This window comes from Bacteroides sp. D55t1_190419_B8 (assembly GCF_015558905.1).
GTDB classification, from domain to species: Bacteria; Bacteroidota; Bacteroidia; order Bacteroidales; family Bacteroidaceae; genus Bacteroides; species Bacteroides vicugnae.
The window spans coordinates 115,344-173,014 of sequence record NZ_JADMOU010000009.1; the positions used below are offsets into that span (position 1 = coordinate 115,344).

Annotated in this window: 39 protein-coding genes and 1 pseudogene (2 of these 40 cut by a window edge); 27 read left to right on the forward strand and 13 right to left on the reverse strand. The window is 41.5% G+C overall.

Annotation, left to right across the window (positions count from 1 at the left end):
• From I2I13_RS10525 to I2I13_RS10535, 3 genes are all read right to left on the reverse strand, one after another.
• On the reverse strand, positions 1–37 hold the start of the coding sequence (locus I2I13_RS10525; RefSeq protein ID WP_195649450.1) for a DUF4955 domain-containing protein. 2,480 nt of this gene lie to the left of the window's left edge; 37 of the gene's 2,517 nt are visible here — the first part of the coding sequence; its start codon is at positions 35–37; its stop codon lies off the left edge, out of view.
• 286 nt (positions 38–323) lie between these two features.
• Entirely contained in the window at positions 324–1,451 is a 1,128-nt protein-coding gene (locus I2I13_RS10530; RefSeq protein WP_148364863.1) for a glycoside hydrolase family protein, read from the reverse strand.
• Between the two features lie 106 nt (positions 1,452–1,557).
• Positions 1,558–5,592: a two-component regulator propeller domain-containing protein gene (locus I2I13_RS10535; RefSeq protein WP_195649451.1), complete on the reverse strand. Its 4,035-nt coding sequence runs from the start codon at positions 5,590–5,592 to the stop codon at positions 1,558–1,560.
• Between the two features lie 213 nt (positions 5,593–5,805).
• Between I2I13_RS10535 and I2I13_RS10540 the strand changes: the two genes are divergently transcribed.
• Genes I2I13_RS10540 through I2I13_RS10570 form a run of 7 tightly spaced genes read left to right on the forward strand, consistent with a single transcriptional unit; the run spans position 5,806 to position 17,768 of the window.
• A complete protein-coding gene (locus I2I13_RS10540) occupies positions 5,806–7,029 on the forward strand; it encodes a glycoside hydrolase family 88 protein (RefSeq protein WP_148364865.1) in 1,224 nt (407 codons plus the stop codon).
• Positions 7,030–7,083: 54 nt separating this feature from the next.
• Complete coding sequence (locus I2I13_RS10545) at positions 7,084–10,290, forward strand: TonB-dependent receptor (protein WP_229128615.1); 3,207 nt, start codon at positions 7,084–7,086, stop codon at positions 10,288–10,290.
• A 23-nt stretch (positions 10,291–10,313) separates the two neighbouring features.
• Positions 10,314–11,939 carry a RagB/SusD family nutrient uptake outer membrane protein gene (locus I2I13_RS10550; RefSeq protein WP_229126990.1) on the forward strand — a complete coding sequence of 542 codons (1,626 nt, stop codon included), beginning with the start codon at positions 10,314–10,316 and terminating at the stop codon, positions 11,937–11,939.
• Between the two features lie 25 nt (positions 11,940–11,964).
• A complete protein-coding gene (locus I2I13_RS10555) occupies positions 11,965–12,918 on the forward strand; it encodes a DUF5017 domain-containing protein (RefSeq protein ID WP_195649452.1) in 954 nt (317 codons plus the stop codon).
• 21 nt (positions 12,919–12,939) lie between these two features.
• Complete coding sequence (locus I2I13_RS10560) at positions 12,940–15,390, forward strand: polysaccharide lyase family 8 super-sandwich domain-containing protein (RefSeq protein WP_195649453.1); 2,451 nt, start codon at positions 12,940–12,942, stop codon at positions 15,388–15,390.
• A gap of 38 nt (positions 15,391–15,428) precedes the next feature.
• Entirely contained in the window at positions 15,429–16,940 is a 1,512-nt protein-coding gene (locus tag I2I13_RS10565) for a fimbrillin family protein (RefSeq protein ID WP_195649454.1), read from the forward strand.
• Between the two features lie 12 nt (positions 16,941–16,952).
• Positions 16,953–17,768, forward strand: a complete 816-nt coding sequence (locus tag I2I13_RS10570) for a fimbrillin family protein (RefSeq protein WP_195649455.1) — start codon at positions 16,953–16,955, stop codon at positions 17,766–17,768.
• A 99-nt stretch (positions 17,769–17,867) separates the two neighbouring features.
• Here I2I13_RS10570 and I2I13_RS10575 read toward each other — a convergent pair whose 3' ends face one another.
• Together I2I13_RS10575 and I2I13_RS10580 are read right to left on the reverse strand one after the other, a co-directional pair.
• Entirely contained in the window at positions 17,868–19,928 is a 2,061-nt protein-coding gene (locus tag I2I13_RS10575; RefSeq protein WP_195649456.1) for a M48 family metallopeptidase, read from the reverse strand.
• A 193-nt stretch (positions 19,929–20,121) separates the two neighbouring features.
• Positions 20,122–21,357, reverse strand: coding sequence for a fucose isomerase (locus I2I13_RS10580; RefSeq protein WP_195649457.1), 1,236 nt, complete (start codon positions 21,355–21,357; stop codon positions 20,122–20,124).
• Positions 21,358–21,537: 180 nt separating this feature from the next.
• Between I2I13_RS10580 and I2I13_RS10585 the strand changes: the two genes are divergently transcribed.
• The 4 genes from I2I13_RS10585 to rimI all read left to right on the forward strand — a co-directional run bounded on the left by I2I13_RS10585 (position 21,538) and on the right by rimI (position 26,074).
• Positions 21,538–22,737: a pyridoxal phosphate-dependent aminotransferase gene (locus I2I13_RS10585; RefSeq protein WP_148364872.1), complete on the forward strand. Its 1,200-nt coding sequence runs from the start codon at positions 21,538–21,540 to the stop codon at positions 22,735–22,737.
• A 40-nt stretch (positions 22,738–22,777) separates the two neighbouring features.
• Positions 22,778–24,022, forward strand: a complete 1,245-nt coding sequence (locus tag I2I13_RS10590) for an ABC transporter permease (RefSeq protein WP_167511764.1) — start codon at positions 22,778–22,780, stop codon at positions 24,020–24,022.
• 130 nt (positions 24,023–24,152) lie between these two features.
• Entirely contained in the window at positions 24,153–25,619 is a 1,467-nt protein-coding gene (locus tag I2I13_RS10595; RefSeq protein ID WP_195649458.1) for a RimK family protein, read from the forward strand.
• Positions 25,620–25,621: 2 nt separating this feature from the next.
• Positions 25,622–26,074: a ribosomal protein S18-alanine N-acetyltransferase gene (gene rimI, locus I2I13_RS10600; protein WP_167511765.1), complete on the forward strand. Its 453-nt coding sequence runs from the start codon at positions 25,622–25,624 to the stop codon at positions 26,072–26,074.
• A 27-nt stretch (positions 26,075–26,101) separates the two neighbouring features.
• On the opposite strand, the gene I2I13_RS10605 is transcribed toward rimI, so the two are convergent.
• From I2I13_RS10605 to I2I13_RS10615, 3 genes and pseudogenes are all read right to left on the reverse strand, one after another.
• Positions 26,102–27,274 (reverse strand): glycosyltransferase, encoded by a 1,173-nt coding sequence (locus I2I13_RS10605; RefSeq protein WP_195649459.1) that lies wholly within the window; start codon positions 27,272–27,274, stop codon positions 26,102–26,104.
• 56 nt (positions 27,275–27,330) lie between these two features.
• Positions 27,331–28,356 carry an AI-2E family transporter gene (locus I2I13_RS10610; protein ID WP_004300618.1) on the reverse strand — a complete coding sequence of 342 codons (1,026 nt, stop codon included), beginning with the start codon at positions 28,354–28,356 and terminating at the stop codon, positions 27,331–27,333.
• A 57-nt stretch (positions 28,357–28,413) separates the two neighbouring features.
• Positions 28,414–28,575, reverse strand: a pseudogene (locus tag I2I13_RS10615) (ATP-binding protein); the annotation flags it as partial.
• 849 nt (positions 28,576–29,424) lie between these two features.
• Between I2I13_RS10615 and I2I13_RS24645 the strand changes: the two are divergent.
• The 4 genes from I2I13_RS24645 to I2I13_RS10630 are packed head-to-tail and all read left to right on the forward strand — an operon-like array spanning position 29,425 to position 33,352.
• Entirely contained in the window at positions 29,425–29,556 is a 132-nt protein-coding gene (locus I2I13_RS24645; RefSeq protein WP_255299422.1) for a hypothetical protein, read from the forward strand.
• Positions 29,556–30,587 (forward strand): pesticidal protein Cry7Aa, encoded by a 1,032-nt coding sequence (locus I2I13_RS10620; protein ID WP_148364874.1) that lies wholly within the window; start codon positions 29,556–29,558, stop codon positions 30,585–30,587. The genes I2I13_RS24645 and I2I13_RS10620 overlap by 1 nt, the downstream gene beginning before the upstream one ends.
• Positions 30,584–32,776 (forward strand): glycosyltransferase, encoded by a 2,193-nt coding sequence (locus I2I13_RS10625; RefSeq protein WP_195649460.1) that lies wholly within the window; start codon positions 30,584–30,586, stop codon positions 32,774–32,776. Before I2I13_RS10620 ends, I2I13_RS10625 begins: the two co-directional genes overlap by 4 nt.
• A gap of 33 nt (positions 32,777–32,809) precedes the next feature.
• A complete protein-coding gene (locus tag I2I13_RS10630; protein WP_148364876.1) occupies positions 32,810–33,352 on the forward strand; it encodes a DUF2500 family protein in 543 nt (180 codons plus the stop codon).
• 406 nt (positions 33,353–33,758) lie between these two features.
• Here the strand turns inward: I2I13_RS10630 and ddlA are convergent, their stop codons facing one another.
• The gene (ddlA, locus tag I2I13_RS10635) at positions 33,759–34,847 is read right to left on the reverse strand and encodes a D-alanine--D-alanine ligase (protein WP_195649461.1); all 1,089 of its coding nucleotides are present in this window, start codon (positions 34,845–34,847) and stop codon (positions 33,759–33,761) included.
• Positions 34,848–35,106: 259 nt separating this feature from the next.
• Here ddlA and I2I13_RS10640 point away from each other — a divergent pair, with 259 nt between their 5' ends.
• The 10 genes from I2I13_RS10640 to I2I13_RS10685 all read left to right on the forward strand — a co-directional run bounded on the left by I2I13_RS10640 (position 35,107) and on the right by I2I13_RS10685 (position 49,619).
• A complete protein-coding gene (locus I2I13_RS10640) occupies positions 35,107–37,584 on the forward strand; it encodes a carboxypeptidase-like regulatory domain-containing protein (protein ID WP_195649462.1) in 2,478 nt (825 codons plus the stop codon).
• 39 nt (positions 37,585–37,623) lie between these two features.
• Positions 37,624–38,700, forward strand: coding sequence for a sensor histidine kinase (locus I2I13_RS10645; protein ID WP_099147290.1), 1,077 nt, complete (start codon positions 37,624–37,626; stop codon positions 38,698–38,700).
• Complete coding sequence (locus I2I13_RS10650) at positions 38,697–39,806, forward strand: sensor histidine kinase (protein ID WP_370540820.1); 1,110 nt, start codon at positions 38,697–38,699, stop codon at positions 39,804–39,806. Before I2I13_RS10645 ends, I2I13_RS10650 begins: the two co-directional genes overlap by 4 nt.
• Positions 39,803–40,519: a LytTR family DNA-binding domain-containing protein gene (locus I2I13_RS10655; protein WP_195649463.1), complete on the forward strand. Its 717-nt coding sequence runs from the start codon at positions 39,803–39,805 to the stop codon at positions 40,517–40,519. The genes I2I13_RS10650 and I2I13_RS10655 overlap by 4 nt, the downstream gene beginning before the upstream one ends.
• Positions 40,520–40,583: 64 nt before the next feature.
• Positions 40,584–41,132, forward strand: a complete 549-nt coding sequence (locus I2I13_RS10660) for an RNA polymerase sigma-70 factor (protein WP_148364879.1) — start codon at positions 40,584–40,586, stop codon at positions 41,130–41,132.
• An 85-nt stretch (positions 41,133–41,217) separates the two neighbouring features.
• Positions 41,218–42,387, forward strand: coding sequence for a FecR family protein (locus I2I13_RS10665; RefSeq protein ID WP_195649464.1), 1,170 nt, complete (start codon positions 41,218–41,220; stop codon positions 42,385–42,387).
• A gap of 10 nt (positions 42,388–42,397) precedes the next feature.
• Positions 42,398–45,775: a TonB-dependent receptor gene (locus I2I13_RS10670; RefSeq protein ID WP_195649465.1), complete on the forward strand. Its 3,378-nt coding sequence runs from the start codon at positions 42,398–42,400 to the stop codon at positions 45,773–45,775.
• A 26-nt stretch (positions 45,776–45,801) separates the two neighbouring features.
• Complete coding sequence (locus I2I13_RS10675) at positions 45,802–47,259, forward strand: RagB/SusD family nutrient uptake outer membrane protein (RefSeq protein ID WP_195649466.1); 1,458 nt, start codon at positions 45,802–45,804, stop codon at positions 47,257–47,259.
• A 24-nt stretch (positions 47,260–47,283) separates the two neighbouring features.
• Positions 47,284–48,450 carry a metallophosphoesterase gene (locus I2I13_RS10680; protein ID WP_195649467.1) on the forward strand — a complete coding sequence of 389 codons (1,167 nt, stop codon included), beginning with the start codon at positions 47,284–47,286 and terminating at the stop codon, positions 48,448–48,450.
• Between the two features lie 20 nt (positions 48,451–48,470).
• On the forward strand, positions 48,471–49,619 hold the full coding sequence (locus I2I13_RS10685) for a metallophosphoesterase (protein WP_195649468.1): 1,149 nt from the start codon (positions 48,471–48,473) through the stop codon (positions 49,617–49,619).
• An 82-nt stretch (positions 49,620–49,701) separates the two neighbouring features.
• Here the strand turns inward: I2I13_RS10685 and trxA are convergent, their stop codons facing one another.
• From trxA to I2I13_RS10705, 4 genes are all read right to left on the reverse strand, one after another.
• Positions 49,702–50,199: a thioredoxin gene (trxA, locus tag I2I13_RS10690; RefSeq protein WP_004304142.1), complete on the reverse strand. Its 498-nt coding sequence runs from the start codon at positions 50,197–50,199 to the stop codon at positions 49,702–49,704.
• Positions 50,200–50,587: 388 nt separating this feature from the next.
• Positions 50,588–52,087 (reverse strand): L-lactate permease, encoded by a 1,500-nt coding sequence (locus tag I2I13_RS10695; protein ID WP_074637674.1) that lies wholly within the window; start codon positions 52,085–52,087, stop codon positions 50,588–50,590.
• A 92-nt stretch (positions 52,088–52,179) separates the two neighbouring features.
• Positions 52,180–53,631, reverse strand: coding sequence for a DUF3868 domain-containing protein (locus tag I2I13_RS10700; protein ID WP_148364886.1), 1,452 nt, complete (start codon positions 53,629–53,631; stop codon positions 52,180–52,182).
• 24 nt (positions 53,632–53,655) lie between these two features.
• Positions 53,656–54,243, reverse strand: a complete 588-nt coding sequence (locus I2I13_RS10705; RefSeq protein WP_195649469.1) for a DUF3575 domain-containing protein — start codon at positions 54,241–54,243, stop codon at positions 53,656–53,658.
• 248 nt (positions 54,244–54,491) lie between these two features.
• On the opposite strand from I2I13_RS10705, the gene I2I13_RS10710 reads away from it, so the two are divergent.
• Together I2I13_RS10710 and accC are read left to right on the forward strand one after the other, a co-directional pair.
• A complete protein-coding gene (locus tag I2I13_RS10710; RefSeq protein WP_195649470.1) occupies positions 54,492–56,036 on the forward strand; it encodes an acyl-CoA carboxylase subunit beta in 1,545 nt (514 codons plus the stop codon).
• 155 nt (positions 56,037–56,191) lie between these two features.
• Positions 56,192–57,671 carry the 5' portion of an acetyl-CoA carboxylase biotin carboxylase subunit gene (accC, locus tag I2I13_RS10715; protein WP_148364887.1) on the forward strand. It continues 32 nt past the right edge of the window, so only the first 1,480 of its 1,512 coding nucleotides appear in the window; the start codon lies at positions 56,192–56,194; the stop codon falls past the right edge of the window.

Consider the following 57,671-nt stretch of genomic DNA (forward strand, 5'->3'; position numbering starts at 1 on the left):
CTCCCCAAAGGTACTTAATGCTTTTGTTGTTTTTCATACGTTTTTATTTTTGTGGGTAATTTTGCTGGGGGCAAATGTATTTGATCTGGGTAAAAAACAGGTGCGTGCAGCGTACTTAAGAACATACGTTAGAGTACAAAATAAGATCAATGTACGTTGACCGCATAAAAACGGAACATTGGGAACTCGTTATGAACGGAATGGAAACCGGATAAAAAAAGCGACATAGAGTTTTTATCTACATCGCAAATTTACTGCATGGCTTCAAGTGCTAAGTTACATCTCTTTTCAGATCTGTTGACTGTATCGAAAGGGGGGAGTCTTTATTTTATCGGGATAACCATGTTCCATGATTGGGTTGCATTGTCAAATCCGCCGGCACCATTCATTGTTGCAAAGAAAGCATGAGTCGCTTTCCCATTTTCGAATAACAGGAACGGGCGTTCCAGTTGTCCTTGCATTTCCACTTTTCCATCTTCCCATTCTACAGTACGTGAGTAGGCTTTGGGATCTTTGTCTATCGTCCACTGAATACCATTTGGGGAGTGAGCCATTACACCTCCGCCTTTTTCTCCGGTAAATTTAGCAACATGGTCTTTAAAGATTGCATGGTATCCTCTGCTGTCTTTCCAAAGGAACGGGTCTTCCGCTTCTCCTTGTCCGTCCACTTGAAAGATGGGCTGGCCATTGTTGAGTACTGTGTAAGGTCCTTCGATGGACGGAGCATATGCCATGCCAAGCGCCATGTCCGAGAACTTATCGTCTCCGACATACGTTCTTCCTTTGAAGATCATCATTACCGAACCGTCTTCCTGTATGATAGGAGAAGGGTTGGATACAAGAAAACTATAGAAAGTATTGGGTTTTGTTTTTAATATAGGTTCGTCGAAACGTTTCCAAGGACCATATGGGCTGTCGGCAATAGCCAGTCCGATGCGTTTATTGGAGCGTCCGACAGTACACCATGGGCTGTCCAGTGTCAACTGGTCATAGGTAGGATTGGCGAAAGGATGTGTAGATCCCATATATATCAGGTAATATTTATTCTGGTATTCCAGAATACGCGGATTATGTGTCGAGCGTCCGTCCCAATACTGTGCTCCACGGGCGGGTAGTGCGATGTCACTGAATTTGTAAGGTCCTTCGGGGGTATCGGATATTGCGTGAACTATTTCTGAAGCTACCATCCAGCCGGGATGAAAAGGAAGAGATTTCGGAAAACGGGAAACAAACATATGGTATTTTCCGTCATTTCCTTTTATAACAGAACTTCCCCATACCCAATATCCTTCGGATTCAAACGCCGGTGTGCGTGGAGCCTGTCCCAGATGATGGAATAGCTCATTCTCCGATTGCCGTTTCAACTTTGTCAGGTTTTCTATTTTCTGCGCAAATACAGTGCTTCCCAATACAGTGAAGCATAATAAGACATATAAATGTTGCTTTCTCATGTTTTTTTACTTAAATTATAGACTATCTTTATTATTGCAAATAAAGTCTGTTTTAATGAGAATCAAGTGTGTCATCTGTACATGAATAGTGTTGTCTGCGTACAGGCTATCCGTTTTCGCTTTCCTGTTCTTCTTTATTATCCCCTTTCCGGTATGCTTGAGGTATCATGTGATATTTTTCCTTAAAACATTTGCTGAATTGTCTGGGAGAAGAGAATCCTAAACGGTCGGAGATTTCGGAGATGTTGAATTCAGGGTTTTCCTTGAGCATGATGGCCGCCCGCTTTAGCCGTACGGTCAGGATAAAATCGTATGGGGTCTGTCCTGTAATAGCTTTTAGCTTGGTAAACAATTTGGTACGCGCTATACCTGTCTCACGGGCTAGGATATCTACATTAAACTCAACATCATCTATATGTTTCTCAATGACTTGCATGGCCTGATCAACCAATTCCTTATCTAATGGGTTGGTTGCCAATATTTGTGGAACCGTTTGCGGGTGTTTGCTGAATTTTTCTTGCAGCATAAGGCGGTTATTCACGAGATTGTTGCATCGTGAAAGCAGGATATTAATGTTGAATGGTTTAGTAATATAATCATCTGCTCCCAAACGTAACCCTTCCAGATTGTGCTCGATGGCTGTACGTGCCGTGAGCAATACTACTGGAATGTGACATGTGTCTATGTTATTCTTTACTAGTTTACAAAGCTCCGTACCGGACATTTCAGGCATAACAATGTCACTAAGTATGATATTGGGCTGTCCTGCCTGCACCTTTTCCCAGCCTTCCTGTCCATTAGCCGCTGTATCGACCGTATAGAATACCTCGAATATTTTAACAAGCATTTCTCGCAGCGATTCATTGTCTTCTACAATCAGAATTTTAACCTCTCTGCTTTGTGCGATAGACTCTTTATTCATGACTTCCTGATCCGATAAAAGTTGTTGTACGGTTTCCGGAGAGTGAGGTCCTTCTTCAACTGCTTGTTGCGGTTCTTCCTGATGTTTGCTGATTTGTTCAGGACTGAAATGCTCGTTACCACTTTTGAGATGCACGCAGAAGGTAGTTCCTTCTCCTTGTTCGCTGTATACTTCGATACTGCCGTGATGCAATTCTATAATACCTTTGGTAAGAGCCAGACCAATACCTGTTCCGGCATGGATGGGAGAATCCATTTGTTCCGTTTGATAGAAGCGGTTGAATATCTTGTCAATATCCTGTGGAGAAATACCTGCTCCATTATCGGTAACTTCAATGATGACTTCCCGGTTGCCCTTCCGTACCGATACGGAAATCTCTCCTTCCTCTTTCGTATACTTAAAGGCATTGGACAGAAGATTATTCATGACCTTCTGCAACTGTTTAGCATCGTACCATACGTTTATTATATCGTTTGTTTTCTGGAATCTGAACGTTATTTTTCTTTGTACGGCATATTCCTGGAAGAGTAGATAATTCTCATAAATAAAATCGACAATGTTATGTTCGCTTACTTTGATAGTCATATATCCTTGCTCCTGTTTTCGGAAGTCAAGAAGCTCTGTTATCAGCTCACGCAGTTGCAGGCTGCTTTTATATACTCCGAGAATTTTAGTATAGATGGTCGGTGCAAACGAACGGACTTGCAGTAACATTTCCATTTGCCCGATAATTAGCGTGAGCGGTGTACGGAATTCATGCGAGATATTAGTGAAGAACCGCAGCTTGGCCTGATTGAGCTGTTCGATGTCTTCAGTACGTTTTTGTTCATACTTTAATGATTCCTGCAATTTGATCCGGTTATTGTAAGTGCGTATAAGGAAATAAAGAATTGCGCCAATAATCAGAATATATGATAAATAGGCCCAAACAGTCTTATAGAACGGCGGAAGAATAACGATCTTCAATTGATGTGCCGGTATATGCGCATGGTTGTTTTTAAGGCGTACGTATAGTGTGTATTCACCGGGATTCAGGTTTGTATATGTAATTGTATGTTGTCCGCGTGTACTGGTCCATGTATTTGAGAATCCATCCAGAAAATATTCCAGTTGGTCTTTATTGGCCGGAATATAATTGGATATGGCATATTCGATACTAAACATGGACTGGTTGGCTTTGAGTATGAGCTTTCGGGTGGAACCTAAATCTTCTTTCAGTATATGGCTTTGGTCTCCCGCATTAATTTCCTGTCCGTTTACTAAAAGACGGAATGGAGATATCGTGTAATCTCCGGGAGCATAATCAATGTCTTTTTCCTCAAAAGAGATCATTCCGTCAATGCCTCCTATGAAGATTTCTCCTTGGCGGGTTCTGTATAAAGAACGTTCGTTAGGGGCGGATAGGGGTACACCATTCTCTTGATTGTAATTCGTGAATTTTTGGGTAGGGTAGTCCAGAATTGAAAAACCTAAATCTGTGGTGAACAGTAATTTATCCGGAGACAACTCACATACGTCATACACACAGTTGCTTGCTAACTCATTATTTTCTTCATCAAAGTTAATGAAATCATCCGTTTCATACCGGTAGAGATCAATGCCATTATCATTACTGCATATCCATATACGGTGGCGGCTGTCTTCATAGATCCGGTTGATACTATTACTGCTGATACTATGTTCCAAAGCATGGTTATGCTTATAGTTTGTCATTTTATGACTATCTGGCTGGTAGGTAAATATCCCGTCACCTCCTCCGTATATCCATAGTGTCTTGCGGTGATCAATGAAGAGGCCTCCGGCATATGTTATCTTGTCTGGTTCTTCTTGAAACAGGCGTTCCACTTTTTCCGATTCGGGATGGAATAGGCAAACCCCTATATTGGTTGCAATGAGCAGCTGGTCTTTATAAGGAACAATATCCCTGATAATATTAGAAGGAAGTGAATTTTTGTCACCCTCTTTAGATTTGTATCGGGTGAACCGTTTGGTCTTTAAATCCATTTTGTTCAGTCCTCCCATGTGCGTACCTATCCATAACACTTCGCGATGAGCGTCATAATAGAGTGATTTTATATTATTGTGCGAAAGGCTGTTGGCATTATTGTCGTGTTTATACCATTCGAATTGATGGCTTGTCAAATTGTACTTGTTCAGCCCTCCGCCTTCAGTTCCTATCCATAAGTTATTCTGGCCGTCCTCTATGATACATCCTACGATAGGAGAACTCAATCCTTCATTTGCTACGTCCGATGTCCGATATTGATGGTAAATCTGACTTTCCGGATTGAAATAATTGACTCCGCCAAAATAGGTCCCTGCCCAGATACTACCCTGATGGTCACACAAAAGGCTCCAGATGGAGGAATGGCTAAGCCCTTTTTCGTGTTTCAAATAATAAGTGAATGTTTGAGTAGCCGGATGAAACATGTTTAATCCGTCGAAAGTGCCTATCCATATATTCCCCTGTTTATCTTCGATACAGCAACGGATAAAATTAGAACTGATAGTTGAGAGGTCATTTTCCTGATGACGGAAGTTTTTGATTGTAGTTCCGTTCATTGTGAAAAGTCCATGTTCCCAGCTTCCTATCCAGTATTGTCCGGATGAATCCTGAAAGATTGTAGAGATATTCCCTTTGGGAATGAGGTGTGACAGGTTGCCTTTTTCTAAACTGAACAGCCCTTGGGTTTCGGTACCAATGAGTACACGTTCTTCACTTATATGAAGGGAAGTAATTTGAGTCCGCTTTTCTGGTAATTCATAATATGTATTAAATTGTTTCCCATCGTATTTATAGACACAGTTGTTGTAAGCGATATATAATTGTTTATGGAAAAACATGGCCCGTATTTCTTTTTGTATCAGTGTGGTGAATTTATTAAGCCTGATATTGAAAGCAGATACCCCTTTGGGAGTCATGAAATAAATCTCCCCGTTGCCATTACCTGTTATCTGTCTGATGTTGTTGTAGATCAGACTGTTTGGATTGTTTTTCTGGGATTTGTATATTTTGAATTCATGCCCGTTATATAAATTAGCCCCGTTTCGTGTACCTATCCAAATGAATCCTCGTTCGTCCTGATACATTGTCATGACTGCATTATGAGAGAGTCCGTCACTATTTGTGAGATGTCTGAAAGAGATATCCTGTGCTTGTCCTTTGATAATATGGATAAGCAGGAAACAAATGAGACATAGATGTTTCTTGATAGTCATAGGTATTAGAATTCTAGAATTTGCTATGCAAATATACGTTCTTTTTGCAGATATGCAACTGTTGTATGAGTACATAAAATGTGTAATATAAGTACATTTGCAGTTTGCAGGGATGATGTACGTACAGAGTATGATTCTTGTATGCATAGCTAACGGCCTCTTTTTTATGAATACCTACATTTGCGATATCATTCATTTAAATCTTTACAGCATATGAACAGCATAGTCTTGACTTTGGCGGGAATTTCCATCTTTATGATGGCCGGATGTAACTTGAAAAAGGCTGCAACGGAAGATATGGTAACAGAAAATATATCAAACGCCGTTTCCCAATATTCTTTGATGACCAACCGGATAGAAGCAAGTGACTGCATAATGAATCCGAAGACTTTGGACGAAAAGCAACAAGTGGTTTATGCTTCTTATGATGATTGGACCAGTGGGTTCTTCCCTGGCAGTATGTGGTATTTGTATCAGCTTACAGGAGATGAAAAGTGGGAGAAACTGGCTGTGAAATATACGGAATCACTCGATTCCGTGCAGTATCTTACATGGCATCATGATGTGGGTTTTATGGTAGGATGCAGTTATCTTAATGGAATGCGTTTGGGACAGAAAGATTATAAGTCGGTTGTGTTGCAAACAGCGCGTTCGCTTTCTACACGTTTCCGGTCCGGAGCTGGAATTATACAGTCTTGGGATGCGGATAAGGGCTGGCAGGCACAACGAGGATGGAAATGTCCCGTTATTATAGACAATATGATGAATCTCGAACTTCTTTTCGAGGCGACCCGCTTGTCGGGTGATTCCACCTATTATAATATGGCAGTCAGTCATGCCGACCGGACACTTAAAGAACATTTCCGCTCTGATGGCAGCTGTTATCATGTAGTAGATTATGATCCGGAAACTGGTACTGTACGCAGTAGGCAGACAGCCCAGGGATATGCTGATGAGTCTGCCTGGGCAAGAGGGCAGGCATGGGCTATTTATGGTTATACGGTTTGTTACCGTTATACACATAAACCGGAGTATTGGGAGCAGGCTTGTAGAATATATGATTTCATATTTACGAATAAGCATTTGGCTTCCGACTTGATACCATATTGGGACTATGATGCATTGAATATTCCTAATGAGCCACGGGATGTCTCAGCGGCGGCTATCACTGCTGCAGCTCTTTATGAGCTGAGTATGTATTTGCCTAATCCGCGTTATAAAAAGACAGCCGACAAAATACTGGCCTCATTAAGCACTCCTGCCTACCGTGCTAAAGTAGGAGAAAACGGGAATTTTATTTTAATGCATTCGGTAGGCAGCATACCTCATAATGCGGAGGTAGATGTTCCATTGAATTATGCGGATTATTATTTTCTGGAAGCCTTGAGTCGTAAGCGGGAGATGGAAAAACAAGTAGTTTGCAAGAAAGTACTGTAATTTTCCGTTTGCTTTCTTGAGAAACCGGCATATTAAATCAATAGAATACTAAGAATGAAAAATAGATTAATAACCAATTTGAATTATATTATGGAGAATCGACAAATCACAAGACGCGTCTGTCTGTTGCTGATGACGCTTTGTTCTTTCACCGTTGTCTTTGCACAGATTGCAATCAGTGGAAGGGTGATGGATGAATCGAAAGAGCCCATTATAGGGGCGAATATTAAAGTGAAAGGAGGAACGACCGGTACCATCTCCGATATGGATGGACGGTTCAAACTTTCTGTTCCTAAATCATCTTCAGTATTAGTCATCTCGTTTATAGGCTATGCGACTAAAGAAGTGACGGTAGGAAATCAAAAGGTACTGAATGTGACATTGAAAGAAGATGGTGTTGCCTTGGATGAAGTTGTTGCTGTAGGGTACGCAACAGTGAAAAAAAGTGATTTAACCGGATCGGTGGCAAAGGTGGATATGAATGATTTAACGAAAGCGCAGGTACTTTCCATCGACCAGGCATTGGGTGGACGTGTTGCCGGTGTGCAAGTTGTTTCCTCTGACGGGCAACCCGGAGCCGAGGCTAATATTGTGATTCGTGGTAGTAATACAATTTCGGACTCCAGTGATGGCGCACCTTTATATGTGATTGACGGTTTTGCTACGGAAGATGGAAATCTGGCTTCACTGAATTCAAATGACATTGAATCGATTGATGTATTGAAGGATGCTTCTGCTACGGCTATTTATGGAGCACGTGGGGCAAACGGAGTCATTATTATTACAACGAAACGTGGTTCGGAAAGTGCTCCGAAAGTAACGTATGATGGATATGTGACTTACCAATTGAAACCGCAGGGCATGGAGCTGCTTCAGGGGAGAGACTATGTTGCCATGCAGGAGGAGGTATTGACTGTTTCTGAAATGAATAGAACATATTATAGTTATGATGAAGCGTTGGGACGTAACCGTATTTTGAGCGATTATGATAAAGTGCCTTCGTACAACTGGCAAGATCAGGTTTTCCGTAATGCGCCCATGACCAGTCATCATATCTCATTGACGGGCGGTACTAAAAATACGAAATATAGTTCCAGTTTGTCTTATTATAACCAGCAGGGGATTATCATTAACTCTTCTTATGAGAGCTTGAAAGCACGTCTGACACTAGACCAGCAGATTACCAGGAAAGTGAAATTCGGCGGTAGCTTGAATTTTGCTAATAATATTTCAAAAGGTACGGCGCCTTCACAGGGTTCTGACGCAGGTGGTACGCAGTATTTTCTATATCAGGTACTGGCTTATCGTCCGGTGTTTTATGCCGATTCGGAAGAATCGGAGGACGCTTTGTTAGCTGAAAATCCGAACTATCCGTATAATCCTTTGAAAACAATAGAAAATATGTATCAGAAAGTGCGCAGCCGTCAGTTGAATCTGAATGCCTATTTATCATGGGATATTCTAAAGGATCTGGCATTCAAAGCTACTTTTGCTTATACTTGGCGTCAGGACCGGAATGAGGCATTTAATAATGCGGATACCTATTGGGGAGATCCGCGTTATTCTGCCAAACATTCAAATGGTAATTTTAGTTTTAGGGAGTGGGATGGATGGTCTAATGAATATACGTTGACTTATAAAAAGAGAGTCAAGAGTCATAATATCACTGCCATGCTCGGAGCCTCGATGAATAGCAAAACAATCTCTACATTAGGTGCCAGTTCGACGATGGTGCCGTGGGATGGACTCGGCTTTTGGGGAATTTCGAATGGAACACCTGACAAGGTTACTTCGACTAATTTTGAAGACCGTATGATGTCTTATTTCGCCCGTTTCAACTATGACTGGAAATCCCGTTATCTGATGACGGCAACGATGCGTGCGGATGGAAGTTCCCGTTTTCCTTATCATAAGTGGGGATATTTCCCCTCGGCTTCTTTCGGATGGCGTGTTTCAGAAGAAGCGTTCATGCAGGGAAGTCGCAAGTGGCTGTCGAATTTAAAGTTCAGAGTGGGTTGGGGAACTACCGGTAATAACAATACGAAGAATTATTATCCTTCCCAGTTGCTTTATTTAGGCGATCAGAATTATGCTTTTAATAACTCTATAGATAATCCGGCAATTTATATTTCTCAAATGCCGAACAAAGACCTGAAGTGGGAAACCACTTATCAGACAAACATAGGATTGGACTTTGGATTATTTAATAACCGTATTAACGGTGTAGTAGATATTTACGATAAACAAACAAAGGACTTGTTGTTGTATGCGGAAGTCCCGTTGTCTATCGGCTTTGATAAAATACAGCAGAATATAGGTAGTGTGCGCAATCGTGGATTGGAAATATCAATCAATACGGTCAACTTAGTAGGTGGAAGGGGGCGTTTCAAGTGGACAACAAATTTTAATATCTCCTTCAATAGAAATGAGATTACCGGACTGTCGGGCGATCAGGATTATCAGGTTTCAGGGCTGGATTCTCCCAAGTTGTCTAATCTTTATATTGCCCGTATAGGGCATCCTCTTTCGGAGATGTTCGGATATGTATATGATGGTGTTTATCAATATGAGGATTTTAATGAAGTTTCTCCCAATGTATTTGTGCTGAAAGATGGAATACCCAACAATACAAAGGAACGTAATACCATTCAACCGGGGGATATGAAACTGAAAGATATTAATGGAGACGGAAAGGTGACGCCTGAAGATATGACAGTGATTGGTCACGGGCTGCCGGTTCATACGGGTGGTTTTACTAATAATTTCGAATACAAAGGCTTTGACTTGAGTGTATTCTTTCAATGGTCTTATGGTAATGATGTGATCAATTATAATCGTGCCAAACTGGAGAATATGAATGGTGTCCGCCATACCAATATGCTTGCTTCTGCAAAAGATCATTGGACACCTCGTATAGACAATGGTGACGGAACTTATGCAGCTGGAAATTATACGAATTATTTATGGAGGGTAGATGGCGGACTGTCCGACATCAATACAAGTCGTGTCGTAGAAGATGCATCCTTCCTGCGATTGAAAAATGTGCAGTTAGGTTATAATTTTCCTGTAAAGCTGATTCGCAAGTTTAAATTGAGTTCCTTGCGGTTGTATCTTAGCGGACAGAATTTGTGGACATGGACCAAATATACCGGATATGATCCGGAAGTGTCAACCAGGAATTCGGCAATGACTCGTGGATTTGACTATTCGGCTTATCCGAGAACGACTTCTTTTACATTCGGTGTGAAGTTAGGATTATAGTTTAACAGGTATAAAAACAGAATATGATGAAAAAAATAGTATATATTATAGGAGTAACCTTGGCATTTTCCTCTTGTAGTTTTTTGGATACGGAGGTATATGGTAATCTGGATGAAAAGAACCTGTATCATGATGAGAATAGTTGCATGGCAGGTTTGGCCGGGATTTATGACCGTTTGGGAGCAGAAGGTGTTTATGGACTGAATATCTGGGGAGAGTTGGACGCCGGAACAGATCTTACTGTATATCGCGCCGATTATAATAAAAGCAAGGCATTGCCTTCACTCAATAATTATAATAATACGGATCCCTATTTACAGCTTACCTGGCAACATTTGTATGAGGGTATTAATCGTGCGAATGATTATATTGCTTCTATTACCGGACGCACGGATTCGGATTGTGGCGGTGCACGAAAGAAAACAATGTTTCTGGCAGAAGCAAAAGCATTAAGGGCATTATTCTATATGAATCTGGTTGCTTATTGGGGAGAGGTTCCTTTGCGACTGGAAGTTGTTCGTGATTTGGCACAACAACAACTGAAGAAATCTTCCCAGCCGGAAATTTATAGGCAGATTATAAAGGACTTGGAAGAAGCGGAACCGGGTTGCCTTCCGGCTGATGAACTGAATGCACCGGGACGCATTGCGAAAACTACCGTGCAGGCATTGTTGGCACGTGCATATATGTGGCAGGCGGGATATCCAGTTGAGGCTGATACTTGGGAGGACGCACTTATCTGGGCGCGTAAAGTGAGAGACAGCGGTTTGCATACTCTATATAAGACGACCGAGGACGGGGTGAATGGTTATCGTGCTTTATTTATTAATATGTGTTCCAATAAGTATGACCTGACTTACCGTGAAAGTATGTTCGAGGTCGAATTTTATGGTAACGGTTTGGATAAGACCAATGAAAGCGGTAAAGTGGGACTTTATATGGGCATTAGCCAGCAAACGACTACTGATCCCGATGTACCGAGAGCATATGCCTGGTATCATGGCACCAAATTGTTTTTTAAGATGTTCGAAGATGCAGATGCCCGTAAATGGTGGAACTTTGCGGATTATAAATATGTGACGACGGATGGTAAAGTTAAAAAAGTGATGTTGTCAGACAGTGATAAAGCCAGTTATGTAGATGGTGATCCCGGAAAATGGAGAGCTGAATATGATCCGGTTCGTCCGTGGTCTTTGAATAGTTCCTCTATCAACTTTCCTGTAATGCGCTACTCGGATGTGTTATTGATGATTGCCGAGTGTGCTAATGAGGTGGCTGGTTCGCCGACAAAAGAAGCTGTGGATGCGATAAACGAAGTACGTAAAAGAGCGGGAATATCGGAGATCGGATTGACAGACTGTACTCAAAGTTCTTTCCGCGATTCCATCAAAGTAGAACGTACAAGGGAGCTATGCTTTGAAGTGCCTCGTCATATGGAGCTTCGCCGTTGGGGAAAACAATATTTCTTTGACCGTATCAATTTGTTGAAGGATCAGTCTATGGATAGTCAGAATAAAAAAATCGGATATGATCTGACCACTGTGAAAGCATTGCCTGCTATTAACCTGGCAGAAAAACATATCTATTATCCTATACCCCAGGCAGAACTGAATACTAATCCGACCTGTGGACAAAATGTGAATTGGTGATCTTAACTTTTAATGTAACGAAATTATGAAAAAGATATATTTTTATTCTTTCCTGATAATGACAGGCGTATGGCTTTCTTCTTGCGATGCTGACGAAGTGGATTGTGTTGATTTTGGCGTGACTTTATCCAATGATATACAGGAAATATTTGCAGGTGAGCCTGTTACCTTTGATTTTAGTGGAAATCCGGATTATATTGTTTTTTATTCCGGTGAGGATGGGAGTAAATATGCAAATAAAGACCGTTTGCGGGTGGAGATAGAATCGGCTGAATTGTCATATGAAATATTGCAGCAGTATACACGGGTACCTTATCGTAATAAAGAGACAATGTCTATTTTCATCTCAGAGAGTTTTAATGGAGATTATTCCACAATAAAAGAGGAGGACTGGCAATGTTTATCCGGAGCAAACGGACAGCTGCATCTGAAAGTTCCGCTTTGTGCAGATGCCAGTGGCAGGGAAACGGTTGCTGACGGAATGGATCTTACTGCTTATAAAGATAAGAAATTTTATCTGGCTTTCCATTATAATGCTGTTGCTGCGTCAGATGCGGATACATATCCTCGTGTGGATGTCACCTCTTTAGTTGTGTCGAAGAAACTGAAAGATGGTTCTACCTCAACAATGAATGATCCGAAATCGCAATTCGGTTTTAATTATGCTTTTGAAGCAATTACGAAAAAAACTAATTTTAGTGCTAGCAATACTACGTTGTTGTTTCAGCCTACAACAGACAATTTGAAGTCGGATGTCGATGTCTGGGCGATTAGTCAGGCTATAGATCTGACTGCGGTATCACCGGATATGGGAACTCCTATCAAGTCTTTAAATATGAAAACACAGTCTTATACCTATACGTATAACGAACCGGGTGAATATACTGCTACATTCGTAGGCTCTAATTCGAATGCTTGGAACTCAAAGAGCATGGTAAAGGAGATTAAGATATTAGTGAAAGAAAATCCCGTGAATTGATCAGTAAATAGAGGATTAGTTATGAAAAAGAATTGTATATATGCGATTGTCCTTCTTTGGATAGGAGCTCTGGCTGTTCAGGCTCAGAATGAGGAGCGTCGGTTATCGTTTGATAATTTGTATCGGTATTCCAAGGATGCGCAACAAGTGAAAGATGATAAAAAAGAAAAGGCAATCAAGACATTTCGGAATCAGTATGCTACAGTTCCTTATCGTGCATATGATTTAACAAAGATAAAAATATCAGTACCTGAAATTCTTGCATTCCTGAACGATGATGGTACATTTACAGATTGGACAGGCAGGGAAAAAAAGGTGATTGAAGGGAAAGATGCACAAGAGATGGGATTGTTTATTACAGATGCAATGAATCGTCTATGGAAACTTTCGGAAGAGTTCCGCAACGACCGGATGGGAGTTTCATTGGATAAAGATGTGTTTCGTAAACTTCAGAAGTCTATACTTTATTATGGTAATCTTGAGGTGAGCCGCAGTAATAAGGTGAACCGCTTTCATGCTTCCTGTTTTGCTATTCCTACAGCTGCGGTGAATATATACTATTGTTTCCTGAAACAGATGGATGCGGTGGAAAACGGGAAAACAAAAGATCAACAGTTGGTTGATATGTGTGAAATGCTGAAAGCACTGGCACTTCAGTCGTGGACACAGCCCCTGCGGAATGACGAGACGGATAAAAATGTAGTACAGATAGAACGTTTTCGTAACCATGTATGGTGGGTAGGCGGTAATGCGCTGGCATATCGTCCGTTATTGCCGGTAGCTATGATGTATAGATCTATCCCGATGGTCGATCTGCTGGTTCAGGTAGCCCAGGGAGGGATAAGTTATACTTCACAGAATACATATAATACCGCTTTCTGGACAGAAGGTTGTACGGCGGATGGCGCAGGTTGGGGACACGGGATGCAGTGTCTTGTCTGGGGATATCCTATTGATGGAGGAATTAATGCGTTAAATATTTTGGGTGCGTTAAAGAACTCCCCGTGGGATAAGAAGTTGACCGATGAGAATATAGAAACCTTGCTTAATTTTATCCGGGGAAGTAACTGGTATTACTACAAAGGAAATATAACTCCTTATATTGACCGATTTACGGCCCGTTACACTCCGGCTAAAGTTGATATTCGTACACTGGCCATTGTTGATAAGTTGCTTAAAGATTGGTCGGATTCTTTCACGCCAGTGCAGAAAAATGAACTTCGTTGTTTTCTGCATGATGCCCGCAAACGGTTAATCAGTATGAATGGCTATTCCGACGGGATGTATAATGGTACGCGTTGGTTTTTCAATAATGATGACCTGATAAAGAAGAATGATCGTTATCATATGATTGTCAATATGGCATCTGTTCGTTGTGACGGACTGGAAAGCGCAGTGGCGGCCGCTGATGAGTATAATTTTTACCCTGCGGATGGCATGACTTTATTTCAGAAAAGTGGAAATGAATATCGTAAAGCTATTGGAGCGTGGGATATAACTATGACTCCGGGAGTAACCGCCCGTGAGGGAGCGGAAAAATTAATTCCGGTTACTAACTGGAGAGGATATTGCAGTAAACATAATTATGCGGCTGCTTCGACAAATGGCGGAGAGAATGCTGTTGCCGGATATATCTTTGAGAAGATGGATGCCACGGATAAGATTGAATCTGAAAGAAAGAAAAATATTCCGCTTAAGAATGAGATACTTTATGGAGTGAAAGCATACAAGTCTTATTTTATGTTGAAGGACTATATGGTAGCCTTGGGTGCCGGAATAACGAATCTGACTCCTCAGATGCAGGGAACTATCCGGACTACCATTGACCAGCCTGAAAAGGAATCGGAAGTTGTTGTTTGGAGCAATGGTAAAATATTGCCGGTGGGTGCCGGCATGCAAAGTTTTCCTAAAGACGGTACATCTTTCTGGGTGGTGCAGAAAGGTAAGTTTGCATATAGCATATTGCCTCAGTATACCAAGAATGCATCTTTTATATGCGAGACTCTGAAAACGGACTGGGTAAAACGTAATTCAGCCAATAAAAGCATAAAAGATCTTCCATCGCAAGTTGACATACTTCGTTTATGGATTGACCATACACAAAATCCGGTGAATGATACTTATGGGTATGTTGTATATGCGGGTGATGGAATGCCGGAAGCGGAATTACCCTTTGAAGTATTGCGTAATGATACATTAGTGCAGGCTGTAAAGTCTAAAGACGGCAAAGTGATCGAAGCTGTCTTCTATCAATCGGGGGAGGTATTAGATAAGGGTGATGTAAGATTGGAAGTTTCAGCCCCTTGTACGGTACTGATTGAGGATATTAACGGGAAAATTACCATTTCCGTGACAGATGCTGCCATGAATGCAGGGCTGAAAGAGATTGTGCTTCAGTGGAACGGCAGACATATTCCGGTGGCAATGCCGCAGGGTGCATTCTGTGGTAAGCCTGCAAATATTACGTTATGAGAAGATTTATAATGATTAATAATAAAATAAGATACAATATGAAAAACAATCTGTTTTATTCGATTCTAGTGATATTGTCGGCTGGCATCTTTTCGGGGTGTAGCGATGATGAGAAAGTGGAAGCGATCATAACTCCCGCAGTCATACAGGGCACAGTGTATACATTTGATGTGGATGAGTCGGGTGTACAATGGGAAAATAATCAGATGATCGGTGTTTCTATGCTGAAAGCCAATTCAACGGAGATCATCATGCCCTATCATAATATAAAGCATAAAGCCACTGTTTATCCTGTTGGATATTTTTCTCCTGTTTCCACAGATGAAGTACTGTATTATCCTGAAGATGGAAGTAAAGTCGATATAGTGGCTTACTACCCGTATAAAGATAATCTAAAGGATGACTTATACCCTTTGAATATTGCGGATCAGACAGTAGCGGATAATTTCAGCTTTGTGTATGCCAATAATAGTAAAGGATTGAATAGGGATAATAAGAAAACAATGATGGAACTTCGTCCGGTAGTTGCAGAGTTGAATGTAGAGTTGGAAGCCGGAGATGGAGTAAAGGATGAGTATTTGGTAAATGCTACCATTAAGTTGACGGGGCTGCCTACCAAAGCAAATTTTAATCTGTTGACAGGAAGTATTCAGGATATAACAAATGTGCAGGACATCCTGCTTCCTGCGTATGAGGAAAGTGAGGGAAATGGAGCGTCCGGACGTATCTTACCGTCGACAGCCACTAATGGATATTACGTCGAAATTGTTCTTCCCGGAATGGGGGGACGAACAGAAAAGATCAGTTTGGCGAGCTGGTTATCGGAGATTAAGAGTGGAATTCGTTATAGTGGAGTGGTTAAAGTCAGCTTGGATAAGATTGAATTTATCAGTATGGATGAAGAGCCTATTAAGGACTGGGAAGAAGATGATAATGTGATTCAAGGAAATGGCTCTAGTTTTTTGGTGAGACCTATCTCCAGTCTGTTATTGGGTGATTTGAAAGCCTCTGCTGGGAATAATCCGTTTGCTGCTAATAGTGGCATTCCTATGGATAGTTGGTTCAAAACGGTAAATGCTACATCTGTATGGTGGAATTCGACGATACAATTAGATGAGCAATTGAATCATAATGTGTTATATCTGTCTCACACCGGAGGTACAGCCGGATGGTATCAGTCTTTTGTTGGGTATCGAATGAGTAAGGCAGAGCTAGGCGAATATATTCTGAAGTTCAGAGTAAAGGGAACCGGAAAAATTAATTGCTTTGTGAGAACGTCAACAAGCAAATGTCCATTATTGACTGCACTTGTAGGCGGTAAATATCCGACTTACAAGGAAGTAACTGCAACATCAGAGTACGTGGAATATTCCGTCACTTATAATTTTGCGAGAATGGGAGTAAGCGGAAGAGCTTCTTATGCGGATGCTGACGCCACGGATGCTTCTGTAGCCGATTATGATGATTTCTACATTGGTTTCTATCCAACGGCTACCAATTCGAATTTCTATTTGGATCATGTATCTTTGACAAAGGTAAAAGAGAATTAAACAGTGAATAATATGAAAAGATTTAATATACTATTGGTAATGTCTGCATTTATAGGGAGTTTTACTTCTTGTAGTCAGGATGCAGAGAATGAATTGGTTCCATCTGCTAAGGTAGTCAACTTCGATGTGAATATATCAAAGACGCGAACCGTTACAGAGGGAAAAGTCACTTCTTTCGTTGAGGATGACCAGATAGGAGTTTTTGGTGTAAAACGCGGAGCATCAGAGGTGTTGAACCAGAATGTGATGTATGCTTACACTGGCAACGGAAAGTGGCTCGCGGATAAATCAATCACTTATCCATTGGATAATTCGCCTATCAATTTTTATGCTTATTATCCTTATGGGGATCATCCGACCACAAATTTTGATTTTACAGTTTTGTCTGATCAGTCAAAGGATAATGGTTACGCACAGAGTGATTTGTTAGTAGCTAAGAATGAAAAGGCTCTTCCGGGAGAGGGATCTGTCAGTTTACAGTTTGGGCATATGATGGTGCGGATTGAAGTAAAACCGGCTTTGCCGGATGGTGTTACGTTGACTTCGGTTGCTCTGCTTAATGTGCTAACTGGTTCATCTGTAGATTTAATCAACCAGACTGCAACAACTAAAACCGACGCATCCGCTTCATTATCTACTATCACATTAATGAAAGCGGGAGATGTATATAGGGGAGTTCTTCCTAAACAGACTTTGGCTGGTAGAATCTTTGAATTTGTGGGAATAAATGAGGCCGGACAAAAGGTGATGTTTGATTATACATTGGAGAATGCTACTGCTCTGACTGCAAATAAGATAACTCTATTTGAAATTAACTTGCAATATTAGTTTTCGGAGTAGATAAAAGATAATACGGAATGAATCCTAAAAGCTGATTGTCCAGCTTTTAGGATTCATTTTTATCAGTATGTCAGCAGGATGATACATTTATTTTTGTTGAACGATATTATCAATGATATTCCCAAGCTTTATTTTCGCATCCTTATCTACTTTATCTAATAAATAAGAATAGATAACTTTAGATTGGATCATTGTGTTGACATATTCAATATTAATCTCGGAGAGCTCTGACTCATCATTGGGACTTTCAACGAATGATTTCAACTGATTGATAGTTTCCGGTACAGTAACTTTTGACAGTATTTTCCAATCACACATACTCATCGTTTGTTTTATATCTTTTTCGAGAGCATTAACTGTCTTTTTGAGTTGCTTGATATTTTCTTCATCGCGGTTTATAGGTCGATTAAATTCTGCAATGAGTGCATTGATTTGATCGGTTAAAGGAATGTCGTATTGGTCTTTAAATTCTTTCACAAAGAAAATAGCATTATACAATGAATTGACTTTTTCTTTTAATGAAACATCGTCCATTACGCGGTATAATATATACTTATAAATATCATGGTCTATTTGTTTTATTTTCTCGAATAAGGAAAGTATATATGTCCGGTGCTTATCCATGGGAAGTTTGTCAATGGAGCATTTTTCTCCGAGATAAGAAATACTCTCTATTTCCAATTCTTTGTTGTAGACACTGCATAGTGTATTCCAATCGTCTGTGGCTATTGAGTATTCTTTTATTATCTCACTATTGGATAGAGAAAATGGATTTTCTGTTTCTTCGATGGTAACCAGACTTCTGTCAAATGTAGCTATATCCCTTTGCAGAAAGGTCTGATATTCTTCGGGGATTGTGTTTTTGCGATAATACTCCTTATACCATTGCGTAAAGTCTTCGTTGGAGATAATTTTCATTTCATCTTCCGGGGTTTGTGTGTTTTCTGCAATTTGTGCTTCTATGATTTGGGATATTTCTTCTTTATACTTGTCAGGTAATAAAGTCCAGGAAGATGATAAGTCATTTTCGGATATTTCTCCGCTCTGTATCGGTAAATGTGATATTCTGCTGCTTAATGATGGGTGGGTATCCCATACATTTTCAACAACAATCCTCGATTCCGGATATTGTGATGGAATATCTTTGTTCATTAAGCTTTGAGAGCGGAGGGGTATTTGATTTTTATAAGTAATGAAATCTGTGATAATCTGGTGCGATTCAAAAATGTTGCTGACTTTCTTTTTCTCTTCGGAAAGGTCAGTCAGTCCGTTTCGGGTGATTTCAAAAGTAGTTCCCAAAACCTCGATTTTTCGTAATGCGGATGCAAAAACCTGGTTGCCTACATAGCTGCATGCGATGGCATCTGCGTCATATTCCATCTGCCGGGACAAACGGAAATAGGAACGGTTGACCACTTTGTACATATTCTGTAGAATCTTTCTCACCAGATTAGTGAACCGTCTGGTTAACATTCCGAAAACGGCAAGAAGCTGAACCGGTAGCATACACCATTTATCTACCCATTGATCCCACTTGTCTTCTTGAAAAGCAAGATTGTATAAAACAGTATTCGTAATATAAACGCTGGAACCTATTTTCATACTTTTCTGTGAGAAATGTCCGAATTCATGAGCCAGAATGCCTTTCAGTTCCGAAGTATTGGTGGAAGTGAATAATCCCAAGCCAATTTCCAGATTCTTTTTTACAGGGAAAAAGATACTCCAGAAACTTGTGTCATAAAAGACACATGCATTGACGTCCGGTGATAAATATACCTTTTTAGGCATCGGACATTGGGTTGCAGAAGCCACCTCACGAATAGCATTGAACAATGCAGGGCACTCTGCTTCGGTAACGGGTCTTCTATTTGCATTGATATTCTGGGTTTTGGAGAATATGAACTTAACCAGATAAATACCGAACATGACAGAAAAACCGATTCCGCCTATCATTGCTCCTATCAATATCAAAATCAGCCTGAAACTGGAGATGGCTGTAAAATGCAGAAATCCCCAGACGGCAAACCGGTATGCTATCCATAACAGGAACACTCCCAATGCAATGAGTCCGATGTATACTAAGATAAATAAAGCTATTCTGAAAAGAACACTAATAGAATGTTTGCGGATGACGTCTTCAGATTCCATAATATTAGATATGAGATTGTTTTGATATACAAAAGTATCATTTAGTTTTCATATCTTCTATTATAAATGGTGGTTTTATTTGGTAAATTTTATTTTGTATGGATATACCTGTATAAAAAGCACTTTCTTAATAAGCGGATGAATTGTTTTGCTTATTAGTAAAGTGCCTTCTTTGAGAAATTAATAGAGAGTGCTATTCTGTCCGCTTACAAGCATTCGCCTGGAAAAACTCATTCAACGTATCTTCATAATTTCCATGAACCATAATATGATGATTTCCCAACGGATTTTTCAGGAAATACTCTGTTGGAGTATTCATGCGGATGCGTATTTGTGTACGGCACATATTAATATAATTGGTATTTTCAGTTAATGTTCCTGTAGATAAGTAATATTCATCCAGACATTCACCGCCGCATTTTATGATCGCTACATCCCCCGTCGGAAGTAACCCTTGTATGGCAATTCCTTTTTCTGTTTCAAAATGATTTCGGATAATATATCTCTCCGTTTGTTTGAGACCTACGGTGCAGTGTGCCAATATCAGTTCATTAGTACGGGTATTGATCATGGAAGGATTTGCCATAAATCCGTCTTTACCCGTAAGTGCTTTAACTGCTAATAGCGTAAATACAGACTGGAGATCTCCTTCACAACCTGCTATTATCCCGTCATCATTCAATAAAGATAATGCCACGCATCCGGTAGTGTCGATTTGTTCAATCAGTTTAAAACAGCTTAATGTCAGTGCTTCCAGATTTTCTTCCTGACATACCTTTTTTATCGCCCGGTATAGTCGCATTGATTTGATTAAATCTTCGGGAGTCCCTTCGCGACAGGCAAGAGCTTGAGATGCTACAGCCGCGCATGACGCTCCTACCTGGTCATCTGTGATTTGTTGAAAATGATCATAAATCCGTTCCAATGGAATATCTACATATTCAATTCCCCAACGGCGCTTAGCCAGCAAGTAGTCCACGTTACTGGCCACTAACCAGGAAGAAGGACTTCCGATGACTCCGATACGTTTGCCGAATAAGGAACGTTGTGCCCGGAAATTATTATAAAGTGTATGGATACGCAGGATAATGGCTGGTAGTTCACCGTGTAGAATCTCACTTTTCATTCCGCGTCCCCGCAGCCAGGTAGAGATTTCCAATGCAGCTGCAAGGGAGTTCTGCATGCCGTCCGCCAGTAAAATGGCAGGGCGGGGAAGGTTTTCGAAATGCTGTATGACCAGTCTTTCCACCCCGCCGGTAGCGATGAAAATGATTCTGAAATCATCACTATTAAGCTTGTCCATATCTTGATAGTCGACCAGCTTTACAGTATAATATTTTTCAATCTCGCTTAAAATAGCTTCGTGCGAGCCTCTTAGCGAGGATTGTTTGTGAAGGATTGAGGCGAATGAGATAAGGTGTATGGTCATTATGATATTGTTTTAAGTTTTCTGTATGACAAATGTATAGCTTTCTTTTCAAATTACCATAACGATTTTAACCTTGCTAAGGTTTTTAAAGTTTTTATGTCTCTGTATTCAAATTATTGCGTACATTTGCAGCTCCAAGTTAAATAGTAAATAGTAAATTGTAAAATAGTCAATAAAATTATGCCAACCATATCCATTCGCGGAAACGAGATGCCTGCATCTCCTATCAGAAAGCTGGCTCCTTTGGCAGATGCTGCCAAGCAACGCGGAGTCCATGTGTTTCACCTGAACATCGGACAGCCTGATCTGCCCACTCCTCAGGCCGCGATTGACGCGATACGCAATATTGATCGTAAAGTACTGGAATATAGTCCCAGTGCCGGTTATCGTAGCTATCGCGAGAAATTAGTGGGATATTATGCAAAGTTTAATATCAATCTGACTGCAGACGATATAATCATTACATCGGGAGGTTCGGAAGCCGTACTTTTTTCCTTTCTTTCTTGTCTGAATCCGGGAGATGAAATTATCGTTCCGGAACCTGCATACGCTAACTATATGGCATTTGCCATCTCTGCCGGAGCAAAGATTCGCACTATTGCTACGACCATTGAAGAAGGCTTTTCCCTTCCGAAAGTAGAGAAGTTTGAAGAACTGATTAATGAACGTACCAAAGCAATCCTGATTTGTAATCCGAATAATCCGACCGGTTATTTGTATACTCGTCGTGAAATGAATCAGATTCGTGACTTGGTGAAGAAGTATGATTTGTTTCTTTTCTCCGATGAAGTATATCGTGAGTTTATATATACAGGATCTCCTTATATCTCTGCCTGCCATCTGGAAGGAATTGAGAATAATGTCGTACTGATTGACTCCGTATCCAAACGTTATTCAGAATGTGGTATCCGCATCGGTGCGTTGATTACCAAAAACAAAGAAATACGTGATGCTGTCATGAAGTTCTGCCAGGCACGCCTAAGTCCTCCATTGATTGGACAGATTGCCGCAGAGGCTTCTTTAGACGCTCCGGAAGAATATTATCGTGAGACGTATGATGAATACGTTGAGCGTCGTAAATGCCTGATTGACGGTTTAAACCGTATTCCCGGTGTTTATTCACCCATTCCGATGGGAGCTTTCTATACAGTGGCCAAACTTCCGGTAGATGACTCCGATAAGTTCTGTGCGTGGTGTCTTTCTGATTTTGAGTATGAAGGTCAGACTGTATTCATGGCTCCGGCTTCCGGTTTTTATACCACCCCGGGTTCCGGAATCAATCAGGTTCGTATTGCTTACGTATTGAAGAAAGAAGATTTAACCCGTGCACTTTTTGTCTTGCAGAAGGCTTTGGAAGTGTATCCGGGAAGAACGGAATAAATTTAAGTATTAAGTATCAGGTATTAAGTATTTATACAAATTGTCTCTATCACTTTTCATAGCCCGGCGTATCTATCGTGAAAGCGATGGCGGAAAGCAGGTGTCACGTCCTGCGGTCCTCATTGCTATGGCGGGTATTGCTATTGGTTTGGCTGTAATGATTATTGCAGTGGCGGTAGTCATCGGGTTTAAAAGTGAAGTGAGAAATAAAGTTATAGGGTTCGGATCGCATATCCAGATTACCAATCTGGATGCGGTCAGTTCTTACGAAACTCATCCGATTGTGGTAGGAGACAGTATGATGACTGCTCTTGCTGATTATCCGGAAATAAGTCATGTACAGCGTTTTTCTACTAAACCGGGAATGATTAAGACGGATGATGCTTTTCAGGGAATGGTATTGAAAGGCGTAGGTCCGGAATTTGACCCTCATTTTATAAAGGAATATTTGGTGGAAGGAGAGATACCTGTTTTCAGTGATTCTGTTTCTTCCAATCAGGTGCTTATTTCCAAGGCGTTGGCCACTAAGATGAAGTTGAAACTGGGAGACAAGATATACACCTATTATATACAGGACGATATCCGTGCCCGGCGTCTGACAATTGCCGGAATTTATCAAACGAACTTTTCCGAATACGACAATCTCTTTTTATTGACGGATCTTAATCTGGTGAATCGGTTGAACGGCTGGCAACCGGAGCAGGTGACCGGTGTAGAGTTACAGGTGAAAGATTACGATAAACTGGAGGACATAACGTATGAAATCGCAACTGATATAGATAACCGGATGGATAAACTGGGCGGTGTGTATTATGTGCGTAATATCGAACAGTTGAATCCGCAGATATTTGCTTGGCTCGACTTATTGGATTTGAATGTATGGGTCATCCTGTTTCTGATGATAGGGGTGGCCGGTTTTACTATGATTTCCGGCCTGTTGATAATCATCATCGAACGTACCAATATGATTGGTATTTTAAAAGCATTGGGAGCCAACAATTTCACGATTCGTAGAACCTTTCTTTGGTTTGCAGTCTTTTTGATTGGTAAAGGCATGCTTTGGGGCAATGCCATTGGTTTGGCTTTCTGTATTCTTCAGTCACAGTTCGGACTGTTTAAACTTGATCCGGAGACTTACTATGTGGATACTGTTCCGGTTTCCTTTAATGTATTACTTTTCGTTTTGATTAATCTCGGCACTTTGTTTGCATCTGTATTGATGCTGATTGGTCCTTCATTTCTGATCACTAAGATCAATCCGGCAAGCTCCATGAGATACGAATAATCCTCTTTTTTCCTATCTGATTTTTACTGCAAAAATAATTTGGTCCATTGCGTGATGTGGAGTGAATAATATGTCTATATTTGCGCCCAATTTACTTAATATCCTCTTGTAGGTTTAATTTTTAACCATTATGAATAATGTGTTAATTCTGTTGGATAATCTGGATGACTGGAAACCGTATTATGAGACAAGTAGTGTCCTGACTGTTTCCGACTATCTGAAAAACAAGCCGGTGGAGAAAGACCGGAAGTTAGTTATTAATCTTAGCAATGATTACAGTTATAACTCTGAAGGGTATTACTGTTCGCTGCTAGCCCAAACGAGAGGACAGAAAGTCATTCCGGATGTTGATATCATCAACAAAATGGAGGCCGGAACGGGGGTGCGGATGGATCGTAGTCTGCAAGCCCTTTGCTATCAATGGATACAGAAGAATGACATCAAGGATGATATCTGGTATCTGAATATCTACTTTGGCAAATGCCGGGAAAAAGGTCTGGAACGGATTGCACGTTTTATTTTCGAGAATTACCCTTGTCCATTGTTGAGAGTGGCTTTGAATACTCATCCCAAAAATCAGATTGAGGGTATTCATTTTCTTTCCCTGAATCAGCTCAATGATGAAGAGCAGGATTTTTTTGCCAATACGCTGGATAACTTTAACAAGAAAATATGGCGTGCACCGAAGTCGGCAAAGGCTTCCCGCTATAGTCTGGCTGTATTGGTCGATCCACAGGAGAAATTTCCTCCCAGCAATAAAGGCGCTCTGCACAAATTGACGGAGGTAGCTAGGAAAATGAATATCCATGTGGAGATAATTACCGAAGATGACGCTATTCGTTTGCTCGAATTTGATGCCTTGTTTATTCGTACTACAACGTCGCTCAATCACTATACATTCCATTTGTCACAGTTGGCTGCACAAAACGGAATGGCTGTCATTGACGATCCGCTGTCTATCATCCGGTGCACGAATAAAGTGTATCTGAAAGAACTTTTTGAGAAAGAAAAGATACCTGCTCCCAAGTCTACATTGATTTTTCAATCCAACCATCATTCGTTCGAACAGATAAGCGAACAGGTAGGCGCTCCTTTTATCCTGAAGATACCGGATGGCTCTTATTCCATTGGTATGAAAAAAGTGTCGAACGAAGAAGAGTTGCAAGCCAGTCTGAAGATACTGTTTGAAAAATCGGCTATCTTGCTGGCACAGGCATTTACTCCAACGGAGTTTGACTGGCGTGTCGGTTTATTGAACGGTGTACCGCTCTATGTTTGCAAATATTATATGGCAAAAGGACACTGGCAGATTTACTGTCACTATGATTCGGGCAGAAGCCGTTGTGGATTGGTAGATACGATTCCTATTTATCAGGTGCCTCGTGTGGTATTGGATACAGCTGTTAAGGCTGCCAATCTGATAGGAAAAGGGTTGTATGGAGTCGATCTGAAAATGGTGGATGATAAGGCTTATGTAATTGAAATCAATGATAATCCGAGCATTGATCATGGACTGGAAGATGCCATTATCGGTGATGAAATGTATTACCGTTTGTTGAATCACTTTGAACAAGCGTTAGAAACGAAACATTATTGATTATGGAGCCGATAGTCGTCCGTAAAGCACAGCAGGCAGACATTCCCGCTATTTTGGAAATAGAGTGGGAGTGTTTTCGGGAAGACAGTTTCTCAAAGGAGCAGTTTGCCTATCTGATAAGTCGTTCGAAAGGAACTTTCTATGTGATGATGGAGGGAGATAGGGTGATTGCTTATGTTTCCCTGTTATTTCATGGGGGAACTCGTTATTTAAGAATCTATTCGATAGCTGTTCATCCGGATTATAGAGGAAGAGGACTGGGGCAGGTATTGATGGATCAGACGATTCAGACGGCCGGCGAATGTAAGGCTGCAAAGATTACGCTTGAAGTGAAAGTGACCAATACTTCCGCTATCGGACTATATATGAAAAATGGCTTTATTCCTGCAGGAATAAAGCCATGCTATTATCACGATGGTTCGGATGCTATTTATATGCAGCGATTGATTCAATAATAAGTCTACTTTCTCACGAAATCCGGTTTATCTTCTCATGAAATCCCCTTTTCCCCGGAAGAAACGGCAGAGTTTGAACTTCAATGACTGTACAGGTTGGATAAGGTCGAAAACAGGTAACGAGAAATAGTATTTCCGTCCTCCACCCATTTCTTTGGCCGTGCGGTTGATAACGACAGCTTGTATTGTAAAGCGCAGTAACCAGATCAGGAATGCGATGCCTGCTACCAGCCAGTGGAAATTAAGAATCCCGAATACGATACCTGCTATACAGGCAGCATAGAATAACAAACGGGAGAATGTCTCAAATCCCAGAAGATAACGCTGTATTCCATGGTAGAATCTGGCAGTAGCCATATAACTAACCTTTTCTTCTTTCCAATCTTTGTAGCGATATACGGGCTGTATTCGTGTGGTAGCGTTGAAGTCTGTTTCAACACGGGTGTTGGAGGAGGTAGCTAGCTCATTAATGAATAAATCATCTTCTCCACGTTGCAGATTCAGGTATTTGGAGAAACCTTTCTGTTGAAAGAATAGTTCTTTTCGGTAAGCCAGGTTGCGTCCGATACCGATATAAGGTTTTCCGGCTAGCGCGAATCCCAGATAGCGCAAGGACTGGAATAAAGCGTCGAATGCAGTACGTTTGTGCAACCATCCTTTTGTGCGGTCATATCCGCTATATCCCAACACAATTTGAGTCTGTGGAGTGAAATTACGTGCCATCAGTTTTAGCCATTGGTTGCTGGCGGGCATACAGTTTGTTTCCGTAAATACCAGCCAGTCATGTTTGCTGGCTTTGATGCCTAACGTCAGAGCCAGTTTCTTATGACTGATATAGCGTGCACTTTCGGGCGTAAAACTATGGTAAAGATGAGAATATTTTTCTTCCATCACTCCCAGTATATCCTCGGTATCATCTGTGGAAGCATCATTGATGACAATCACTTCAAATTGTGGATAGTCCTGTTCCAGAATGGCAGGTAGAATTTTACGAAGATTTTCAGCCTCATTGCGTGCGCAGAGAATCACGGAAAGTGGAGGCTGTTCTCGTGTGAAATGCGCCTCTTCTTTGTCCACAGCCTTATTATGGACATGTATTCGATTGTACAGGCCGAAATAATAAATGAGCTGAATGATAAAAAGAATACCTGCCGCCGATAAAAGAATCAGTTCGACAGTATTGAATGTAAATGTTTCCATCAAATTTTAGTGTCGTTTTTACAGCCGCAAAAGTACACAATTTTTCGGTAGTTCCGTCATCTCGATGGGAGGTTATTTCGCAAGTCGAGATATTCTTTCTTGAACATATCCACAAAAAGAAAGAATAATGAAAGCAACAGCGGACCGAAGATGACTCCCATAAACCCGAATATCGGCAGACCGATGACTACTCCGAAAATAGTGATAAGCGGATGTGTATCCGCCATCTTCTTTTGAAGGATGAACCGGATGAGGTTGTCCGATTGCGATACGACGATAGCCCCATAGCCAAAAAGCCCGATTGCGTTGAACCAGTCTCCACTGATGGCAAGATAAGCGGCTACGGGAAACCATACCAATGCCGTACCTACCATCGGAATGATGGTTGCAAAGCAGGTCAGGAATCCCAGCATCAGTATGTTGGGTGCTCCGAAAAGCAGATAGCCTATCATAGCCACGCCTCCCTGGATGATAGCCAGTAAGGGAATACCGATAGCATTGGAACGGACAATCATATTGATTTCGTGAATGACTTCCTGCGTATTGGTTTCATTAAATGGCAGAATGTCATTGACATAAGCTTCCATCTTTTTTCCTCCAATCAGCATGAAATAAAGCACAAAGATCATGACGAACAGGTTGATGGCAAGGCTGCTGATGCTTTCCATTATAATTTGTCCGATACGGGGAAGTATGGACATGATGAATGACAGCGTATCTTTTCCCAATACATCGTATCCTGTTTTCTCTTTGATGAATTCTGCTACCTGTTGAATAGGTGCAATATAGGTCTGTGGATCCAGATTGATATCTTGTAACTTGTTTGCCACCATCCAGACAGTCAACCCCAAAGGGATAAGAAAGACGAAAATCGTTTCTGCGGTAATCAACAGTGCGCTGATGCTTCGTTTCAGCTTTCGTTTTTCTACCAGATGATTCATCTGTCCGCGTACAAGAATGTAGATGGTGAGTGCTCCCAGCAATCCCCCCAGAAAAGGAGTGATTTGGCGGAAGATGATGACTCCCATAAACAGGATGATGACAATGAGGGAATATTTCCAGTATTGTTCTTTGGTGCTCATATCGTGTAAAATTCGTTTATATGATAATAAACACTCGAAGACCGTGAAAGGTTTGTTTTACAGTGAAATGTCGATATGAAAAACTGTTTTACCGGGACGGCTTTCCAAAATAGACAGATGACCGTTGTGGTTACGGATGATTTGTCGGCAGAGACTTAACCCGATACCGGTTCCTTCAGATTTGGTGGTGAAGAACGGTATGAATACTTTTTCCTGCAGGATAGGTTTCAGCTGGTCGTATTGGGCTAATTGCTGGCACCCCAACAAGGTCAGTGCGGCACTGCGATCTCAAAGCATGGTTCTTTATAGTACCTGTATTGCTGATGCTGTTTATCTCATTTGTGACAGTGGCTTTCCAGACAATGAAAATAATAATGAGCAAACCTGCTCGTTCATTACGATATGAGTAATCTCAGAATCTACTCCATCGGATATTCGTTAATATCCGATGGATTTATGTTAAATGTTAACGAAACTATTACTTCTATTAAACCATGTTATAAGATACGCTGCTTGAGCCTGAGAATTTGGAGATATGCAGAAAGTCCGTATCTTTGCAATGTGTTTTTCATAGTATTAGATTTAAGGTTAACAAAAGATTGGCTGTCTGGGATAGATAGCCTTTTTTTATGCTCTTTTCCAAGCAGAAAGATAGCGTCACTATCCGGTCGGGATGGTTACCCTATCCCATGAATATACCGTCACTATCATAAGTGGATACCGTCACCATGTTTAAAATGAGTTTTTTTCTGTCTTTTCTATTATTCTATCATTCTCATCCTATCGTGAGTTGTCAATAAAATTCCAATATGCTTATTGGTTGGAATGGTAATTTGGTAAAGTGTTGATATTTAACGGCATTTATTGTTTGGATCTTATATGCTATGTTTTTGTACTTATAAGTATTCGTTGGCTACTCATTTGCTACCTTAAATGTACTTTACTGTTATAAAAGAATAATAATCAGAAGTTTATCGTATTACCGAAAATTAATACCGTAACTTGCAGAAAAGGAAATCCCGTCTATTTTATCCCCGAATATAAACTATCCTAAAAAAGAAATGAATTATGAAAGGTCAAGAGAAAAAAAGAGAAGCAAAGAAAGAAAAGTCGGACAAGAAGATTAAAGTACTGACTGATTATCAGAGAGAGAAGCAGAGTAAGAGTGACAAAGGAATGAGTATAATACCAAGGACATAATGGTACATGTAAAAAGGGAAGGTGTTATATTGGAAAGAACTTCGCTTGAGTTTGAGAACGAAGGTGTGATGAATCCGGCAGTGATTGCCGAAGGAAATACGGTGCATATGTTTTATCGTGCAGTCAAAAAAGGAAACTATTCATCCATCGGTTATTGCCGGCTTGAAGGTCCTTTGACGGTGGTAGAGAGGGATGTGGCTCCATTGCTGTTTTCCGAGTTTGAGTATGAGTGCCAAGGAGTGGAAGATCCCCGGATCGTAAAGATAGAGGATCTCTATTATCTCACTTATACAGCCTATGACGGATACAGTGCTGTCGGTGCTCTCGCCGTTTCTTCGGATTTGAGACATTTTGAGAAGAAAGGCATCATTACTTCCCAGATAACCTATCCGCAATTCCGGGAACAGCTTCGTACCCAGCAGGCCATTATCAGTAAATATTTCCGCTCCGGCAATAAACGTGAGGCAACTAACGAGAAAGGGCATCCGCTTTATATGATGGATAAGAACGTAGTGTTCTTTCCCCGGAAAATCAACGGGAAGTTTTATTTTATGCATCGTATTCGTCCTGACATCCAGTATGTGGCGGTAGAGCGTTTTGATATGCTGACGAAAGAGTTCTGGAAAAGATACTATCAGAATTTCGCCAAACGCATCCTGCTGGCGCCTTATCACGATCATGAATCAAGTTACATCGGAGCCGGATGTCCCCCGATAGAGACAAAAGCCGGTTGGCTGTTGATTTATCATAGTGTATATGATACTCCTTCCGGCTATGTTTATTCCGCCTGTGCGGCTTTGTTGGATATAGACAATCCGGCTATTGAAATAGCCCGTTTGCCTTATCCGTTGTTCACTCCCGAGGCAGAATATGAACTGTCCGGTGTAGTCAATAGAGTTTGTTTTCCAACGGGCACAGCCCTGTTTGGCGACACTCTCTATATCTATTATGGAGCAGCCGACAAATATGTGGCTTGCGTGTCAGTGCAACTGACAGAGTTGTTAGATGAATTAATAAAACAAATCAAATGAGAAAAATAATATGTATTACTACTTATCCTCCTCGTGAATGTGGCATAGCCACTTTTGCCCAGGACTTGATCCGGGCTATCCTTTCAAAGTTTGGAGAATCTTACTCCATAAAGATATGTGCAGTGGAGTCCGATACGGAAAAACAGACTTGTACGGAAGACGTCGAGTATGTTCTTGATACGTCGGATATTTCTGCATATGCTACTTTAACCAGACAGTTGAATGAAAATTCTGAAGTTAAAATGGTGCTGGTGCAGCATGAATTCGGATTATATGCAGCGCAGGAAGAAGCTTTTCTGCAAATGTTGCAACAACTTCTCAAACCCGTGATTCTTGTCTTTCATACAGTACTTGCGCAACCTTCACCCGCCCTTTACCGGAGTGTGGGAAGAATGATGGCTACCTGTGCGAATCTGGTAGTCATGACACAAAACTCCCGGGAGATTCTCCTGCGGGATTATCAGGCAGATGGAGATAAAATTACGGTGATTCCTCACGGTACCCATTTAGTATCGTTCAGAGATAAGAGCAAATTAAAAGATTTTTATCAGCTTTCGGGCAGGCGTGTGCTTTCTACCTTCGGGCTGCTCAGTCCCGGCAAAAGTATCGAAACCACATTGGATGCCTTACCGGCCATTGTGAAGACGAATCCTTCTGTGATATTCCTTATTATCGGCAAAACGCATCCGGGGGTACTGAAAGTAGAAGGAGAGAAATATCGTAATCTGTTGGAAGCGAAAATAAAGGAGTTGCATCTGGAAGAACATGTGCTCTTTATCAATCAATATCTTGAACTTCCCGTCTTATTGGAATATTTGCAGTTGACAGATGTGTATCTTTTTACTTCAAGTGACCCGAATCAGGCAGTGAGCGGGACATTTGTTTATGCGTTAAGCTGCGGATGCCCGATTATAGCTACCCCTATTCCCCATGCATTGGAATTGTTGAGTGATGATTCCGGTATCATCTTCGACTTTAAGAATTCGGAGCAGTTGTCCGAAGCTGCCAATCATCTGCTTGCTGATGAAAAGTTGCGGACTCAGATGAAACTGGTCGGTCTGCAGAAGACAGCGGCTACAGCTTGGGAAAATGTGGCTATTGCCTATGCGTCTCTTTTCCAGAAAACGGGCAGGGGGGAAGAGGAACTGATTTACTCTCTGCCTCCCATAGACACTTACCATATCCGGCGCATGAGCCGCCAGTGGGGAATTATCCAGTTTTCGAAAGGAAATCGTCCGGACAGTTCCACCGGCTATACATTGGATGATACGGCACGTGCGTTAATGGCGATGTGTCAGGTGGTTGCTACGGGACAGGGAAAAGTGAAAGAGCGGTATGTCAAGACCTACTTGAATTTTATCCGTTACTGTCAGCAGCCGGACGGCTCTTTTTTGAATTACGTGGATAAAGATGGAATATTCACTTCGCAAAATGAGGAAGTGGGACTGGACGATAGTAATGGACGGGCTGTTTGCGCTTTGGGATATTTTATTTCTTGTGCCGGGCATTTTCCCGCTCCGTGGAAAGAGGAGGCGGAAGCTATTCTCAAGCGTACCTTCCAACGGTTCGACCGGATAGAGTCTCCCCGTAGCATTGCTTTTATGCTCAAGGGATTCTACTATTATAGCCGTGAATGTCCTTCGGCGCAGACCGATGCGTGCATCTGGCTGTTGGCCAATAAACTGGCGCAGATATATCGTCGAACGGCAGAAGTGCATTGGCGATGGTTTGAGGCATATCTCACTTATGATAATGCCATTTTGCCGGAAGCAATGTTGTTGGCCCATCTGGCTATTGGCAGAGAGGAGTATAAAGAAATAGCCCATGAATCTTTCGAATTCTTATTGAAAAAAGTATTTGTAGGCAATCGTATTCAGGTGGTTTCCAATCAGGGATGGATGCACAAAGGGAAGAGCAGTCATGGATTTGGAGAACAGCCCGTAGACGTGGCGGGCATGGTGATTGCTCTGAAGACCTTTTATCAAGTATTTAAGGACGAAAAATATCTTCGTATGCAAAAAGATGCTTTCAACTGGTTTCTGGGCAATAACCATTTACATCAGATTGTTTACAATCCTGCTACCGGTGGTTGCTATGACGGACTGGAAGAAAATAACATCAATTTGAATCAGGGAGCGGAATCTACCGTTTGCTATTTGATGGCACGACTGTCTCTTTTATCTGACTAATTCTGTATATTTGCAGGCATAAACTGCAATGTTATGAAATCGGTATTTATTAAGGTGCTTCGTGTACTGATGCTTTTTATAGTTATTATTTCGTGTGCTGTCGGTTACGTTGTTTATGAAGATACGTTGGCCAGTTGGTGGATACCTGTCGGAGTGGCTTTAGTGATTGCTATTCTTACACTTCCTCTTTATAAAAAGTGGACATGGTTGACGGCAGGAAGTGATAAAACCCTCAATCTGCTTTGCCATGTGGTTTGTGTGGGAGCTGTCAGCTATGCATTGTTTCTGGTGGGAAACTATTGTCTGGCGGATCCTGCTTCCACGCAGGATGAAAAAGTTATCGTGCAGAAGAAACTTCAGAAGACGTATAAGAAGACACGCCGGGTAGGTAAGCGGCGTTATGTGTCGGATGGTGTGCGTAAGGAATACTATCTACAGGTGGCCTTTGAGAATGGAACTGTGGAAACGTTGCACGTATCACTCTCTACCTATAATAAGACCCGGCAAGGCAAAACAAAGACACTGACTTTGCAGAAAGGATTCTTCGGGCTTCCAGTGATAACGAAAGGACTTTAAAATATAATTGCTGCAAGAACTTCCGGAACTGTTCTCTCTTGCAGTCTGTGAAGGGGAAAAGAGATTCCGGTGTGGAAACCGGATCGGAAAGGCTAGACAATAATATAATATATACTATAAATCTTTTCATTTATAGATATATTTTAAAAAGAGATCTATCATACTTATTCCTTTGATAATTAGAATAATATTAAAATGAATGGTGGTATGATAGATCTTTTTTTACTATGTAATATTTAGCTCATCCATACGGAAATGAACTGTTTAGGATACGGTTGTATTGAGTAGCTCATTCTTTTCAAACCAATAGTTTTTTATATCATATTAAAAATAGAACATTCAGATTGAAAAAGGTGTATGACTTTTCTGGTTGATTTTTATTCTTCATGTCAATAAAGTCTTGTATTTATTTTATATTTATTGAGAGTTTTCTATCACGTTCGTTCTTTTGTAAGGCCAGAGAAATTAATTTCGTAATTAAGTCCGTATAAGAAACTCCGGAATGTTCCCATAGCTTAGGATACATACTGATTTCAGTAAAACCGGGTAATGTGTTTATTTCATTCAGTACGAATCTATTATCATTTGTAAGGAAGAAGTCGACTCTTGCCATACCTTCACAACAAATAACTTTGAAAGCCTTGACAGCACAACTCCTGATAGATTCCGCTATGTGACTATCTATCCGGGCTGGTATCTGTAAAGTTGCTCCGGTGGAACTGATATATTTGGCATCATAAGAATAAAAATCTTTTGTGGCGACAATCTCCCCAACGACCGATGCCCGTATGTCCTCATTACCCAGCACTCCACATTCTATTTCTTTTCCGATAACAGCTTCTTCTATAAGAATTTTATTGTCAAACAGGAATGCGGTTGATAGGGCTGTCTTATACTCGTCTTTGTCCGTCACTTTACTGACACCCACTGACGAACCGGCATTAGCGGGTTTTACAAAAAGGGGAAGCCCTAATGTTGACGATATTTCTTCAAAAGAGTACTCTATAGGATTCTGCTTATATAAGGTAAAAGAAGCTGCAACAGGAATATCGGCGGCTTTCAACAGTCGTTTCGTTACATCTTTGTCCATTGCAATGGCCGAACCTAGTATATCAGGACCGACAAAAGGTACATTCATAGATTTAAGAACTCCTTGCAATGTACCGTCTTCTCCATACGTGCCATGTATAATAGGAAATGCAGCATCAATACTTGCTAAAGTGCTGTTAGTTTCTTTGCTTATAATCTCAATCTTTTCTTTCGAATGAGATAGATAGACACTTGTTGCATGAGCGAAATAATCGTTCTTTGTTAAATTAATATCAAATTCATCATATTGCGGATTATAGAACCATTCTCCTGATTTGTCAATGCCAATTAAGAGAGGGATGAACTTCGTTCTGTCTATGGCATTGAAGATATTGGTTGCCGACTTTAATGAGACTTCGTATTCGGCAGATTTACCACCGAAAATAATAGCAATAGTTGTGTTCATAAGTTATTTGCGATAAAAATGGATGCGAATTTAGATGAAATAAATGAATTTGTATTCATAATACATCGTGATTTTGTCGTGTAAATATGAATTAATTGTTTATCCTTCTGTTCCGAAAGGAGAGAAAAAGTCGTAAAGAGAATAATAAAGTCTTGCTAATCCCGTATTTTGTCTACAAACAAGCTGTGTTCGTCTCATTGGAAAAATAAGTGATGTCCTATCCTTTATCTTCGTGTCGAAATAGAAAACAGAATAAGTCATGAAGATGAATAAAACTATGTTGCTGGAAGAAGTAGCACTCCGTTCGGGAGTATCAGTAGATGAATGCGGAGTAGTACTTAAAACCTTAGAAAGAGTTTTAAGTGAGGAGCTCACGTGGAAAATGTATCGTTATGGAGGATGGATATTGTTATTAATTGCTTTATTTGTGTCCGTAGCTGCTTTCGGGCAGACGGCAGAGCGTAAAGGACGTCCGGTGCAGACGATTCGCGGGATTGTAGTAGACGGAGATTCGAAATATCCTATACCGTATGCGACTGTGAAATTGTCAGATAAGGAAGGGGTAGGGACGACAACGGACAGTCTCGGACGTTTCACCCTTCCGCAGGTCCCTGTCGGAAGACATACGGTAGAAGCAGCGTTCATGGGGTATGAACCCGGCATTTTCAGAGAAATATTGGTGACTTCCGCTAAAGAAGTCTATCTGGAAATCCCTCTGAAAGAGAGCGTGAACGAACTGAATGAAGTAGTGATCCGGGCACGGACAAACAAAGAGGAAGCGATGAATAAAATGGCTACCACCGGGGCGCGTATGTTGAGCGTGGAAGAAGCGAGCCGTTACGCAGGCGGGTTTGACGACCCTGCACGTCTGGTTTCCGCTTTTGCCGGAGTGGCACCCAGTGTTTCATCCAATGGCATTTCCATTCATGGCAATGCGCCCCATCTGCTGCAATGGAGACTGGAAGATGTTGAAATCCCCAATCCGAATCATTTTGCCGATATCGCTACGTTGGGCGGAGGAATCCTTTCTTCCCTTAGTTCGCAAGTGCTCGGAAATTCCGATTTCTTCACCGGAGCTTTTCCGGCTGAATATGGAAATGCCGTATCCGGCGTGTTCGATATGAAGCTGCGCAACGGTAACAATCAAAAGAATGAAAACACGATTCAGGTGGGAATCATGGGGATTGATGTTGCTTCCGAAGGCCCGTTGAGCAAGAAGCATAAGGCATCTTATATCTTCAATTACCGTTACTCTACCACCGGACTGCTGAATCTTGACGGAGGGACAATGGATTATCAGGACTTGAACTTCAAGCTGAACTTCCCGACAAGGAAAGCCGGAACATTCTCCGTCTGGGGAACCAGCCTGATAGATAAGTTCAAAAGCGACATGGAACGTGACACAGAGAAATGGGAGTATCTGGGTGACCGTAGCGAATCGAAAGACAAACAGTATATGGCAGCCGGAGGTATCAGCCACCGTTATTTCTTCAATAATGACGCATCATTGAGAACGACCGTTGCCACCACCTATTCGCAACTGGACGGAGGGGCATCTTTGTTCAATCATGCTTTGGAGTCCACTCCCTATATGGATCTCGAGTCGAAACATACGAACCTGATACTGACGACCACTTTCAACCGTAAATTCAGCAACCGGTTTACCAATAAGACAGGATTTACCTACACCGCTATGTTTTATGATATGAATCTGTCCATTGCTCCTTATGAAGCCCAATCACTGGAAACCGTATCTCAAGGCAACGGCAACACCAGCCTGATTTCCGCCTACAACAGCTCTTCCGTAGGATTGGGCGAACGGTGGACACTGAATGCCGGTATCTACGGGCAGTTGCTGACGTTGAACAACAAATGGTCTGTCGAACCCCGTGTGGGACTGAAATGGCAGACTGCTCCGAAAGCTACCTTTGCGCTTGCTTACGGTATGTACAGCCGCATGGAGAAAATGGATGTCTATTTCGTGAAAATGAAAGGGACGGAAAATAAGTCCGTCAACAAAGACTTGGATTTTACTAAGGCACAGCACCTCATGTTGTCCTTCGGTTACAAGATTTCCGACCGCATGAATCTGAAAATAGAACCTTATATCCAGTTCCTTCACGACGTACCTGTAATGGCAGACAGTTCGTACTCCGTACTCAACCGCTCCGACTTCTACGTAGAAGATGCATTGGTCAATAAAGGAAGAGGGCGTAATGTGGGAATTGACATCACCCTTGAACGTTTTTTGGAGAAAGGACTTTATTACATGATTTCGGGCTCTTGGTTCGACTCCCGTTACCGCGGTGGAGACGGTGTATGGTATAACACGAAGTTCAACCGTAATTATGTCATCAACGGACTGATTGGCAAGGAATGGATGCTGGGACGCAACAAGCAGAATATCCTTAGTGTCAACCTGAAACTGACTCTGCAAGGAGGCGACCGCTATTCTCCTTTCGATAGGGAAGCAACGATGAATCATCCGGACAAGGAAGTGCAGTATGATGAAACGAAAGCATTCTCCAAACAGTATTCGCCCATGTTTATCGGTAATTATACAGTCAGTTATCGCATTAACAAACGGAAAGTATCTCATGAATTTGCCGTGAAGGGACTAAACTTTACCGGAGCAAAAGAACACTACGGGCATGAATATAATGTGAAAACCGGGAAAATAGATGCGACTGATGGTTCTACGGTATTGACAAATGTGAGTTATAAACTTGAATTCTAACTGGAAAAGTTCTATCTTCGTCTTTTAAATATAAAATGAATGATAACTGAAACTGCTACGGCAAGTAAAGAATCCACCTTATTGTACCGATTTCTCACAAGCCCGGAGCTTCGATGGGGGCGTTATCTGCTGCTTATTGCCATATTAAGTGTGATTTCCTTAAATCAGGTCTTTATTATTTTTATAGACTACCGGGAGGTATTGGGGGGATGGGTTTATGTGTTTACCTTTTTGTACCTGCTCGCCTATCTTGCCGTGATCTATCTGAATCTTTTTCACTTATTTCCGCAATATTTGCTGAAAAGACGTTATCTGGTTTATCTGTCACTGCTCTCTGCGGCCATGATAGCCGCACTCGTAATGCAGATGGTAACGGAATATACTGTTTTCTCAAATTGGCCGGAGCTTCAGGTGCGGAAATATTACTTCTCGCTACCTATGATAATGGATTATATTTCTTCCTTCTTGCTGACCACGCTCTGCATGATAGGAGGGGCGGTGACGTTGCTTTTGAAAGAGTGGATGGTAGACCATCAGCGTGTCTCGCAAATGGAAAAAGCCCATGTGCTGTCGGAAGTGGAGCAGTTGAAGGAACAGGTGAGTCCCGAACTCCTTTTCAAGACACTGCATCGTGCGGGACAACTCACGCAGGACGATCCGGAAACAGCCTCGAAGATATTGATGAAATTAAGCCAGTTGCTCCGTTATCAACTTTATGATTGCAGTAGGGCCAAAGTTTTGCTTGGCAGTGAAATTACTTTCCTTACCAACTACCTGACATTGGAACAGAATTTTCAGCCTCGGTTCAGCTACTTGTTTACTTCGGAAGGAGACGTGAACCGGATGTTGGTTCCGCCCTTGCTTTTCGTTCCTTTTGTGAAACATATAGTGGAGCAGATAAGTGAACAGCAGGTATCGGCTCCTGTTTCTTTGAATATCCATCTGAAAGCGGAACAGGGCACGATACGGTTTACTTGCCTTTGTCCGGAAGTCAATCTGTCGGCGGATAGAGGGCTGGAACAAATCAGACAGAGATTGAACTTGCTGTATGGCAATCGTTACGGGCTATTATTGACGGAATGTAGTATACAACTGGAACTGAAAGGAGGCGAATGATGGGATGGAAAGAAGATGATAAAGGCAGGACGGGCAGAAACCGGAATGATAAAAGCATAAAAGAGTTGACAGTCCCCTCTTTTCTGTTGAGTCCTCATTACAGGATATACAGGCATTTGCTGTTACAGGCGGTGCTCTTGTTGATTGCCATCAATGTTTTTGGGTATGAGCCTTTGCAGGGTGTTTCCCTCTGGCGTCGTTTGGGAGGATGCTTTGTGTATTTTGCATCAATGAACATAGTGATATATGTCAATTTATATTTATTGGTTCCCTGTCTTTTGCTGAAGAATCGTTGGGGGAGGTATGTGCTGGCGGCTTTAGCTACAAATATAGCAGTGATTATCTTTCTTTCGGTTACTCAAGGATTGCTTTTCGAGGTGATTCTGCCGGGTAATCCTGATCCGTATACAACTGCTATCAATGTGATTTCCGGGTTGCTCACTATCGGATTTCTCACGGCAGGTTCCACGACAATATCTCTGTTTACCCATTGGCTTCGCTACAATCTGCGCATTGACGAACTCGAGTCCACTACTTTGCAATCCGAACTGACATTTCTCAAGAATCAAATCAATCCGCATTTCCTTTTCAATATGCTGAATAATGCCAATGTCCTGATAAAGAAAAGTCCGGAAGAAGCTTCCAAAGTACTTTTCAAACTGGAAGATTTGCTACGGTATCAGATTAATGACAGTTCGCGTGAAAGAGTTTCGTTGGCTTCGGATATCCGTTTCCTGAATGACTATCTGAATTTGGAAAAGATACGCCGTGACAATTTCCAGTTTACGTTGAGGCAGGAGGGAGAAGTGGATTCCATTTGGATTCAGCCTTTATTATTCATTCCTTTTGTGGAAAATGCGGTGAAACATAGTTTTGATAGTGAGCATTCTTCGTATGTCCATGTCTTTTTTAAGGTGGATGCTCACCGGTTGGAATTCCGGTGTGAGAATTCTAAACCGGCTGTTGCAGTCCGGCAGGGTAAAGTCGGTGGAATCGGACTTGCCAATATTCAGCGTAGGTTAGGATTACTGTATCCTGAACATTATAAGTTGGAACAAAAAGAAGATGAAAATCTCTATTCTGTAATTTTAAGTATAACATTATGAATTGTATCATTGTAGATGATGAACCCTTGGCACGTGAGGCCATGAAGTTATTGATAGACGAACTCGATAGCCTCCAGTTGATAGGCAGTTTTAACAGTGCTGCAACTGCTTCCGACTTTATGGAGCAACAGGCAGTCGATCTGGTTTTTCTGGATATTCAGATGCCCGGGATTACAGGAATAGAGTTTGCCCGTACGATTTCCAAAAAGACACTGGTTATTTTCACCACAGCTTATACAGAATATGCGTTGGATAGCTATGAAGTAGATGCAATCGACTATCTGATCAAGCCTGTCGAAGCGGAACGTTTTCAAAAGGCAGTGGATAAAGCGTTATCCTACCATTCTCTATTATTGAAAGAAGAGAAAGAAGCTATCGAAACGATTGTTGCCGCTGAATATTTCTTCGTAAAGGCAGAACGCCGGTATTTCAAAGTGAATTTCTCCGATATTCTTTTTATTGAGGGATTGAAAGATTACGTCATTCTTCAACTGAACGACCAGCGTATCATTACTCGCATGAGTCTGAAAGCTATATTCGATTTATTACCCAAATCTGTTTTTTTGCGGGTGAATAAATCCTATATAGTCAATACCGATCACATCGAATCATTTGACAATAATGATATATTTATAAAATCGTATGAAATTGCTATTGGTAATAGTTACCGGGACGACTTTTTTGAGGGTTTTGTAATGAAACAAAGATTGTGATTTTTCATTTTTGTTTGGTTACATAATTTTCAAATGGTATATTTGTAACCAAAATAAAGAATACGTGATTGGCACAACAGACTATATTAGTATTAAGTTAACTGATGAGACGCAGTTTCGTTCTATATTCGACAAATATTACATATCTCTATGTATGTTTGCTAATCAGTATGTCGAAAATGATGCATTAGCGGCTGATATTGTTCAGGAGTGCTTTGTGAAGTTGTGGCAGTTGCGCGATGATTTCATGTATGTGCATCAGATTAAATCATTCCTCTATACGTCAGTACGCAATAAATCTTTGAATGAATTGGAGCATACCAAGGTAATGAACGAGTATGCACAGAAAGTTTTGGAAATGAGTAAAGATTCTTTTTTTCAAGACAAGGTCATAGCAGAAGAAAGTTACCGGATATTGGTGGAGGCCATTGAAAAACTGCCACCACAAATGAAAAGCATTATGCAACTGGCGCTTGAAGGAAAAAGCAATCCGGAAATTGCTGAAACACTGAATATTTCCGGCGAAACGGTACACTCCCAGAAAAAGATTGCCTACCGTAAATTACGTGTATATTTGAAAGACTATTATTACTTGGTTTTTTACTTTTTATAGTTTCTTTTTAAAAAAAACATTTTCAATACACCCTGATTTTCAATTCACCTGTTTTAGTATAAACAACGATTAAAACATGTGAATTATGATAAACCAACATTTCTATATTGCAAAACTCATTGCCAGATACTTATCTGATGAAATTGGGGAAGAGGAACAGGCGGTATTGACCCGGTGGAGAAATGAATCACCCGAAAACGAACGCCTTTTTCAGGAAATCTGCAAAGAAGAGAACATAAAGCAGAATATGCAGAAGCGGCAAACTTTCCATGCAGAGGACGGATGGGAGGGAGTGCAAAGAAAAATCCAACGCCATCGGTTCAGAAACCGGATATTGAATATATGTAAATATGCTGCCATTTTCATCTTTCCGGTGGCTATTGCTACTGTTGCAATATATAAGAGCGGTAATGAACCCCAGCCGTTATCTCAAGCAACGGAGCAAATTGTTCCGGGTGGTAAGAAAGCCGTTCTTATTCTGGATAATGGAGAAGCAATTGATTTGAAGTCCACCTCCGGTGTGGAATTGAAAGAAAAAGACGGTACAGTCATTCAGGTGGATTCTATAGCATTGAATTATCAGCAGGCTCCCGCCCGGACATCCGAGAAACTTGCATATAATAAGGTAAATGTTCCTCGTGGTGGTGAATATCAGCTGACGTTGAGCGATGGAAGTAAAGTACAGTTGAATTCCATGAGTTCCATTCGGTTCCCTGTTCAGTTTGCACAGGATCGCCGTTTGGTAGAACTGGAAGGAGAGGCCTATTTTGAAGTAAGCAAAACCGGACAGCCTTTTATCGTGCAAACCAAAGGGATGAAAATAGAAGTATTAGGAACTACTTTTAATATATCAGCTTACCCAAACGAAGAATATCAGACTACACTTGTCAGCGGTTCTGTAAAAGTACAGACTGAAAATGGAAGTAACCGGATTTTGAAACCATCGGAACAGGCTTGTATTACTCCGGGCAGCAACCAGATCAATGTACGCAATGTAGATACTGCATTTTATACTTCATGGATACATGGAAAGATCAATTTCAAAGATCAGCGGTTGGATGACATCATGAAAACTCTTGCCAGATGGTATGATATGGATGTAGTCTATGAGAATGAGGTGACCAAGGAGTTACGCTTCGGTTGCTATGTTAACCGCTATAATGAGATTACCCCATTGGTGAAATTGTTGGAGCAAACGGGTAGAGTAACTGTCACAGTAGAAGGAAAAACTATCAAAATATTCACTAATCATTAATCCCTGTTTTATGGAAAAACTACGTAATGTTGCCAGATTTGGGAAATATGGAAAACGTCTTTGTATGATGTTCCTTTTTCTCTGTATTACGACTTCAGGGCTGATGCGCGCATCTGTATTCGCACAGACCACGGTTACAGCCAAATTCAGAAATGTAACACTGAATGAGGTTCTTTGGGAAATTCAGAAACAAACGGACTTTACCTTTATCTACAGCACAAATGATGCGAAGAAAGTCAGAGTGGAAAATCTGGATGTGAAGAATGAGCTGATTTCTGAAGTGCTAAACAAGTGCCTGCGAAATAGCGGACTGACTTATACGGTTCATGATGGAGTAATTGCCATCCGTAAGGCTGAACCCGTTAGGACGGAAACTGTTGCACGTGAGAAATATACGATTACAGGGAAAGTAATTGAAGATAGTGGAGAGCCGATAATCGGAGCTAATGTCATCGTGAAAGGTACAACTAACGGTATGATGACTGATATGGATGGTAATTTTCATCTGGAAGTTACAGACAAGAAAGTGACTCTGATGGTTTCTTATATCGGTTATACGTCACAGGAAGTCGTTGCAACTCCCGGCAAGCCGATGAGTATAATCCTGAAAGTGGATAATAACCTGTTGGACGAAGTGATTGTAACGGGATATGGTACTTTCAAGAAATCGGCTTATGCAGGTTCTGCCAGTATCGTAAAGACAGATGTTGTGAAAGATGTGCCTAATGTATCTTTCCAACAGATGTTGGAGGGTGCGGCTCCCGGTGTCAGCGTGAATACCGGTTCGGGTATACCGGGTTCGTCAACGTCCATCCGTATCCGTGGTATGGGGTCGTTCAATGCCTCCAATTCTCCGCTGTATGTGGTGGATGGTATTCCCGTATTGTCAGGTAATATTGGTGCATCCGGTAGTGATTCCGGTTTGGATGTAATGTCTACCTTGAATACATCGGATATTGAGAGCATCACTGTTATCAAGGATGCCGCTGCTGCTTCACTTTATGGTTCGCGTGCAGCGAATGGTGTTGTCATTATTACCACGAAACAAGGAAAAGCAGGTAAACCGGTCTTTAAATTGAAATCGGATTGGGGCTTCTCTAATTTTGCCATGCCTTTCCGCGAATTGATGGGCGGACAGGAACGTCGTAACCTGATTCACGAGGGGCTTCGGAATTATGCTTTAACTTATAGCGGTAAGACCGATGATGAGGTAGGACTTCATCAGGGAATGACCGAGAATGAAGCATGGGCTTATGCCGATTCGAATATTGACCAGTATGCACCGATTCCTTGGTGTGGTTTTGTGAACTGGGATGATTATTTGTTCCGTAATGGTAGCCACCAGAATTACGAGTTTTCAGCTTCCGGCGGACAGGAAAAGATTAAATACTATACGTCCATTGGTTATATGAAGCAGGATGGTGTTACGATAAACTCCGGTCTGGAACGTATTTCTGCACGTTTGAATGTAGACTATCAGATGGCTAAATGGATGAATATCGGTGCAAAGATACAGTTCTCCAAAGTGAATCAGGATACTTATTCGGAGGGTACATCGTATACTTCTCCAATTTACGGTACGCGTAATGGAGCCACACCGTCTGACCCTATATGGAATGAAGACGGCACTTGGAACCGTGCATTAATCAAATTGGATGACCGTAACCCGATGTTATCAAATTCTTATAATTTTAAGAGAGAATATGCGACTCGATCTTTCAATACTGTATATGCATCATTCGATATTTGGAAAGGAATCAAGTTTGCGTCTACATTTAGCTATGATTTTGTGATGAATAAGTCTCGTGCATGGAAAGATCCGCGCACCAGTGACGGTGACGATGATAACGGACGTTTCAGCAAGGATTACAATGATATTACCAATATGACATGGTCTAATATCCTGACTTATCAGACAAAGATCAAGAAAAAACATAATCTGGACCTTTTGGCTGGTTATGAAATCAACAGTAAGGAGTCGGATGGGCTGGGAACTACTATCTCTAATTTTGCACGCTGGGATAAACCGGAAGTGAACAATGGTGTAGTGTATCAGAGTATGGGAGGTTCTAACAGTACGACGCGTATTGTTTCTTATATCACACGTGCCAACTATGACTATGACAACAAATACTATCTGGGAGCGAGTTGGAGAACAGACGGAAGTTCGCGATTGGCAAGAGAGAATCGTTGGGGAAATTTCTGGTCATTGTCCGGTGCATGGAGAGTGAGTAGCGAGAGTTTTATGAAACCTCTTCAGAACTGGTTAAGTGACCTGAAACTTAGAGTCTCTTACGGTGTGAACGGAACATTGCCGTCTTCTTATTATGGCTATATGGGATTGAGCAGTCTGACCAGTAATTATAATGACAATCCGGGTATCACGCAGTCGCAACTGGAAAACAAGGAACTGACTTGGGAAACCAACTACAACTTCAACTCCGGTATCGACTTGGGATTCTTCGACAACAGGCTGAATGTTACATTTGAATATTATGTCCGTACAACGAAAAACCTGCTTTACAGCCGTCCATTATCTCTTGCAACAGGTTTCTCCAGTTATCTTGCCAATATTGGTAAATTACAAAACAAGGGATATGAATTGGAAATTCGTTCAACTAATATCGAGACAAAAGATTTTCGTTGGAGCACCAGTTTGAATCTGGGACATAATGCCAATAAAATCCTGAAGTTGGACGGAGATTTGAAACAAGTAACCAGCGGGACATCTATTCATAAGGTCGGTTTGCCCTATTCTACCTATTACATGATTGAATTTGCAGGCATCGACCCGGCAGACGGCGAACCGATGTTTTATAAGAATACGACGGATGAAAATGGAAACCTGAACAAAGAAACTACTAAAGATCCTCGTAGTGCGGAAAAAGTGATACTGCAATGTGCCGATCCTACTATCACCGGTGGACTGGGTAACAGCATCTCTTATAAGTGGTTTGATCTGAATTTTAACGTGAATTTCTCTTTTGGAGCATGGAACTATGACGGCTCGGCAAGCAAACTGGAACATGGTGGCAACGGAACACTGAACATTCCTATTTATTACCGGAAACGCTGGCAGAAGGAGGGCGATGAAACTAACATTGAACGTTTTGTGATCGGTAGATCTATATCAATGACAGACTATGCTACGACACGCCGTTTATATAGTGGAGATTATGTTCGTCTGAAGAATCTGACTTTCGGCTTTACACTGCCGAAGACATGGACCCGGAAAGTGGGTATAGACAATATACGTCTGTATGCATCGGGCAATAACCTGCTAACTTGGGCGGCATACGATTATATTGACCCCGAATCGGGTTCATCACCTAGTTGGGATACTCCTCCGATGAGAACCTATACATTCGGTTTGGAAGTGAAATTCTAAGTGCATTAATCTATAAATGAATAAGTATGAAAAAGATAAAATATATAGCTTTAGGTGTCTTTGCAACCTTATTGAGTAGTTGCGGAAATGACTGGTTAGATTTGCAATCTTCCACAGCTATAGAAACCGACGGTTCATTGACCGAATTAAGGGATTTTGAATTTGTGCTGAACGGTGCATACAGCAGTATGCAGTCATCCAGTTATTATGGAGCGGATATGTTCTGCTATGGTGATTTGAGGGGAGATGACATGAAATCTTATAAGTCTTCCAGCACCAATGTCAGTTTCTATACATTCAAGTATAATAAGACGAATGGACCTAGTGGCTTCTGGGGAATGTACTACGGTATTGGTAAGAACCTGAACATTTTATTCAGGGATATTGAAAAGATAAAGCTTGTTCCCGATCGGGAAATTACAACTCCGAAACTGGAGAAACTGACAGAGCAGGAGTATTATAATGATTTGAAAGGAGAGGCTTTGGCAATACGTGCTTTATTGCTGTTCGATATGACACGTATTTACGGGTATCCTTATCTGAAAGATAACGGGGCATCATTGGCTGTGCCCATTATTGATAAAGTGGTAGAAGATAAGAATATCAAACCTTCCCGCAATACGACTGCCCAATGTTATAAGGCCATCACAGACGACCTGACAGATGCAGTGAAGCTGCTTCGTCCGGTAAAGAAAGAGGGTAAAATCAATAAATGGGCGGCAATGACATTATTGAGCCGGGTTTACCTCTACATGGGTAATGACGGTGAGGCGTATAATGTGGCTGCTGAAGCTGTCAAAGGTGCCGAAAAACAAGGCTATAAGTTGTGGACCAATGATGAATATGCTGAGATATGGGCTACTCCGTTCAATAGTGAACTGTTGTTCGAAATTGTGAATCTGACAACTGATAGTCCGGGAAAATCATCCATCGGTTATCTTAGCACGAAATATAATCTGATAGCTACCGAAAAGTATTGGAAAGACTACATGAAAGATAATTCCGATGATGTCCGTAGTCAGATGGTTTCTACGGCAAGTAGCAGTAAACCTTATTGTTTGAAATATCCGGCACAAGGTTCTAAATCGTATGAAGATGCCAATATCCCGGTTTTCCGTTTGTCGGAACTCTATCTGAATGCGGCTGAAGCTGCGGTTAAGAAGAATGATATACCTAATACGCGCAAGTATCTGAAACCGATTTATGCACGTACGGGCAAGGACCTGGATGCTGTGGCGGACGAAGACATAAATTTGGATCTGGTGCTTGAACAGCGTCGCATTGAATTCTGGGGCGAGGGACAACGTTTCTTTGATCTGCTTAGAAACAACAAGAAAGTGATACGTGAAGACTATTTGAGCGAAGTTCCCAATGAAGCAGTTGAGTTTGATTGGAGTTATTATAAAATCGTTCTTCCTGTTCCTAATCACGAAATGGAGTACAATGAAAACATGGTTCAGAATCCGGAATATGAATTGCATTAATTAACGCATTAACGTATAGAAATTATGAAAAAGATATATAGCATCTATTTCCTTTTGGGTTTGTTCATCACGACCTTTTATTCGTGCGGGGAAGATCTGACTCCCGTGGGACCGGATATAGCTGAAATCACTCATTTCCGTAATGATGGTCCTTACCTTTTCTATGAAAACGGTAAACTTAAAATTCTGGAAGTGACTAAAGATAATGCATTGAACATTCGTGAAGAGTCCGGATTACCGGCCGGATTGAAACTGGATGTGTATTCGGATGATAATCAACTCCTTTTTCAGGTACCCATTAATAAGATTGAGAATTTTGAACGTCCGGCATGGGAAGACCGTACAGAGTATGCTAAAACATTTGCCGTATCCGACCTTCACGGGCGTTTCGACTTGTTTGCCGCTATTCTGAAAACAGGGGAAGTGATTAATGATAAATATGAATGGATATATGGCAGTAACCATTTGGTGATTGATGGTGATATTTTCGATCGTGGGGCAGATGTGCTTCCTATTTTATGGCTCATATACAAATTGGAATTTGAGGCGAAAGCCGTTGGTGGCAGAGTGACAACCATCTTGGGGGATCACGAAGAAATGATAATGCGTGATAATCTGAAATATACGTATGCCAAGTACAACACTCTTTCGCAAAGAGCGATGAACATGACCTATGGAAAGATGTGGGGACTGACGAATGTGATGGGTAACTGGCTGCGTTCTAAAAACACCATTCAGATTGTAGGTGAAAACCTTTATGTTCATGCAGGATTGAGTAAGGCGTTTATGGAACGCGAAGAGACGATTCCCGAAATCAATGAACTGGTGAGCAAGAGCATTTACCTTTCAAAAGAGGAACGGAAAAAACAATATCCGGAGATTGCCGATTTCCTTTATAGTGATAGTTATAACGGTCCGTTGTGGTATCGCGGAATGGTTAAGACTGGCAGTGAGTACAGTCCGATAAAAGAAGCGGATGTAGATAAACTTCTGGCTCAATATGATGTCAAACGTATTATTATTGGTCATACGGAAAATAGTCGTGTGAAGTATACCTATGATAAAAAGGTATATGATATTTGTGTCAATCATCCCAAGGCTTTTGAAAAAGAAACTCGTGCCGTAGTTATTGAAGGAGATGATATTAAAGCCATCAATGACGAAGGAGAATTAGTAACGATTAAAAAATAAACTTCAAGAAAGAAAAGAATATGAGTACTCGTTTTTTGAGATTATTTCTTTCCACTCTTGTTCTCGTTTTAATAAGTTCCGGCATTCAGGCCGGAACTTATCATTCAGGAGATAAGAAGAAAGAGAAAAAAGAGAAATTGTCTGGTGACGGACCCTATATACTCTATCAGGCAGACGGTAGTACACGGGTTATTAATGTCAATAAGAAAGGACGGATTACAGATAAGACTTATGCGACATTACCTAAAGATTTCAGTTTCCGTGTGACGGATCATGAGGGACGGTATCCGTTTGATGTAAAACTCCATCCATTAAAAAGACCGGAGTGGCAATATACCCGTCCGGAAAAAGTTTTTGTGATGTCCGATCCTCATGGGCGGCTGGATTGTGTGATTAGTCTGTTGCAAGGAAATGGAGTGATTAATGATAACTATCAATGGAATTTCGGTAGCAATCATTTGGTGATTATCGGGGATATTTTCGACCGTGGCAAGGATGTACTGCAGATCTTTTGGCTGTTCTATAAATTGGAAGACGAAGCGGCTAAAGCAGGAGGTCATGTCTCTTTCCTTTTGGGAAACCATGAGGCTCTGGTGTTGTCCAACGATCTTCGCTATACAAAAGATAAATATAAATTGCTGGCAGAAAAACTGGGAGTGGAATATCCTTCATTATTCGGCACAAATACCGAATTGGGGCGTTGGCTTGCAACACGTAATACAATGCAAATCATTGGAACCGATTTATATGTACATGCCGGATTAGGAAAATTATTCTATGATAAGGACTTGAATATCCCCACTGTGAATGAGGAAATGAGCCGGGCACTTTTCATGAGCAAAAAAGAGCGTAAAGCGCTTTCTCCACTGACTGATTTTCTGTATGGCAATGACGGTCCGATCTGGTATCGCGGCCTGGTGAGAGAAGATCCCAAGTATAAACCGTTGGTACAGGACTCTTTACAAATGATGTTGGATCGTTATATGGTAGAACACATCCTTGTGGGGCACACTATCTTCAAGGATATTTCAACCTTTTATAATGGTAAAGTCATCGCTGTCAATGTTGACAATAAGGAGAATCGGAAGAAAAAGCGTGGACGGGCTGTATTGATAGACAATGGGGTTTATTACGTTGTTGGTGACGACGGTGTTCAGAGAAAACTATAATGAGCCTAATTAGAACTAGCCCTCTATCCATCTTCAAAAGACGAATAGAGGGCAGTCACCATGGCGAGAAAAAAGTCGAAGTCTATTGCTTTGCTTCGTTATTCTGTTTCAGAAGAAATTCATCAATTGCTTTTTTAAGCTGGTCTTTGGGCATAGCTCCCTGCATGATTCTAGGTTCCTCTTTCATCGGAATCATCAATAGGGTAGGGATGCTGCGGATACCGAATGCCGCTGCCAGATCTTGTTCTTTGTCCACATCAATCTGGTAGATATCTACTTTACCGCTATATTCTTTGCTAAGTTCTTCCAGAATCGGGTGCATCACCTTACATGGACCGCACCAGGTAGCATAGAAATCTACGATGGCAGGACGGCTGCCCTCAAATTTCCAATCGTTCGGATTGGCTTCATAATTATATACTTTCTTTAAAAAATCTGCTTTATTTAATGCTACTACTTCCATTTTATTGTCCTCCTTAGTTGATTCATTACTCTTTTTATTTTCTCCGCTATTGCCTGCACAAGCTGTGGTTGCCAATACAACGGCAAAAGCACTCAATAAACCTTTCATTAGTTTCATATACTATTCTTTCTTTTTGTTTTCTCTGTTGCAAAGATAGGGGATATAAAGGGAGTAAAAAATAGCAATTTGACAGAAACTCTTGGCAAAACTTCCCTCGGATAGTTACTGAACGCTAAAATTTGTCTATTCACCCTTTAAAAACCAGATTAGAAAAGAATATATTTAGGCACGGATTACACGGATTAACGCGGTTACTTTGCAGTAATGATAACACTAAAAACCGTGAAATCCGTGTAGTCCGTGCCTAATTCCTTATTTATAATTTCACTCATAACCGTACCAAAATGAGCTAAATGCTTTGCCATCTAATGGCTAAACGGAAATATTGTCACGCATTATCTCGCTTTGTTAACGGTACTATTATCTTCTTCTATTTTTGGGGGAATTAACTGAAAATATAAACAATAATTCCGGTAATCGCTACATATACTAATGCATACGGAATAGCCGCTTTCAGTATTTCACCTTCTTTTCCCTGTTGGTTTCCGGCAGAAGTGGCAATAGCAATACTTTGCGGAGAGATAATCTTACCACCTGTAGCGCCTACTGTATTTGCCGCAGACAGCCAATCCGGACTGACATGAATCTGTCCTGCCACACTTGCTTGCAACTTGCCGAAGAGGATGTTGGAAGATGTATCGCTTCCGGTGATAAATGTTCCCAGACAACCGATGACCGGAGCAAATAACGGATACAAACTTCCGGTAGCCGTAGCCAGTGCTGTGGCAATCACAGCGATCATTCCGGAACTATCCATGATAGTAGATAACCCCACGAGGCAGATAACCGTAATGAATGTTTTCTTCAACTGCTTCACGGTATTCCAAAGAACGATGAACAGATCTTTTACTTTAGCCCCCTGAATCAATCCACCGATAAAAGTACCGATGAAAAGCAATACTCCGGCATGAGTCAGCCAGGAAATAGTATAATTGACGGTGGACGCATTGATAGGCAGACTGATTCTCGTAATCCAATTGTTCTCTAAAGTATGACGCAATCCCGGAAAGAGCGGACTGGTCAGGATAATCAGAAACAGAATCAGTAAATAAATGCTCCATGCATTTAATATATCTTTCGTTTTCAGATGGCTTTTTCGTGCTTTCTCTTCTTTGGATGCAGTAAGTTTTCCATAAACAACGATTACGATAATAGAAAGAATACTGCCGATTATGGCCGGAGATTCAGCACCCATATATTTAGCAGCCAGATATTGACTGACTAAAGAAACTCCGCCTACCAATAAAGCCAGGAATATATTTTTCGGGAGCGATTTAAGTTTGGAGTCAGTAAGGAAAAGTAGAACCAGCGGAATCAGGAACATTAAAACGGATAATTGCAATACGACATTCGTACTAAGATGCAATACGTCCAAATTCGTTTCTTTGGCCAATACCAATACCGGAGTTCCGATTGCTCCGAAAGCAGTGGCTACACTATTGGCAATCAGACTCACCGTTGCCGAAAAGATAGGCTTGAATCCCAGACTGATAAGAATTGCCGCCGGAATAGCTACTGCTGTTCCGAAGCCGGCCATAGCTTCCAATAGACCTCCGAATCCCCAAGTCAGTAATAACACCTGAATACTTTTATCGGTAGAAATAGAAGCGAATTGCTGTTTAATAATCTCCATCTTTTCAGTTTTCAACAATACATTATAACTGAAAATAGCCATCAGAATAATGATTAAGATAGGAGAGACCGCTTTTAATGCTCCATATAAAAAGGAGTAAAACAGATTGTCTACCGAGAAAGCGAAGCCGAAAAGAGCAATCAGCATCGTCACAATCAGAGAAATGATACTACTTTTATCACCTGACATTTTAAAAAATGCCATCAGTATAATCAACAGTAACACAGGAATAACGGCAAGGATCAAGGTCATAATTATCAGATTTAAAAAGTGGAACGTCGTTTATTATTGATATAACAAACGAACGCCCCACTTTGGTCGGTTGAATAAATAGATTTTTCTGTTTATTTCATCTTCACACTTAAAATTTGTTGTAATTGTTTTAAGTTGGCAAGGGCAGCTTCGTTACCTAGCTTTGCTGCCTGTTCGAATGCAGCCATGGCACGGTTGATGTCTCCGTTAAGGAAATTGTAGACTCCGGTATTGTTTATAAACTCGGCAGTATTATGATCGGCTTTCTCCATAAACTTCACTGCTGCATTCAAATCCTTTTGTGATAATGCGACGGCTCCTGCGTTCAGGTTAGCTACGGCGTCAGTAGGATACATACGTACGGCAATATCGAATACATTCACAAAATCTTTGCTGCCTTTCGGATAACTGTTGGCCACCTGATACATTTCGTTCAGACTAAGATATTTCGGATTTTCCCGGATAATGATACGCCCTTGTTCAACATCGAAATTGACAACGGTATAGTCGATCTTGCAGTTTACTTTACGCAATCCCGGATAAATCTCTTTCAGCATGCTACGGTAAGGAGCTCCGCCACCTACACGCATGATTTCCTGTTTACGTTTGGCATCGTCAGTCGTATTCTTGATGATGTTCAGGAATGTTTCCTTCTCCTTCATCGAAGAAGATTGGAGTGCTTTTACCAATCCGTCCCAGTTTTCTCCACCGAAAGTCACTTTATATAGTTTGGAAGACACTTTTTCGTTCTTGACCAGATAATCCTTCAAAGCTTCCGCACGTTTTTTGGAAAGCTGTTCATTGAAGGCAAGAGGTCCTTCCGGCGAGGCGAAACCTTCGATACTGATACCTTTCACAGTCAGGTTCCGGTCATTCTGTATTTTGTCAAACATGGCATGGATATTCACCAATTCAGCATGATTGTTCATGAAGTCGGTCTGAATTACCGATTTGTTGACCGGGAAATCCAGATGAGCTTCATATTGTTCGCTACGGTTTTTGACCACTTCTACGGTTGGCTGGATATAGGCAATGATAGGAGACATGGCACTTAAGCGTTTGGCTTCGGTAGATACATCATTGGTAATCAGTTCCTGTGCATTCATTTCCTGATAATTGCCGCATCCGCATAAATTCTCTACAAGTTGCAAACTGGCATTAGCCATCCAGGGTTTGTAAGGAATCACCTGCGTATAATTAAAAGTTTCCCTTTTATTATAAGGAACGATAATGGCGGTTGGTTCTTGCTTGGTTATTGCCAGACCGCGGATATATGCTTTTTCGCGTCTTTTACCATTGACGATGATTTCTTGCAAAGGTACATTATGCTGTCCGTCCGTCAGCAGGGGGATAAGGCTTAAACTTCGGGCGGAACCTATTGTCAGATTCTTCATGTCGAAAGTCATGCCGACATAAAGAGAGTTACCTTGTTGCCATAAAGATACGTTTGAGAGAGTGAGCGCATCGTTCAGGAATTTTTGTGCATGAGCCGGCAGAATAGTGGCTGCAAGAGCTATAAATAGATAAATAAGTTTTCTTTTCATCATTATAAGTTTTAGAAAGTTCGATTATTTGATGACATAAATGAAGCTAAGACCGATTTTAGTCGGGCCGAAATAATTACGGGTGTTGTGTCCCAGCTTTTCACATTTACAATCACGGGCATATTTATCATATTCCAGACGGGCATATCCCACGCCGATGGTTGCTTCCATACTCCAGCGCTTGCTTATGAGCCATTGGTATCCATAGGAAATGCCGGCTCCGTACAGATTGCCGTCGTAACGGTCATGTCCCATTCCGAATATATTCAGATTGCTGACATTCATTTCTCCGTAATGTCCGTGCAAACCGAAGAAACTTCCGTTGAAACGTTCGCAGAGCCAATAGCGTAATTCCGGCTGAACGAGCCAATGCTTGATTTGACGGTCGTCACCAAACTTCCACGGATTGTAATTACCGGATATGTCGAGAGTCAGTTTCTTTGCCAGTCCCACTTCGATTCCTAAGTTGGGTGTAGTAGTGGCCCAATAGAGAGCATTGGTCTTGATGGCAAATTTGGGTAGATAGGTTTCATTCCGTTGTACCTGTGCATGAATACTTGTACCGAACACGAGCAGGAAACCGGCTGCTAATAAGATTTTAATTGTTCTCATTTTGTTAGGGTATAGGTTTTATTAAAAATGATAAGCGATAAACAGAAAAGCATGGACATTTGTTGTCGCAACCTGCAAAAAAAGCTTCCTGAATAAATAGAAAAAGATGTTTTAAGGCATAAATGCTAACAATTTCCGTACACGATGCGTTCATTATATAAAAGCACCTTTGTGTAATCAATATGACAATGATTTCATTTATTACTGTTTATTTTTACACACACATACAACTTTAATAACTACAGCCTATGAAAGAGCTTATTAACAACTTGGAAGAACTGAACAGGAAAGCAGAAAAAGGCGGCGGAGACGCTCGCATTGAAAAACAACATTCTGTGGGCAAACTGACCGCCCGTGAACGCATCGATTTATTATTAGAGAAAGGTTCGTTTATCGAACTGGATAAGTTGGTAACCCATCGGTGTACCGATTTCGGTATGGAAAAGCAGAAATTTGCCGGAGACGGGGTGGTGACGGGATATGGTATGATTAGCAAGCGCTTGGTTTATGTATTCGCACAGGATTTCACCGTATTTGGAGGAGCTCTTTCAGAAACGCACGCTAAGAAGATCTGCAAAGTGATGGACATGGCTATGCAGATGGGAGCGCCTATCATCGGATTGAATGATTCGGGAGGCGCGCGAATTCAGGAAGGGGTACGTTCTTTGGCCGGATATGCCGAGATATTCCTGCGCAATTCTATGGCATCCGGAGTGATTCCACAGATTAGCGCGATCATGGGACCTTGTGCCGGTGGTGCGGTTTATTCTCCTGCATTGACCGATTTTATTCTGATGGTGAAAAACTCCGGTTATATGTTTATTACAGGACCGGATGTGGTGAGAAGCGTGACACAGGAAGAAGTGACTAAAGAAGAACTCGGCGGAGTAGGCGTGCACATGACAAAGTCCGGTGTAGCCCATCTTTCTGCGGAGAATGATATTGAGTGCATCAATTATATTCGCGAATTGATCTCCTATCTGCCGGGGAATAATATGGAAGAGCCTCCGTTTGTAGCGACCAGCGATTCGCCGACTCGCCTGACTCCGGAACTGGCAGATTTGATTCCGGCCAATCCGAATCAGCCATATAATATAAAAGAGATGATAGAAGCGGTGGCTGATGATAATAGTTTCTTCGAACTTCAGGCAGAATATGCTGCGAATATTGTGACGGGTTATATCCGCCTGAATGGAAAAACGGTGGGAGTGGTGGCTAATCAGCCATTGGTGCTTGCTGGTACACTGGATATCAATGCGTCTGTCAAAGCCGCCCGTTTTGTCCGCTTCTGTGATGCTTTTAATATTCCTTTACTGACATTGGTAGATGTGCCGGGATTCCTTCCGGGAGTCGATCAGGAATATGGTGGAATTATCCGTAACGGGGCAAAACTGCTTTATGCTTATTGCGAGGCTACGGTTCCGAAAGTGACGGTTATTACCCGCAAAGCATACGGTGGTGCTTACGATGTGATGAGTTCCAAGCATATCCGTGGAGATGTAAATCTTGCTTTCCCTACTGCCGAAATCGCAGTGATGGGACCGGATGGAGCTGTGAATATCCTTTTCCGTAAGGAAATAGATAAAGCCGAGAAACCCGAAGAGAAACGGAAAGAACTTCAGGATGATTATCGCGGAAAGTTTGCCAATCCTTACCGGGCGGCGGAACTGGGATATGTGGATGAAGTGATCGATCCGGCGGTAACCCGTTTGCGGTTGATTCGAAGTTTCGAGATGCTTGCCAACAAACGGCAATCGAATCCTCCTAAGAAACATTCTAACCTACCGCTTTAGGCTTGTTTATGGATTGAATTTAGGCACGGATTACGCGGATTTCACGGTTGCTTTATGTGGTAACCTTTATTCTGCAAGCAGTGTAATCCGCGTAATCCGTGCCTAATATTATTTGATTGCTCTTTTAAGTTTTTATTTCTAAAAAGAAAAAGATTATGATAAAGAAAATATTAGTAGCCAACCGGGGTGAGATAGCGATGCGTATCTTCCGCACTTGCCGGGTGATGAATATCTCGACAGTGGCTGTTTATACCCATGTAGATCGCGGGGCTTTGCATGTCCGTTATGCAGAAGAAGCCTATTGCATTTCCAATTCGCCGGAAGATACCTCTTACTTGAAGCCGGAATTGATATTGTCCATTGCCAAAAAGACCGGAGCCGCTATTCATCCGGGATACGGTTTCCTGTCAGAGAATGCGGATTTTGCCCGTCGTTGTGAAGAAGAGGGAGTGATTTTTATCGGACCGAGTGCGGATATTATTTCCAAAATGGGAATCAAGACGGAAGCCCGTAAGATTATGCGTGAAGCAGGATTACCCATTGTGCCCGGAACCGAAACGCCCGTACAGGGCATTGATGAGGTGAAGAAGGTCGCTAATGAAGTCGGCTACCCCATTATGTTGAAAGCACTTGCGGGAGGTGGAGGCAAGGGGATGCGTCTGGTACGTACGGAAGAAGAGGTGGAAACAGCTCTCCGTTTGTCACAATCCGAAGCAGGGACCTCCTTTGGCAATGATGCGGTTTATATTGAAAAATATATTGAGAATCCGCATCATATCGAAGTTCAGATCATGGGAGACAAGTATGGAAATGTCGTTCATCTGTATGAACGTGAATGTTCCATTCAGCGTCGTAACCAAAAGGTGATAGAAGAAAGTCCTTCTCCTTTTGTGAAAGAAGAGACGAGAAAGAAGATGTTGAAGGTAGCTGTGGAAGCCTGTAAGAAAATAGGTTATTACAGTGCCGGGACATTGGAGTTTATGATGGATAAAGATCAGAATTTCTACTTCCTTGAGATGAATACCCGTTTGCAGGTGGAGCATCCTGTGACGGAGGAGTGCACAGGCGTTGACCTGGTACGGGATATGATTACTGTTGCTGCCGGAAATCCGTTGCCTTATAAACAGGATGATATACAGTTTAGCGGAGCAGCGATCGAATGTCGTATTTACGCCGAAGATCCGGAGAATAACTTCATGCCTTCTCCCGGTGTGATTACTGTACGTGAAGCTCCCGAAGGCCGTAACCTGCGTCTTGACAGTGCCGCTTATGCGGGATTTGAGGTCTCTTTGCATTATGACCCGATGATTGCAAAGCTTTGTTGTTGGGGACGTACCCGTGCTTCGGCCATTTCCAATATGGCACGTGCTTTACGAGAGTATAAGATTCTGGGAATTAAAACGACAATTCCTTTCCATCAACGTGTATTGAAGAATGCGGCTTTCCTGAAAGGTGAATACGATACGACATTTATCGATACGCGTTTTGATAAGGAAGATCTGAAACGTCGTCAGAATACTGATCCGACTGTGGCTGTCATTGCTGCCGCAGTGAGACACTACGAGAGGGAGAAAGAAGCGGCTTCCCGTGCCACTACACTTCCCGTAGTAGGCGAATCGCTCTGGAAGTATTACG

What these genes read in the sequence shown, in the direction of transcription:
- I2I13_RS10530 (WP_148364863.1), bottom strand. Translation starts at nt 1,451, where the DNA reads ATGAGAAAGCAACATTTATATGTCTTATTATGCTTCACTGTATTGGGA.
- I2I13_RS10535 (WP_195649451.1), bottom strand. Translation starts at nt 5,592, where the DNA reads ATGACTATCAAGAAACATCTATGTCTCATTTGTTTCCTGCTTATCCAT.
- I2I13_RS10540 (WP_148364865.1), top strand. Translation starts at nt 5,806, where the DNA reads ATGAACAGCATAGTCTTGACTTTGGCGGGAATTTCCATCTTTATGATG.
- I2I13_RS10545 (WP_229128615.1), top strand. Translation starts at nt 7,084, where the DNA reads ATGAAAAATAGATTAATAACCAATTTGAATTATATTATGGAGAATCGA.
- I2I13_RS10550 (WP_229126990.1), top strand. Translation starts at nt 10,314, where the DNA reads ATGATGAAAAAAATAGTATATATTATAGGAGTAACCTTGGCATTTTCC.
- I2I13_RS10555 (WP_195649452.1), top strand. Translation starts at nt 11,965, where the DNA reads ATGAAAAAGATATATTTTTATTCTTTCCTGATAATGACAGGCGTATGG.
- I2I13_RS10560 (WP_195649453.1), top strand. Translation starts at nt 12,940, where the DNA reads ATGAAAAAGAATTGTATATATGCGATTGTCCTTCTTTGGATAGGAGCT.
- I2I13_RS10565 (WP_195649454.1), top strand. Translation starts at nt 15,429, where the DNA reads ATGAAAAACAATCTGTTTTATTCGATTCTAGTGATATTGTCGGCTGGC.
- I2I13_RS10570 (WP_195649455.1), top strand. Translation starts at nt 16,953, where the DNA reads ATGAAAAGATTTAATATACTATTGGTAATGTCTGCATTTATAGGGAGT.
- I2I13_RS10575 (WP_195649456.1), bottom strand. Translation starts at nt 19,928, where the DNA reads ATGGAATCTGAAGACGTCATCCGCAAACATTCTATTAGTGTTCTTTTC.
- I2I13_RS10580 (WP_195649457.1), bottom strand. Translation starts at nt 21,357, where the DNA reads ATGACCATACACCTTATCTCATTCGCCTCAATCCTTCACAAACAATCC.
- I2I13_RS10585 (WP_148364872.1), top strand. Translation starts at nt 21,538, where the DNA reads ATGCCAACCATATCCATTCGCGGAAACGAGATGCCTGCATCTCCTATC.
- I2I13_RS10595 (WP_195649458.1), top strand. Translation starts at nt 24,153, where the DNA reads ATGAATAATGTGTTAATTCTGTTGGATAATCTGGATGACTGGAAACCG.
- rimI (WP_167511765.1), top strand. Translation starts at nt 25,622, where the DNA reads ATGGAGCCGATAGTCGTCCGTAAAGCACAGCAGGCAGACATTCCCGCT.
- I2I13_RS10605 (WP_195649459.1), bottom strand. Translation starts at nt 27,274, where the DNA reads ATGGAAACATTTACATTCAATACTGTCGAACTGATTCTTTTATCGGCG.
- I2I13_RS10610 (WP_004300618.1), bottom strand. Translation starts at nt 28,356, where the DNA reads ATGAGCACCAAAGAACAATACTGGAAATATTCCCTCATTGTCATCATC.
- I2I13_RS24645 (WP_255299422.1), top strand. Translation starts at nt 29,425, where the DNA reads ATGAAAGGTCAAGAGAAAAAAAGAGAAGCAAAGAAAGAAAAGTCGGAC.
- I2I13_RS10620 (WP_148364874.1), top strand. Translation starts at nt 29,556, where the DNA reads ATGGTACATGTAAAAAGGGAAGGTGTTATATTGGAAAGAACTTCGCTT.
- I2I13_RS10625 (WP_195649460.1), top strand. Translation starts at nt 30,584, where the DNA reads ATGAGAAAAATAATATGTATTACTACTTATCCTCCTCGTGAATGTGGC.
- I2I13_RS10630 (WP_148364876.1), top strand. Translation starts at nt 32,810, where the DNA reads ATGAAATCGGTATTTATTAAGGTGCTTCGTGTACTGATGCTTTTTATA.
- ddlA (WP_195649461.1), bottom strand. Translation starts at nt 34,847, where the DNA reads ATGAACACAACTATTGCTATTATTTTCGGTGGTAAATCTGCCGAATAC.
- I2I13_RS10640 (WP_195649462.1), top strand. Translation starts at nt 35,107, where the DNA reads ATGAAGATGAATAAAACTATGTTGCTGGAAGAAGTAGCACTCCGTTCG.
- I2I13_RS10645 (WP_099147290.1), top strand. Translation starts at nt 37,624, where the DNA reads ATGATAACTGAAACTGCTACGGCAAGTAAAGAATCCACCTTATTGTAC.
- I2I13_RS10650 (WP_370540820.1), top strand. Translation starts at nt 38,697, where the DNA reads ATGATGGGATGGAAAGAAGATGATAAAGGCAGGACGGGCAGAAACCGG.
- I2I13_RS10655 (WP_195649463.1), top strand. Translation starts at nt 39,803, where the DNA reads ATGAATTGTATCATTGTAGATGATGAACCCTTGGCACGTGAGGCCATG.
- I2I13_RS10665 (WP_195649464.1), top strand. Translation starts at nt 41,218, where the DNA reads ATGATAAACCAACATTTCTATATTGCAAAACTCATTGCCAGATACTTA.
- I2I13_RS10670 (WP_195649465.1), top strand. Translation starts at nt 42,398, where the DNA reads ATGGAAAAACTACGTAATGTTGCCAGATTTGGGAAATATGGAAAACGT.
- I2I13_RS10675 (WP_195649466.1), top strand. Translation starts at nt 45,802, where the DNA reads ATGAAAAAGATAAAATATATAGCTTTAGGTGTCTTTGCAACCTTATTG.
- I2I13_RS10680 (WP_195649467.1), top strand. Translation starts at nt 47,284, where the DNA reads ATGAAAAAGATATATAGCATCTATTTCCTTTTGGGTTTGTTCATCACG.
- I2I13_RS10685 (WP_195649468.1), top strand. Translation starts at nt 48,471, where the DNA reads ATGAGTACTCGTTTTTTGAGATTATTTCTTTCCACTCTTGTTCTCGTT.
- trxA (WP_004304142.1), bottom strand. Translation starts at nt 50,199, where the DNA reads ATGAAACTAATGAAAGGTTTATTGAGTGCTTTTGCCGTTGTATTGGCA.
- I2I13_RS10695 (WP_074637674.1), bottom strand. Translation starts at nt 52,087, where the DNA reads ATGACCTTGATCCTTGCCGTTATTCCTGTGTTACTGTTGATTATACTG.
- I2I13_RS10700 (WP_148364886.1), bottom strand. Translation starts at nt 53,631, where the DNA reads ATGAAAAGAAAACTTATTTATCTATTTATAGCTCTTGCAGCCACTATT.
- I2I13_RS10705 (WP_195649469.1), bottom strand. Translation starts at nt 54,243, where the DNA reads ATGAGAACAATTAAAATCTTATTAGCAGCCGGTTTCCTGCTCGTGTTC.
- I2I13_RS10710 (WP_195649470.1), top strand. Translation starts at nt 54,492, where the DNA reads ATGAAAGAGCTTATTAACAACTTGGAAGAACTGAACAGGAAAGCAGAA.